The sequence below is a fragment of the Mycobacterium sp. UM_WGJ genome (assembly GCF_000455125.1).
Lineage (GTDB): Bacteria > Actinomycetota > Actinomycetes > Mycobacteriales > Mycobacteriaceae > Mycobacterium.
Map to the genome: position 1 here is coordinate 402,533 of NZ_AUWR01000008.1, position 57,671 is coordinate 460,203.

Sequence of the window (57,671 nt, forward strand, 5' to 3'; positions counted from 1 at the left end):
TCTCCAACGGCGCCACGAGTTCCGTGCGCGACGGCGTGCACACCTTCAAGACCACACCCAAGATGAGTACCTATCTGGTTGCGCTGATCGCCGGGCCCTATGCGCGTTGGGACGACGTCTATCGCGACGAGCACGGCGAGATTCCGCTGGGCCTGTTCTGCCGGGCATCGCTGGCCCAGCACATGGACGCCGAGCGGCTCTTCACCGAGACCAAGCAAGGATTCGGCTTCTACCACAACAACTTCGGCGTGCCCTATGCCTTCGGCAAGTACGACCAGCTGTTCGTGCCGGAGTTCAACGCCGGCGCCATGGAGAACGCCGGAGCGGTGACGTTCCTGGAGGACTACGTCTTTCGCAGCAAGGTGACCCGGGCGTCTTATGAGCGGCGCGCCGAGACCGTGCTGCACGAGATGGCACACATGTGGTTCGGCGACCTGGTCACCATGCGCTGGTGGGACGACCTGTGGCTTAACGAGTCATTCGCGACGTTCGCCTCGGTGCTGTGCCAAAGCGAGGCAACCGAATACACCAGCGCCTGGACCACCTTCGCGAACGCGGAGAAGTCCTGGGCTTATCGCCAAGACCAGCTGCCGTCGACGCACCCGATAGCCGCCGACATCCCTGACCTGGCCGCCGTGGAGGTCAACTTCGACGGGATCACCTACGCCAAAGGCGCTTCGGTGCTCAAGCAGTTGGTGGCCTATGTCGGTCTGGAGCACTTCCTGGCGGGCCTGCGCGACTACTTCGCCGCGCACGCCTTCGACAACGCCACCTTTGACGACCTGCTCGCGGCGCTGGAGAAGGCATCCGGCCGGGATCTGTCCGACTGGGGCCGGCAGTGGCTGAAGACCACCGGACTGAACACCCTGCGGGCGGACTTCGATACTGAAGACAATGGCGGCGGAACCGTTTTCACCCGATTCGCGGTGACGCAGGGCGGCGCTGCCCCGGGTGCCGGTGAGACGCGGGTGCACCGGTTGGCCATCGGCATCTACGACGACGACCCGGCCGGTTCCGGCCGGTTGGTGCGGGTGCACCGCGAGGAGCTGGACATCGAGGGGCCCAGCACGGAAGTGCCCGGCTTGGTCGGAGTTTCGCGCGGCAAGCTGATCCTGGTCAATGACGACGACCTGACCTACTGCGCGCTGCGGCTGGACCCGGAGTCACTGGCCGCCGCGACGGAGCGCATCGCCGATATCGCCGAGCCGTTGCCGCGGACCCTGGTGTGGTCGGCGGCCTGGGAGATGACGCGCGAGGCTGAGATGCGCGCCCGGGACTTCGTGGCACTGGTGCAGCGCGGCATCGGCGCCGAGACCGAGGTCGGCGTCGCTTCGCGGCTGCTGCTGCAGGCGCAGACCGCGCTGGGGTTCTACGCCGAGCCGGGCTGGGCCGCAGAGCAGGGTTGGCCGGCTTTCGCCGACCGGCTGCTGGAGCTGGCCCGCGAGGCCGATCCCGGCTCCGATCACCAGCTGGCGTATCTCAACGCGCTGTGCACCTCGGTGCTCGCCGAACGGCACATCACGGTGCTGGCCGCGCTGCTGGACGCCGACCCGGCCGTCCAGGGGCTGGCCGGGTTGGCCGTCGACACCGACCTGCGCTGGCGGATCGTGGTGGCGCTGGCCCGCGGCGGTGCGCTGGACGCTGCGGCGATCGACGCGGAGATCCGGCGCGACCCCACCGCGGCCGGCCAACGCCAAGGCGCTCAGGCGTCGGCGGCCCGACCGCAGCCCGCCGTCAAGGAAGCGGCCTGGCAGCAGGTGATCGAGGACGACACGTTGGCCAACATCACCGGTCGCGCGATCATCGGCGGGATCGTGCAGCCCGGCCAGGGTGAGCTGTTGGCGCCGTTCACCGCGCGCTACTTTCAGGCGATCTCCGGGGTGTGGGAGCGGCGTTCCAGCGAGGTGGCGCAGACCGTGGTGATCGGCCTGTACCCCGGGTGGGATGTCAGCCAGGCCGGGTTGGACGCCGCCGACGCGTTCCTGGCCGACCCTTCGGTCCCGCCGGCGCTGCGGCGGTTGGTCACCGAGGGCCGGGCCGGGGTGGAGCGGTCGCTGCGGGCGCGCACCTTTGATACCGCTTGATCAGCGGTATCCTCCGTCGCTGAGTCCGGCGTCCTTCTCGAAACTGTTGACACCGCCGAAGATTCGCGCCCTCGCCTCCTCGGCGAGGTAACGCGCGGGCATCCGAACCGGTCCCAGCGCAGCCCACTGCTGGGCGTGGATCTCTTCGTGGTGGAGCAGCGCGTCCAGGCTCGGTCCACCAGGGCCGAGCCGCCCTGATTCAACGATCTCGCGCAGCCGCCCGGCGGGATCGAAGACTTGCTCGGTGTTGACCAGGAACAGATCACCCCACATGGTGCCGCCGCGGTGGCTGAACGAACCGTGAATGCGGTTGCCGCCCACCACCATCAGCACGCCGTTGGGGGTGGCGGCCACGCAGCCGCCGGTGTTGCAGATGCCTCGGACCACCGCATAGCTCCAGCGGTTCGCCCGCTGACGGTCAATGATCCGCCGCAGCTCGGCGGCACCGTACAGCGTCTCGGAAAAGTCACTGCGAGCACCGCCCCGGCCGTAACCGGTGCCCGCATTGAGCAGGTAAGTCAGCAGCACCGCGCGCCGCACGGCATCGCCGCCGGCTGTCCGGGGAATGATGAAGAAGCTCTTACCATCCGGGTCGGTGATCTGCTCCATCACGTCCAGAGCCCGGAAGCTGTCCCGCGTAAGGCCCTGCTCGCGCACGATTTCGGTCACCGCCCGCGGTCCGACAGCGCGCCGGTCGAGGTTCGCCAGCCAAGCCCGGTGCGCTGGAGAGGGTGCAGCCAGAGCCTGGGCGGAAACGACCTCCGGTCCTGCGTGTGGACCGGGGAGGTTCACGCTTGCGACCAAGGGATCGTCCGGTGGTACAGCCAGCGGCTAGGCCGGAGAGACGCCGGCGCTGATCACCTGCACCGCGCTGACCAGACCGTCGATCAGGTTGCCGTCGCGGAACGCCGCAGCCGCCGCGGCCACACCCTGCGGTGCGGCAACCGGGGCGATCCGGCCGGCCACGCCCGCGCCGTAGACCACCTCGATGGCCTTCTGGTCCGGCGAGACCGCGATCAAGACGGCGTCGTTGGGGGTGGGCACCTTCGCCAAGATCTCGCGGGCCCGCGCGGCGGTGTCAGCACCCAGGTCGCCGATGTAGGTGGCGAACCGGGACTGGGTGGCGCGCGACGCGTAGGTCAGGGCGTCATCGAGAGCCACCAGTTCCTTGACCGGGAACGGGTAGTGCAACGACGCCTCGCCGGGCTCGGTAACCCCGGAAACCCGGCCGCTGTTGGTGACCACAAAGCCGTACGGCAGGTCAGCCGGATCGATCGTTACGACTTCACCAGTTGCCACTGGCTCCACCCCCCACGCTGAACTCGGAATTGCCGTGGCCGTGTCCGCCAACGGCCTCGTCGGTCGCCGCCCAGAGGATCGGCGGGTGTGTCCACCGCTCCGACATCTGATAGATGGCCGCGCGCGGCCCCTTCTGCGTCAGGGTCCGGGCGGCCAGCAGCGCGAACATTGCCGCCGGGATGCCAATGAAGATGCCGAGGGTTTCCAACATGCTCACGCCGTAGACGGTATCCCACCGCTCAACCAGCGGTGCGGGAACCCGGCCCGACGGTGCGCCGCGCCGGGGCGGACGCCCGAACGTCGGCCCGCCGGGACTGGCCAGCACCTGCTGAACGGGCACCGATTATGGTGGCGCCATACCCTGCCGCAGACGTTGCTCGAGGTCCAGGGGCTGCGCCGTCGTTCCGGAAAGGCGATAGTCATGGTTCTTGCTGCCGCGGTCCAATTGGAGGCGGTACTCGGCGACGTTCCGGCCAACCTCGCCGCCTGTGAACGGCTGGCCGACGAGGCGGGCCGCGCCGGCGCCAGGATCATCGCCCTGCCGGAGTTCTTCACCACCGGTATCGGATTCGAGCCGGCGCTGGCTTCGGCGGCCTTACCGCCCGGCGGCGCGGCCACCGAACTGCTCACCGCGCTGGCTCGCCGGCACCGCGCGCTGGTCGGTGGGTCCTTCCTGTGTCGCGATACCGACGGCCACGTCCGCAACGCCTATCTGCTCGCAGGTCCCGACGGCGGTTCAGCGAGGCCCGACGAAGGAGAGCCGAAGCTGGGACCGCCGCTTGAACCGGGCGGTTCAGCGAGGCCCGACGAAGGAGAGCCGAAGCTGGGACCGCCGCATGGACCCGGCGGTTCAGCGAGGCCCGACGAAGGAGAGCCGAAGCTGGGACCGCCGCTTGGACCCGGCGTGGTGGGCCGCCACGACAAGGACCTGCCCACCATGTGGGAGAACGCGTTCTACACCACCGGCGACGACGACGGGGTGATCGCGGCAGGCGAATACACGGTCGGGGCGGCGGTGTGCTGGGAGTTGATGCGCACTCAGACGGTGCGCCGGCTGCGCGGCCGGGTGGACCTGGTGATGACCGGCTCGGGCTGGTGGTCGATTCCGCGCTGGTCGCCCCACGCCCTGTTCGACCGTCTCGAACGCACCAACGCCGGCACCGCGCGCCAGGCTGCGGCGTCGTTCGCCCAGTACGTCGGCGCACCGGTGGTGCATGCCGCCCACGCCGGGGCATTGACCTGCGCGATGCCGTGGCTGCCGCTTCGCTACCACGGCCATTTCGAAGGCGCCACGCTGATCGCCGACGCCGACGGCACCGTCATCGCCGAACGGCGCGCCGATCAAGGCGAAGGGATCGTCCTCGCAGAGATCACGCCCGGTCGGCGGCCGGCTCGACTCGCGCCGCCCGCCGGCTTCTGGCTGCACCGCCGCGGGACGCTGCCCACCGCGGTGTGGCACTACCAACGCTGGCACGGGCGACGCTGGTACCGGCACAACGTCGCACAGAACGTCTGAGGAGGCACCATCATGGATTGGACCGGCGCGGCACTGCGCACCGACACGCTGATCACCCTGCTGGCGGCAGGCCTGATCTTCCTGCTCGCCCTGGGACTGGGCGTCTGGAAATACCAGCAGATGGCCACCCGGCCGGAGCGCCACGCCCATCCCTACGTCGACATCGCCCACCGTGCCGCATTGCTGTATTCCTTCGCCACGCTGCTGTTGGCGGTGTTCGTCGAGCTCAGCGCCTGGCCGACGTGGGTGAATCTGACTGCCGCCATGGTGGTCGTGTTCTACTTCCTGGCCGCCATCGTCAGCTACATCGTGCACGGCGCCCTGCAGGACACCACCAACCAGTTCGAGCACCCCTCTGCGGGACTGCACGTGTCGATGGTGCTGCTCATCGTCGGTGAGATGGGCGGGTTTGGCGTGCTGCTCGCCGGGTTCCTCGCCGGTTGGCTCGGTCACGGCTAGCGCTCAGGCGGCGCCTTCACCGAGATAGCGCATCCACACCGGATCGAGATCGTGAATCACCGCCAGCAGCCGCCAATGCTGGCCCTTGGGCGAGGTGGGCACCAACCGCAGCGTCCAGCCGATCTCGGCCAGTAATCGGTCCGCCTTGCGGTGATTGCAGGTCGAGCAGGCGGCTACACAGTTCTCCCAGGAGTGGTCGCCGCCACGACTGCGCGGCACCACGTGGTCCACGGTGTCGGCCTTGCCGCCGCAGTAGGCGCAGCTGTGCTGGTCGCGGTGCATCAGCGCAGCCCGGGTCAACGGGATCCGGGCGCGGTAGGGCACTCGAACGTAATTCCGCAGCCGGATCACCGACGGCACCGGCACCGACCGGGTCGCCGAGTGGATCACCGGGCCGGCCGGATCGTCGTGCACGATGTCGGCTTTACCGCAGATCAGCATGACCACGGCACGCCGCAGCGAAAGCGCCGTCAACGGCTCGAAGGTGGAGTTCAGCAGCAATACCCGCCGACGGGTCCAGATGGATGCGGCTTCGTTGCTGGTCCCAGAACCGGTGACACCGCCGGCTGTGGCGACCGAATGCAGGCATGGGGCGGCGGCAAGCCCGCTCAGGCTCGCCGGTGGGGCACCGGGGGTGCGGTGGCCCCGACGTTTCATATCCGGTCTTGCAGCCGGTTTATGTGTCGCACCATTGACCTCCGCCGAACAGTTCACCATGATTCGGTGCTGGTCGCACGCCTATTTGCTGTGTGTTCACCGGCAGTCACCGGCGATGCCCCACAATGGGGGGCGATGCAGCCGATAGAAGAACCCTCGTTTTATGACGCCGTCGGCGGCGCGGAGACGTTTAACGCCATCGTGTCGCGGTTTTATCAACTGGTCGCCCAGGATCCGATCCTGCGCCCGATGTATCCCGCCGACGACATGGCCGGCGCCGAGGACCGGTTGCGAATGTTCCTCGAGCAGTACTGGGGCGGGCCGCGCACCTACACCGAGCGTCGTGGGCACCCGCGACTGCGGATGCGCCATATCCCCTACCGGATCGGCCCGATGCAGCGCGATGCGTGGCTGCGCTGCATGACGACGGCCATCAGCGAGATCAACAGCGACACCCTCGACGATGCACACCGCAGCGAACTGCTGCAGTATCTGCATTCGGCGGCGGACTTCCTGGTCAACGCGCCGATCTGATGAGTCCGGCCACACGCCCTGCGGGGCAGCCATGGTGGACGAACAGCACCTTCTACCAGGTGTATCCCCGCTCGTTCGCCGACAGCAACTCCGACGGAGTCGGCGATCTCGACGGGGTGACCGCACACCTGGACTACTTGCACTGGCTGGGGGTCGAGGCGCTGTGGCTTAACCCGGTGACGGTGTCGCCGATGGCCGACCACGGCTATGACGTGGCGAATCCGCGTGACATCGATCCACTGTTCGGCGACCTCGCAGCGCTGGATCGGCTGGTGGCCGCCGCGCACGGGCGGGGAATCAAGCTGACGATGGACCTGGTGCCCAACCACACCAGCTCGGCGCACCCCTGGTTCGTCGAGGCATTGGCCGCCAAGCCGGGCAGTCCCGCGCGTGACCGCTACTTCTTCCGTGATGGGCGCGGAATCGACGGCCAGTTGCCGCCCAACAACTGGGTGTCGGTGTTCGGCGGCCCGGCCTGGACGCGGGTCACCGAACCCGACGGCCCCGGCCAGTGGTACCTGCATCTGTTCGATGTGTCACAGCCGGATCTGAACTGGGACAACCCGGAGGTCTTCGCCGATTTCGAGCGCACCCTGCGGTTCTGGCTGGACCGCGGCGTGGACGGCTTCCGCATCGATGTCTCCCACGGCATGGCCAAGCCGGCCGGTCTACCGGACATGCCGGTCACCGATGTGAAGCTGCTGGCCCATCAGGACGACGACCCGCGATTCAATCGGCCCGGCGTCCACGCGATTCACCGGGCGATTCGGCGGGTCTTCGACGACTACCCGGACGCGGTGAGCGTCGGTGAGGTCTGGGTTCACGACAACGATCAGTTCGCCGAGTACCTACGGCCCGACGAACTGCACCTGGCCTTCAACTTCCGGCTGTTGCAAGCCGACTTCGATGCGACTCAGATCCGCGGTGCGATCGACAATTCGCTGGCCGCGGTGGCGTTGGTGGGCGCCAGCGCCACCTGGGCGCTGGAGAATCACGACGTCGAGCGGGCGGTCACCCGCTACGGTGGCGGGGCCTTGGGCCTGGACCGGGCGCGGGCCATGGCCCTGGTCTTGTTGGCGTTGCCGGGCGCGGTGTTCGTCTATAACGGCCAGGAGCTGGGCCTGCCCAACGTCGAACTGCCCGATTCGGCCCTGCAGGACCCGGTGTGGGAGCGCTCCGGGCACACTGAACGCGGCCGCGACGGCTGCCGGGTGCCGCTGCCCTGGTCCGGCGAGACACCGGCTTTCGGATTCTCCGACAACCCCGACACCTGGCTGCCGATGCCGCCGGACTGGGCGGCGCTGACCGTCGAGCGTCAGCGTAGCGATCGCGCCTCGACGCTGTCGCTGTACCGGCAGGCCCTCGCCACCCGCAGGCGCAGGCCCGAACTCACCGGATCGCAGATCGATTGGCTGGACGCACCACCAGGAATGCTGGTCTTCCGACGCGGCGGACTGGTATGCGCGCTGAATGCCGGCGACCGCCCGGTGGATCTTCCCGAAGGACAGCTGATCCTGGCCAGCGCGCCGGCGACCGGCGGTGTCTTGCCGCCCGACAGCGCCGCGTGGCTGGCCTGAGCGGAAAGTCTGGTCAGCTGAGATCGCTTGTGGCGCCGACGAATTCGACGACCACGTCCGCGAACCGGTCCGGCTGGTCGATCATGCTTCGCGCACGCATGCACAGTGATGCCTGCTGCCGCTCAGCGGATGAACTTCTCCAGGTAGGCGCGGTGGTCCGCCGACAGCCGCACCAGCTTCTGCTCGTCGATGCTGAAGGTGGCCAACTGCGTCTCGGCGATCACGGCCGGCCGGGAATCCGGGGCCGCGTGCACCGAGCGCACCTCGTAGCCGATGGTGAAGTCCACCGTGCGCAGCCGCGACACCCACATAGTCACCTGCAGCGGTGAGTCCGTCAGCCGCAGCTGCCCCTTGTAGGCAACCTTGACCTCGGCGATCAGCAGCCCGACGCTGGTGATGTCGACCGCGAACGCCGGCGACAGGAACGGCACCCGCGCCTCTTCAAGCATGGTCACCATGGTCGCGTGGTTCACGTGCTGATACATGTCGATGTCCGACCAGCGCACCGGAACCGCTGCCACAAAGCCCACCGGCGCCCCGGTGGATTCGCCTGCCGGACTCACGAAGCCGCGCCGCGTGTCATGCTGCGGATCTGGCGTGCCGCCACCGACAGGGTTGCCAGATCCCGCTGGCCCGATTCGTAGATCTGGGCCAGCGTGCGCCGCGCCCGCTCCACGCGTGAGGCGTTGGTCGATTCCCATTCGGTGATTTTCTGCATCCCGTCCTCGTCCGGTTCCCCGACCGCCAGCACATCCAGGCACAGCGACCGCACCGAATTGTAGATGTCGTCGCGGATAGCCAACCGCGCCAAGGCGTGCCAGCGGTCATCGCGCGGCAATTGGGCGACCGCCGTCAGCAGGCCGTCGGCGCCCAACCGATCCATCAGCGCGAAATAGGTGTCGGCGACCTCATCGGCGTCACGTTCGGTGATGTCGGCGACGTCGATGACGTCGAGCAGGCTGTAGCGGTACAAGCCCAGTGCGACATCGGTAGCCAGGCCACGAGGCACGCCCTGAGTCTCGAACTCGCTGATGTGTTTGGCGACGATGTCGGCATCGTCGCCGCGCAGCCATTCCGACATCCGCGGTGACAGCGCGGCGACCTGCTCGGCGAACCGATTGATCTCGGCGCCCACCGCCAGTGGCTGCGGGCGGTAGTTGAGCAGCCAACGGCCGGCCCGGTCGATGAGCCGCCGCAGATCCAGGGTCATCCGGTCGGTCACCGCAACCGGCAGACCGTCGCGCTCACCGGCGGCGCGGATGCGCCGCCACAATTCGCCCACCCCGAAGATGGCGTCGGTCGCGACGTAGGCGCGCACCGCGTCGATCAGTTCCACCCCGGCGTCCTCGGTGATCCGGAAGGCATAGGTGATGCCCGCGGTGTCCACCACGTCGTTGATCAGCATGGTGGTGACGATCTCGCGGCGCAGTTGGTGCTGGCGGATCTCGGGGCCGAAGCGCTGTTGCAGTACCTGCGGAAAATACTGCGGCAGCCGGGCGGCGAACACGTCCTGCTCGGGTAGGTCGGTGGACAGTACCGCCGCTTTCAGCGTCAGCTTGACGTGCGCCATCAGAGTGGCCAACTCCGGTGAGGCCAGGCCCAGCCCGGCCTCGGCGCGTCGGGCGATCTCCTTCTCCGATGGCAGCGCCTCCAGGGCGCGGTTGAGCCCGCGGTCTGCCACCAGGTGGCGGATCTGCTCGGCGTGCACCGGCAGCAGGCTCGCGGCGTTGGCCCGGCTGGTGCCCATCAGATCGTTCTGGGCGGTGTTGTCCGCCAGGACCAGCGCACTGACCTCGTCGGTCATCGATGCCAGCAACGCGGGCCGGTCGACGGCGTCGACCTTGCCGACGGTGACCAGGGCGTCGATCAGGATCTTGATGTTGACCTCGTGGTCGGAGCAGTCGACGCCGGCCGAGTTGTCCAGGGCGTCGGTGTTGATGCGGCCGCCGGCCAGGTCGAACTCGACGCGGCCCAGCGGCGTGACGCCGAGGTTTCCGCCTTCGCCGATCACCTTGGCGCGCACCTGGTTTCCGTTGACCCGGACCTGGTCGTTGGCACGGTCTCCGACGTCGACGTCGGATTCGGACTCGGCTTTGACGTAGGTGCCGATGCCGCCGTTGAACAACAGGTCCACGGGCGCCCGCAGGATCGCCCGGATCAGCACCGGCGGGGTGAGTTCGGTGATGTCCGCGTCGAGACCCAGCACGGCGGCGACCTGCGGGCTGACCGGCACGGATTTCAGGTCGCGCGCGTAGACACCGCCTCCGGCGCTGATCAGCGACTTGTCGTAGTCGTCCCAACTGGATCGGGGCAGGTCGAACATCCGCTGACGCTCGGCGAAAGACCGGGCGGGATCTGGGTCGGGATCGAGGAAGATGTGCCGATGGTCGAAGGCGGCCACCAGTCGGATGTGTTCACTGCGCAGCATGCCGTTGCCGAACACGTCGCCGCTCATATCTCCGACGCCGACAACGGTGAAATCCTGGGTCTGGGTGTCGATTCCCATCTCCCGGAAATGCCGCTTGACCGACTCCCAGGCACCTTTCGCGGTGATGCCCATCTCCTTGTGGTCGTAGCCGACCGACCCACCGGACGCGAACGCGTCGCCCAGCCAGTAGCCGTAGGACTTGGCCACCCCGTTGGCGATGTCGGAGAAGCTGGCGGTGCCCTTGTCGGCGGCCACCACCAGATACGCGTCGTCGCCGTCGCGGCGCACGACCTGCGACGGCGCGCTGACCGCGCCGGTGGCGTGATCGACGTTGTCGGTGAGGTCGAGCAGTCCGGAGATGAACAGCGTGTAGCAGGCGATCCCTTCGTCGCGGGCCGCCTCGCGATCCGCTACCGGATTGCCGGTGGGCGTCGGTGGGCGCTTGACCACGAAGCCGCCTTTGGCTCCGGTCGGGACGATGACGGCGTTCTTGACCTCTTGGGCCTTGACCAGTCCGAGGATCTCGGTGCGATAGTCCTCGCGGCGGTCCGACCAGCGCAGCCCGCCACGCGAGACGAAGCCGAACCGCAGGTGCACCCCCTCGACCCGGGGTGAGTAGACGAAGATCTCGAACTTCGGCCGGGGCAGTGGCAACTCGTCGATCAAGCCGGCATCCAGCTTGAGCGCCAGTACGTTACGCGCGCGGGCCGAATCGGCGCGGGTGACAAAGTAATTGGTGCGTAGGGTGGCTTGAATCAGCGAGGCGAACGCGCGCAGGACCCGGTCGGTGTCCAGGCTCACCACCGCGTCGATGCCCGCCGCGACCTCCGCGGCGGCCGCCTGTGCGTCACGGTTGCGATGCGTGCGCGACGGGTCGAACAGCGCCTCAAACAGTGCCACCAGGCCGCGCGCGATGCCCGGATACTCGTTAAGCACCGAGGCGATGTGGTTCTCGCTGTAGGGGAAGCGGGCCTGGCGCAGGTATTTGGCGTAGCCGCGCAGCACCACGACCTGTTGCCAGTTCAAACCGGCGCGCAGCACCAGCTCGTTGAATCGGTCGGGCTCGACACGGCCCTCCCAGATCGCGGTGACCCCGTCGGCGAATCGCTGTTCGGCATCGTCGCGCTCGACTCCGGTCTCCGGGATGTCGATGGTGGGGTGCGCTGACACCCTGAACTTGTAGATCCACACCTGCAGGCCGTCGCCGCGGGTGACGGTGAACGGCCGCTCTTCGAGCACCGCCACCCCCATGCATTGCAGCATCGGCAGCAGTTGGCTCAGCGACGCACCGTGTCCACCGAGAAACCAGGCCAACTGACTTCCGTCGGCCTCGCCGTAGTGGGTGAACACCAACTTGACCGAGTCGGCGGTCAGCCGCTCGATGATCGCGATGTCTTCGACGGCCTCGGCTGGAGTGACAGCCTGCTTGTAGATCTCGTCGAAGGCAGCGGCATAGTGTTCGGCCACCTCGACGGCGATGGAGTCCTGCGTCGCCGTCTCGAGCAGCCGGTCTCCCCAGGTGCGGGTGGCCTCGAACAGCATCGCCTGGATCCGGGCTCGGTTGTCCTCGCCGGTGTCGACCGCACGGGCGTCGGGGTCGTCGGAGATGCGGACCATGAAATGCAGCAGCGCCCAAGGGGCTTCGCTGACGCGCGCGCTGTATTCCAGGCCCACTCCGCCGAACTCGCGAACCAGGATGTCCTCCATGTGCAGCCGCACCGGGGTGGTGTAGCGGTCGCGTGGCAGATACACCAAACACGATACGAAGCGCCCGGTGCGGTCGCCGCGCAGGAACAGCAGGGTCCCGCGCCGCGAACCGAGGTCGGACACCGCCATCGCCATGTTCAGCAGCTGTTCCGGGGTGATCGCGAAAAGCTCTGAACGCGGAACGGTTTGGATGATGTCGAGCAGAAGTTGTCCGGGGTGCCCGGGTTCCTTCTCCGCGAGCGCGAGCGCATGGCGGACAGTGTGGGAGATGACCGGGATCTCGAAGACGTCAGCGTTGATCGCGCCGGCGGTGAACAATCCGACGAACCGGTGCGCGACGATGCTGTCGCCGGTGTCCTCCCGGATCACCACCACGTAGGTGTGCGAGCTGAATCGCATATAGCTGGGCACGGTAGCCTGCGCCAGAGTCAACAGACTGTCACCGATGAGCCTGGGCCGCAAAGACTTACGCAGCTGCAAAACGCCCAGCCGGGCGGCGTCATCGACCAGCACCTGTTCGTCGCGCACCACCCCCCGCTGATAGCCCAGCAGAACGAAATGCCCGTCGGCCAGCCAGTGCAGGAGGGCCGCGACATCGTGGCGGTCCGGGGCGGCGTAGTGGCCCTGCGCGTCCGACTCGACCTCGGCGGCAAGCTCGGTGAGCGCGTTGTGCATCGCCTCGGAATCGATCGCCACCTGGCGGACGTCGGCCATCACATCGGGAAGCAGGCGTTCGGTTTCGGCGAGGGTGTGCCGGTTGACCGTTGGTGAGAGCTGGACATGAATCCAGGCCTCGGCCCCCACCGTGCCATCCACGGATCTCGGCTCAACGTCTGAGCCTCTCGGCTCCACCGAACGCAGTTCCCCGGCCTCATCTCGCTGCACGGCGAACACCGGCGACATGATCCCCACGTAGGCCACCCCGAGCCGGTGCAGGAGCACCGCCACCGAGTCCATCAGCATGCCGCCGTGTTCGGTGACCACCTGCAGCGCCGGCCCGCAACCAGCCGGATCGTCGGCGGTCAACACCGCAACCCGGGTCTCACCGGCGAGCCGATGCCGCGCCAGCCCGGCGTGCGCGGCCAGCAGCGCCGGGGTCACCAGGTCGATGGCGGCTGCCCGGCTGGCGGGATCGGCGTCGGTGGGTTCGTCGCTGATCAGCGAGTCGCTGTGCGAACCGCGGTAGGTCTCGACGTAAGCCGTCGAGACCCAAGCAGGAATGCCTTGCGGCTCAGGGGGATCGGGAAATGTTGTCCACGCGGTCGATTCTTTGGTGGACTTTGTCATCCCACCCCTCCTGACTATGTGTCAGCTCCGGCAGCACGGCTACCGGAACAACATTAGTCGCGGGTGAGCCTGCGGTGGGTCACTCGATGCGGACGCGCCGCTTCGGCACCGAGACGTTCCACCTTGTTCTCCTCGTAGGCGCCGAAGTTGCCCTCGAACCAGAACCACTTGGCCTCGTTGTCGTCGTCGCCCTCCCACGCCAGGATGTGCGTGCAGGTCCGGTCGAGGAACCAGCGGTCGTGGCTGATGACGACGGCGCAACCGGGGAACTGTTCGAGGGCGTTCTCCAGTGAACCGAGCGTTTCGACATCGAGGTCGTTGGTCGGCTCGTCCAGCAGGATCAGGTTGCCGCCCTGCTTGAGAGTCAGGGCCAGGTTCAGCCGGTTGCGCTCACCGCCGGAGAGCACGCCGGCAGGCTTCTGCTGGTCGGGGCCCTTAAAGCCGAACGCCGAGACGTAGGCCCGGGACGGGATCTCGTTCTGCCCGACCTCGATGTAGTCCAGGCCGTCGGAGACCACTTCCCAGACCGTCTTCTTCGGGTCGATGCCGGCACGGTTCTGGTCGACATAGCTCAGCTTGACCGTTTCGCCGACCTTGACCGTGCCGCTGTCCGGCTCTTCCAGGCCGACGATGGTCTTGAACAGGGTCGTCTTGCCGACGCCGTTGGGGCCGATCACGCCGACGATGCCGTTGCGCGGCAGCGTGAACGACAGGTCCTTGATCAGCTGGCGCGACTCGAAACCCTTGTCCAGGTGCTCCACCTCGACGACGGTGTTGCCCAGGCGCGGGCCGACCGGGATCTGGATCTCCTCGAAGTCAAGCTTGCGGGTCTTCTCCGCCTCGACAACCATCTCCTCGTAGCGCTGCAGGCGGGCCTTGTTCTTGGCTTGGCGGGCCTTGGCACCCGAACGCACCCAGGCGAGTTCGTCCTTGAGCCGCTTCTGCAGCTTCTGGTCCTTCTTGCCCTGCACCTCGAGACGCTCGGCCTTCTTCTCCAGATAGGTCGAGTAGTTGCCCTCGTAGGGGTAGGCCCGGCCGCGGTCGAGCTCCAGGATCCACTCGGCCACGTTGTCGAGGAAGTAACGGTCGTGGGTAACCGCGAGGATGGCGCCCGGGTAGGAGGCCAGGTGCTGCTCGAGCCACAGCACGCTCTCGGCGTCGAGGTGGTTGGTGGGCTCGTCCAGAAGCAGCAGGTCGGGCTTGCTCAGCAGCAGCTTGCACAGCGCCACCCGCCGACGCTCGCCACCGGAGAGATGGGTGACGGGCTCGTCGGGCGGCGGGCAGCGCAGTGCGTCCATGGCCTGTTCGAGCTGCGAGTCGATGTCCCAGGCGTCGGCGGCGTCAAGCTCCTCCTGGAGCTTGCCCATCTCTTCCATCAGCTCGTCGGTGTAGTCGGTGGCCATCAGCTCGGCGACCTCGTTGTACCGATTGAGCTTGGCCTTGATCGGCACGCCCTCTTCGACGTTCTCCCGGACCGTCTTGGTCTCGTCCAGCGGCGGCTCCTGCAACAGGATGCCGACGGTGGCTCCGGGCGCCAGGAAAGCGTCGCCGTTGTTCGCCTTGTCCAGCCCGGCCATGATCCGCAGGACGCTGGACTTACCCGCACCGTTGGGGCCGACGACACCGATCTTGGCGCCGGGCAGGAAGTTCAGCGTGACGTCGTCAAGGATGACTTTGTCGCCGTGTGCTTTGCGCACCTTCTTCATCGTGTAGATGAACTCAGCCATGCCGGGGTGTCGCCTCCTGGTCTCGCGAATTTGCTCGCCAACCATCCTAGGGGGTCGTCCGGCAGGGCCGTCGGCTGCTGTCAGGGCGTCAGAGCTATCCCGGCCATCTCGGCCATCTCGTCGCCGGCGCCGGATTCGCCGTCGGCGCAGTCCGGGCTGTCGGCTTCGGCGCTCGGAGAAGTCGCCGTCGGACCGTCCGGTCCGGCGGCAATGATCTTCTCCACCCGGGCCGCACATCGCGCCAGGTTCGGGCCGACCGCCGTCGCGCGCAGCTCCACCGACGATCGGCGATTGCCGTCTTTGTCCTCGTATTCACTGGTGAATACGTCTCCGACCACGATCACCGGCAATCCCTTGCTCAGTGACGCACCGACGCCGGTGACCAACCGGTCCCAGCAGGTGACAGTCAGGTACAGCGAGTTGCCGGGCTCCCAGTTCCCGTCGGCGCCGCGCTTGCGCGAGTTGCTGGCGACCCGGAATTTGATCAGTTCGTGCTCCCCCACCCGGCGCCGGATCGGGTCGGTCACGACGTTGCCGATGATGGTCAACGGGGTTTCATACATGGCACGTTTTCCTTCCTGGTTGCGGCGGACGTGATCAGCCCGCTCATGCTGCACCCATTGAGCCCGCCGGCCCCGACAACGCGACGGCTCAGGCGGTTGCGTGCAGCGGCAACTGTGGAAGAAGTGTGATTTGGGGATAGCCGAGGCAGGTGTCCTACACCCGCGGCTTGCCGACGTTAACCGGCGCGTTCCAATTCGAGAATGTGATCACCACCGACTCGTCGTCTCCGGACCCCAGTTTGAGCGCAACCAGGTGATGATCACCGGTCTCCTCGATCCAGACCGTGCACGACGTCCGTTTGGTGGCCGTCAAATGCGGCACGATCTTCTTGGCCGCGCGCGCAGACACCTGGCCGCTGATCCGGACGGTGTGCACTTCGTCTGTGCCGAGCGCGATCGTCTCGCGGCCCTCGACCTCCGGGTCGAAGAAATCGGTCAGCATGTCGGCGAGCCCGGTATCCGGGCTCAGGATCGAGGCCACGTCGAAGAAGTTCGTGGCCGGCCCGTAGTCGATCCACCGGCCATCATCTTGCGACACGTAGAGGTCTCCCCCGAACACCACGAACTCCACGTAGGCCGGAGCCCCCCGGTATTTGATCTTGGCGTAGCCCTTGGCGGCCTCGGCAGGCTGCCTGGTCACGTCGCCGTCGAGGGCGGTGATCGCCATGTTCTCGATGCCGCTGCTCGCCGACAGACTCAGGTGCGCGCTGTCGACTCCTGCGGTGGTGGCGCTGGACTCCTTGAGAATCGCCGCGGCGCTCGGCAGTGGCTCACTGGCCTTCTTCGAAGACGGGGGCGACGGCTTCGAGGAGGTGGCCGGTTCGGTAGCCGACGATGGTTCGGGCGGCGACGTCGTCGACGCGGAGGTCGATTCGGTGGCCGATTGGACTGTCGGCGTGACGGCAGACGACGAAACCGACGGCGCGGTTGGAGCGGTGGACGAGCAACCGGCGACCAGGGCAGCAGCGGCACTCGCGATCGACAGTACGGCGGGGAGCCTGCGCATGCCCGCCATGCTAGGTGCCCTCGGACCGGCGGACCCGGCAGGGGGAACCGCGCGGCGATGGAACCGTTGGTATACGTTGCTTGCGGTGGATACCAAAGGCCAGTCCGGCAGCGGTGCACACACCGACCGCAGCACATGGGCACGCGACGAAATCCGGGTTTCGAACCCGAAAGCCATGCGACGCTCGATTGCCGGCACTGCTGTCGGCAACTTCATGGAGTGGTACGACTTCGGCATCTACGGCTTCCTCGCCACCACTCTCGCGCAGGTCTTCTACCCCGGCGACAGCTCCAGTGCGGTGGGCCTGATCGCCACGTTCGGCACCCTGGCCGCGGCCTTCGCGGTGCGGCCGTTCGGCGGGATATTCTTCGGCGCACTCGGTGACCGCATCGGCCGCAAAAAAGTCCTGATCATGACCGTCTCGCTGATGGCGATAGGCACCACGATCACGGGACTGCTGCCGTCCTACGAGGCGATCGGGATCTGGGCTCCGGTCCTGCTGATCATCACCAAGCTGATGCAGGGCTTCTCCACCGGCGGCGAGTACGTCGGCGCGATGACCTATGTCAGCGAACACGCCCCGGACCGCACCCGCGGCGCGCTGACCGGATTTCTGCCGTTAGGCACCTTGGGCGGCTACATCACCGGCGCCGGCGTGGTCACCCTGATCCAATCCCAACTGCCGGTGTCCGACATGTTGCACTGGGGCTGGCGAGTCCCCTTCCTGCTGGGTGTGCCGCTGGCCATCATCACGCTGTACATGCGGTTGCGCATCGATGAATCACCGGCCTTCGAAGAGCTGGAACAGGCCGGTGCTGACAACTCGGTGGCCAGCGAAACCGGGTGGCAGCAGTTCCGGCAAACCGTCGTGGGACACCGCAGCGGTCTGCTGATCTGCATGGGCCTGGTGCTGGCGGAGAACGTCACCAACTACATGCTCACCGGATACCTACCGACGTACTTCAAGCAGGTCGGCAGTATCAGCGGCAGCCGCGGGCTGACGATGATCGTGGTGGCGCTGGTGATGATGTTGGTCGTCGTGATGCCACTGGCCAGATTGTCCGACCGAATCGGCCGCAAGCCGCTGCTGTGGACCGGCAGCGCCCTACTGATCTTCGGCTCGGTCCCAGCGTTCCTGCTGATCCGCCACGGCGGCAGCTATCCGATCCGGTTGCTCGGTGTGCTGCTCATCGGGCTGATGCTGGTGTGCTTCAACAGCACCACACCGTCGACGCTGCCAGCGCTGTTCCCCACCGCGGTGCGCTTTTTCGCGGTGGCCATCGGATTCAACATCTCGGTCTCGTTGTTCGGAGGTACCACCCCGCTGGTCGCCGAGACGCTGGTCTCGGGAACCGGCAACGTGATGGTGCCCGCCTTCATCCTGATGGGCGCGGGCGTCATCGGCGCGATCACGGTGTGGTTCACCCCGGAGACGGCCGGCAAGCGCCTGCCCGGGTCGGGACCGTCGGTGGCCACCGAGCAGGAGGCCAGTGCCATCGCCGAAGCGGGGCTGCGCGAATAGACCAAGTCGATCGATTCGGGCACCGGCCGTGGTGATCAGTCCAGACCGACGAGATCCGCGGAGATGCGCCACAGGCCGTCGATGAGCTTGGGGTCGCGGGCCTGTCGGTTCTCGCGGCCGTTGGCGCGGTGCCGGTCGAAGTAGACGCCGTTGATCGCGGGGTCGGCGCCGCGGTTGGCCAGTTCGATCAACGGCGCGGCGCCCTGGGCCGGGGTGATGGCCGCGAGGTGGCGCAGCGGGGTGCGGTAGAGCAGGCCGACAAACCAGGAGTCCCGGCCGAAGCTCGTCGCGACCGGACCGGGATGCACTGCGGCCGAGATGATCGCGTCGTCAACCCAGCGCTGGGCGATGCCGCGGGTGAACAGGATGTTCATCAGCTTGCTGGTCCCGTAGGCCCGCGGCTCAATGGCACGCCGGCGCCGATAGTCCAGGTCATCGAGGTCGACGTGGCCGAACCGGTTGCCGATGCTGGAGGTGTTCAGCACCAGCGCGCCGCCGGCGGCGGCCAGCCGGTCGCGCAACAGGTTGGTCAGCAGGAACGGCGCGAGGTGGTTGATCCCGAAGTTGGGTTCATGTCCCTGGGCGGTACGTTGCCCCGGCGCGAACGTTCCGCCCGCGTTGTTCAGCAGAACGTCGATGGTGCCGACCTGTTCGCGGATCTGTTCGGCCAGCGCACGAACCTGGTCGAGATCGGCGAAGTCAGCGGTCAGGGCGGTGGCACCGGCGTCGGCGGCGACCGGCGCCAATTTCTGAGCCGAGCGGCCGACGACTACGAGATTGACCTCCGGTCCGGCCAAAGCACGCGCTGCGACAGCGCCGATGCCGTCACTGGCGCCGGTGATCACGATCGTTCGGGGTGAGGTCACTGCAGGTTCTCCTTCGATTCGTCACGGTCAGATCGCGTCGGCGGGTCGCCGCACCGGGCTCACCCGTCGCGGCGGGCCATCTCCGCCAGCATCGCGTTGTAGGCGGCCAGGTCGGCGTCGTCATCGCGTTCGGCGGCGCGGTCGAGACGCTTGGCGATGCGCCGGTCACTGCGATGCCACTGCACCAGCAGTGCGATCATCACCATGAGCAGGGGCAATTCGCCTGCTGACCAGGTGATGCCGCCGCCCAGGTGCTGGTCTCCGGCCAAGTCGGTGTGCCAGGGCAGGCCCAGCGCACCGTAGAACCACTCCCCGAGCACCTTGTGCATCCCCATCAGGAAGACCCCGAAGAAGCCGTGCAGCGGCAGCGAGGCGAACACCACCGCCAGCTTGGCCAGCGGTGAGATGGGCCGGGGAGTGGGGTCCACGCCGATCACGACCCAATAGAAGAGGTAGCCGCTGAGGATGAAGTGGATGTTCATCGCAAGGTGCCCGGCGTGACTGCCGGCGATCGAGTCGAACAGGCTGCTGAAGTAGAGCCCGTAAAAGCCGACGACGAAGATCACCGCCGCGACGATCGGATTGGTGAGGACCCGCGAGACCCGGCTGTGCAGCGCGGCCAGTAGCCATTCCCGCATTCCTGGCGGTTCGCCGCGACCGGCGACCGGCAGCGCCCGCAGCGCCAGCGTGGTCGGTCCGCCCAACACCAGCAGGATCGGCACCAGCATCGACAGGAGCATGTGCACCGCCATGTGCATGCTGAACATCGCCGGCATGTAGCGACCGGTGCCCGACGAGGTGGCGAACAGCAGGGTCAGACAGCCCAGCATCCAGGCGATGGTGCGGCCCGCGGGCCAGGCGTCACCGCGGCGGCGCAGCCGCAGCACCCCGGCCAGATACACGCCGGCCAGGACTATCGCGGCGGTCCCGAAGACGACGTCGTATCGCCAGTCGAACAGGATCCGGGCCACGGTCGGCGGGCCGGCGAAGTCGTAGCCGATCTTGACCATCGGGACCGACGGGTTGAGCACCGTCGGCGGGGGCGGCGGAGTGCGGCCCAGTCCCACCGCAACGCCGAAGGTCAGCGCGAAGACGATGGCCTCGGTCAGCGCCAGCCGGATCAGCGGGGCGCGCTTGTTCGGGTCTTCCTGCAGCGCCGCCACTCCGCGGCGCCGCTGCCAAGCACCGAGGCAGCCGAGCACACACAGCGCGACGAACTTGGCCACTACCAACTGGCCGTACGGCGTGGTCAGCAGGTCGGCAGGGGCCAGCCGAACCAGCGCGTTGAGCCCACCCGACAGGCCCATCGCCACGAAGCACCACAGCGCCACGGTGGAGAACCGCCGGGCGGCGAGGTCGGCGTGTTCTCCGCCCCGAATCGCGTGTACCAGCAACGCCAGTAGACCGCCGGCCCACAGGCCCGCGGCGATCAGGTGGATGAGCAGGCTGTTGGTGGCCAGATCGTGTGACCCGCCGGCGGCCGAATGGCCGGTCAGCCCCAGCGGGATCAGGGTCAGCAGCGAACCCGCCAGCAGCACCGGTGTCCAGGACCAGCGCAGCACGGGCAGGCTCGCCAGCGTCACCACCGCGGCCAGCAGCGCGGTCCACCGCCAGGCCGACGCGGTGTCGACCAGCCCAGCAAACGACCAGGCCGTCGCCGGGTCGAGGAACTCCGACAAGGGGTGGCCGGAGACATCGGAGATGGTCAGCGGAACCAGCAGTGCGGCACACACCGCCCAGGCTCCCGACGCCGCGGTTCCCAACCGCAGCGCACGGTAGCCGGCGGCGTCGAGCACCCCGCTTTGCTGCGGCGGCACCAGGAACGCCGCGAGCAGAAACGATCCCACCGCCAGCACTGCGGCCATCTCGCCGGCTGCCCGCACGAATGGCAACCCCAGCGTGGTCACGGGTCCCGGGTCGGGCAGGCCGGTCGCGGTCAGGGCGTCGGCCAACGACAGGGCCCCGATCCCGGCGGCGATGCACCCGGCCAAGATCGCCAGCGCGGCCAGCATCGGCAGCACGATCGCCGCGCGGCCGCGGGTTGCCGAAGTAGCCGTCATGGCTCCCAGCGTATGGTGCGCGCCAGCCGCGCTGCATACCAGGCGGGCGACGTTGCGGCGCGCCTGCTACCTGCTCAATCCCCGCCAGTGGCGTCGCACCTCCATGTCCCGGGCGGCAAATGCCTCCCGGGCGATGCGGGCGATGTGGTCGGAGTCCTGCAGGATCCCTCGCAGTTCAGCGCGGAACGCCTTGCGGCGGCCGGCCAGATCCGGCGCGGGTTCCAGCAGGCCCTGGTCGGCGAGCACCTGACAGGCGGTGGCGAACAGCAAGGTCGACACCGATTCGCTGCTGCGAACGCGCCCCTGCGCCACGTACTGGCGACCGACCCCTAGGGCCAACTGCGTCAGTTCGTTCTCGCCGATGTCGTCCGGTGCGTCGCAGAGCACATCGGCGACGATCGCGTAGGACTCGAAGAACACCCGCAGCATGACGTCGGAGGTCACCGGACTCTTTTCGGACAGAATGCCGTCGATCTCGGCGCCACCGGCGCCCACCCGCTGCTGCCAGTCACCGAACCAGGACATCTCCTCGGCGATGTTGTCGCGGAAAGACGCTGAATCGGCGAAGTAGAAGTCGAACTTGAGCAGGTCGCGCAGCCGCATCGCCTGCGTCCAGAACGCGTCCAGCCGGTCGCCTTCACCGCGGCCGGCGTGCGCCAGGGCCAGTTCGACGATCGACGTCTCCAGGAAGGCGTGGATCACCGAGTTGCGGTAGAACGACGCGGCGTGCTCGTCTTCGGGGGCGATCCGCCACACCGACTCTCGTCCGCCGTCAACACGGGTTACCGGGTGCCCGTTGGATAACGCATCCACCGCTGCGCGTACCCCGTCGCGGCTGCGCAGCCGCAACCCGCTGTTGGAGATCGGAGTCTGCTTGCGTTCCAGGTAATCCAGGCCGGCCTGCAGCGAATGGTGGATCTGGTCCAGCGTCAACGCCAGCCCGTGCGTAGTCAGCAGCAACGCTGACACCAGGCCGGTCGCGCTGATCGGGGTGACACGCTGGATCCGCCAGGCCACCTCGATGGCCATCTTCTGCATGGCCAGCCGCTTGGCATCCGGATCAGTGGCAGCCGCACTGTCGGGGGCACCCAAGTACTGGCGCATTGATACGGCCTCGGGGAAGCGCACGTATATCTTGCCGTAGTTGCGTTCGCCCTGCGCCTTGATGAAACGGTAGAGCCAGCGGATCCCCTCGGGGGTCTTCTCTCCGCCGCGGGCATAGGCGGCGTACTCGTCGGTCTCATGCAGTTGGTCAAAACTGATCGAAACACCCTGCAGCAGAACATCTTCGGTGCGGTTGTCCAGGTAGGCATCGGCGACGTAGGTCATCAGCCCGAGCTTGGGGGGCAGCATCTTGCCGGTACGCGACCGGGTGCCCTCGATAGACCAGCTCAGGTTGAACCGCTTCTCCATCACGTAGCCCACGTACTCCTTGAGCACGTATTTGTAGAGCGGGTTGTTGCCGATGCTGCGGCGGATGAAGATGACGCCGGAGCGGCGCAGCAACGGCCCCATCAATCCGAACGACAGATTGATACCCGCGAAGACGTGGACCGGAGGAAGCCGGTTCTCCTGCATCGCCACCGGCATGACCGCGCCGTCGATGTAGGACCGGTGGGAGAACAGCAGCACCGCGGGGTGATTCTCCAGCGCGGTGCGCAGGGCGGCGACCTGATATTCGTCGTAGTCGATCTCGGGATCGAAGCCGCGGCTGAGCATCCGGGTCAAGACGGCGACCAAGTCGACCGAGACCCGACTCCAGCCGGTGGACAGCTCATCGAGCATCTTGCCGGCCTCGTCGACGGTGGCGCCCGGAATGGCGTCCAGTCCCTCGCGGAATCGGGTGGACGCCAAGATCTCCGGTTTCACCAGCCGCGGGGACTTGTATTGCGGGCCCAGGATCCGGTTCTCGGCGCGCTCCAGCGCCAGCACTGCGCGGCGCGTGACGAAATGCGCGAAGTCCCGCGGGTTTTCCGCGACGGTGTTTTCACTCCACTGGCTGCGCAGGTCGGCGACGCTGGCCGGCTCACCCACCACGACGCGGGCCAACGACGACTCGGTACGCAGGATCTGGCGCTGTTGGCGTTCGCTGGGCCGATACGGATTGCGGCCGGGCAGCAAGGCGGCCACGCGCTTCAGGGCGGACGCTTCAGCACGGGGCATCCAGAACACCCGCACCGGCAGGATCGACCGCCGCTCGTCGCGCTGGAGGTGGCCGACCAGCCGAGCCATCGCACCGGACGAGCGTTGCGACGGGTCGAGTTCCAGCAGTTCGATGCGGTGGTCGGGGCGGCCGTCCCGGTACCGTTCCAGCCACTCGTGAACGAGGTCGGCCTCCACCGGCGACTTCACGTAGGCCAAGACCAGGGTGTCGAAGGGTGCGGTGGCCTCCGCGGGATCGCTGGCCGGTGATGTCGTCACTGCTCCCCCTTCGGGGCCGGCGGCTTCTTGGCCGGGGCTTTCTTGGCCGCAGCCTTCTTGGCCGGCGCCTTCTTGGCGGCAACCTTTTTAGCCGGGGTCTTCTTGGCGGCAGCCTTTTTAGCGGGCGCCTTCTTGGCCGCCGGCTTGGGTGACCAGGCCGGCAACTCGTCGACCGGCCAGTCGGCCAGGGTGTCCAGGTACAGCTGCCGGACCTCCGCGATCCGCTCGGGCAGCGTGTCGACCGTCCAATCCTCGACCGAGATCGCCGGGAACACCGCGACGTCGACGGTGCCCGGGTGAGCGCTCATCGAGTCGCGGGCCGCGACCACCTCGGCGTTGCGGATGATCACCGGCACGATCGGTATCCCGGCCGCCATTGCGAGCCGGAAGGGTCCCTTCTTGAACGGGCCCACCCCGGTGGTGTCGACCCGAGTGCCTTCCGGCGCGATCACCACCGACAAGCCGCGCTTGGCACGTTCTTCGACCTGTTGTAGCGACTCCACGGCCGCTGCCGCGTCGTCCCGGTCGATGAACACCATCTCGGTCAGCTTCCCCAGCGGACCGGCGATCGGGTCTCGCTCCAGTTCGCGCTTGCCGACGCTGATCCAGTTGTCACGCACCAGCGAGGCTGTGATCACCGGATCGACCTGGTTGCGGTGGTTGAAGATGAACACCGCCGGCCGGGTTGCGGTGAGATTCTCTTTGCCGATCACGTTGAGCCGCACGCCATTCAAACCAAGCAGCACCTGCGGGAACAGCGCGGTAAAGAAGTTGACCCCGCGACGGCGGCTGCCACTCAGTAGGCCCAGCCCGATCGCGCCAGCGCCCACCGGGACGATCGAGCTGAGGCCGGCCAGGTTCCGCAGTTGGCCGACGACTCCGCTGCCGCGGCTGCTGAACTGCAGGATCGGCCAGCCGCGCTTGCGGGCGACCGAGGCCATCTTGCCCTCGGGGTTCGTCGGTCGCGGATTGCCGACCAGATGCATCAGCGCAACGTCTTCGTCCCCGTCGGCGTAGAAGTAACTGTCCTGCAGGTCGATGTCGTGTTCGGCGGCGAACTTCTGCACCGCGGCGGCCTTGCCCGGCCCCCACAGGATCGGTTCGACCACCTCGCCGGTGAGCACCCCGTCCTCGTCGGTGACGAAGGCGTTGGTGAGCGTGTTGGCAATACCCAGGAAACGGGCCACCGGTTCGACCTGGATGGTCAGCGCCGAAGAACTCAGCACGACGGTGTGCCCACGAGCCTGGTGGGCTCGCACCACCGCACGCATTTCGGGGTAGATGCGCTTGGCGATCTTCTGCACGAACAGCCGCTCGCCGATCTCATCGAGGTCACTGATCGAACGGCCACGCAGTGCCGACGACGCGGTCTTGATGAGCTCCTCGAACTCGATGCGGCCGAGCTGATGGTTGAGCCCGGCCTGGATCATGCCGAATAGCTCCCCCAGCCCCATGTCGCGGCTCCGGAATCGCTCCCGGGTGAGGATCACGGCGGTGAAGCCGGCCACCAGGGTGCCGTCAAGGTCGAAGAACGCGCCGATCTTGGGCCCTGGCGGGCTCGCCGCGATCTCAGCCACCGATCCGGGCAGCCGCATGTCGCGCGGCTGCCGAGGCTTCGAGTCGTCGGTCATGACGCGTCACCGTCCGAGAAGGAGGCCGGCACGCAGCGCGGCGCGGGATCTCCGGCGAGCGCCAGCACTTCGTCGAAGCCCGCCACCAGACAGCTGGCGAACAGCCTCTCGTCGCGGACGGCTGCGCGGTCGTAGCGGACCGTGACGGTGCACTCGCCGCCGCGGGAGATCAGCACCACCATCATCGCGACCCCCGGCAACGGACCTATCCCGTAGTGCCGCAGCACCTTCGCACCCGCGATATAGGTTTCGCCGGGATAGAACGCCACATTGCTGGCCTGCACGTCGGCGTTGACCACCGACTCGGTCATCTTCTCCAGAACCGGGGATGGGAAGACGCTCAACAGCGGCGCGATGGAGCCGAGCACGTCCATCGCCGGCTCGTCACGGCGCTGGGTCATCTGCGACCGAATCCGCTTCATCCGCTCTACCGGGTCGGCGACTCCGACCGGGGCCGCCAGATTCACCCCGGTGAACCGGTTGCCGCCGGCTGGATCGGCATCGGCGCGCAGGTTCACCGGGATCGCCATCGGCAGCGTCGCGATCGGCACCCCCAGCGCCCGGTGATAGCGCCCCAGCGCACCGGACAGGGCAGCCAGGTAGGCGTCATTGATGGATCCACCGCCGGCCTTGGCGGCCCGATGCAGATCCGACAGCCGCACGTCGATCGCCTGGGTCCGGCTGGCCAGGCTGCGCCGGCGCAGCAACGGCGAGGGTTCGGCGGCCTGACTCATCACCCGCGCACCCGACCGGGCGTAGGTGATGGCGCCGGTCACCGCCGACAACGGGTCGCGCACGGTGCGGGTCGCCATCGACAGCGCCCCCAACAGCACATCGCGGGTACCGCCGAGCATTGCGATCGGCAGGTGGTTGATGCCGTCGCGCATCAGGTCGCCTGCCGACAGCTCCTGCGGTATCGGCTGTGGCGGCATCGACCGCGCCGGCGGATCACGCTCCAGGTCATAGATCCGGCCGAACATCGCAGCACCCCCGACACCGTCGGTGACCGCGTGGCTCAGGTGCATCAAGGTGGCCGCGCGCCCGTCGGCCAGCCCTTCCACCAGCGTCGCCGACCACAAAGGGCGCTGGATGTCCATCGGTGATTGCAGGGCCACCTCGGCCAGATCGAGCACCTCGCGCAAGCCCCCGGGCTCGGGCACCCGAACCCGCCGGACGTGAAAATCAAGATTGAAGTCGGGGTCCACCACCCACCGCGGGGCAGCCGTCGGCAACGTGGGCACCACAACTTTCTGGCGTAACCGCAGCACTTTCCGCGAGACGTTCTCGAACAGACTCCGGAAGCGGTCCCAGTCAGGGGTGGTGTCGAGCAACTCCAGGCCCATGATCCCCGAGCGGGTGCGCGGATTGGCCTCCCCGCGGTGCAGCAGGTAGTCAAGAGCACCGAGCTCGGTAGGCAATCCGTCGGCGTCCACAAGGTCACCCACGCCGAGCTCCCCACACCGCAGCCCTACCCCGCCCTGCTCGGCACACCGAGGCTGTCACCACACACCACTCCTGATTCACAGAGGTCACGCCGACCATTCAACGCTAGTTGTTTGCCCCCGGCGACGGGTGTCGATTGGCCCAGATCCGGATGCCTGCCGACAAATCGAAATACTGTGTTGGCCGGTTGAATTGGTAACGGCGGTTCAGCGAGGTTCGACGAAGGAGAGCCGAAGCTGGAACCGCCACATGAGCCCAGCGGTTCAGCGAGGTTCGACGAAGGAGAGCCGAAGCTGGAACCGCGGCCTCGACCCCGCGGGTGCGGCTTTACTCGGTCGCCGGGGATCCACCCCTACCAGCGGATAAACTGGATCCGCATTGCCTCCGTAGCTCAGGTGGATAGAGCACATGACTTCTAATCTTGTGGTCGCAGGTTCGAGTCCTGCCGGGGGCGCAACAGCCGTGTATGACTTCGGGTGATGCTTGCCAGCGGCTTCGGTTGATCCTTGACGCGCCGGCCGGGTCGACGAGCTCAACTAGCGGCGATCGGCCCGGCTACCGTCACCGGATGCCACCTCGCCGCAGGTTTCCGTCTGCCAAAACCTCGGGGCGGCTCGCGCGCGTTACGCGACGCGACGACGACGGCTCCTTCGTTGCGGGCCCTGGACCACAGTGATTAGCGCCGGGGATTCGGCAACCAGCCGGGCTAGCCACTAGGCTGGAGCATCAACGATCAACCAAGGCGATCCGTCCACGCATCGAACGCCGCCGAACAGCGGCGCGTCAGCCCCAGCGGAACGCCACAAGCCCGGTTCGCATGACATCGTGTCGCGCGGAACGACAAGGAGACCGGGCAAATCGCGAAAGGCAGATCCATGAGCCACGAACGGGCGCTCGTCTTCTTCACCATGTTCATGATCGCAATGGTGGGGGTGACCGCAGGAGTCGTCACCTGGCTCGGCTGATCGCTCCCCCGCGGTAGCGTCATCGCCCCATGACACGTCCCGATCTCGTCTTATACAGCGTCACCGACCGCGTAGCGCTGATCACCGTCAACGATCCGGACCGGCGTAATGCCGTCACCGGCGCGATGTCGGTGCAGCTGCGGGCCGCTGTGGAGCGCGCCGAAGCCGACCCCGACGTGCACGCGGTGGTGGTCACCGGCGCCGGCCGGGCGTTCTGCGCCGGAGCCGACCTGTCGGCCCTCGGTGCGGCGACCGAGGACGGCCTGTTGGCGCTGTACGACGGTTTCATGGCGATCGCGCAGTGCACGCTACCCACGATCGCCGCGGTCAACGGTGCCGCGGTAGGTGCGGGTCTGAACCTGGCGCTGGCCGCCGACGTGCGTATCGCCGGTCCGGCGGCGCTGTTCGACGCCCGGTTCCAGCAGTTGGGTCTGCATCCCGGCGGCGGCGCCACCTGGATGCTGCATCGGGCGGTCGGTCCCCAGGTGGCCCGGGCCGCGCTGTTGTTCGGGATGCGTTTCGACGCGGAGGCAGCGGTGCGGCACGGTTTGGCGCTGCAGATCGACGAGGACCCGGTCAGCGCGGCTTTGGCGTTGGCCGCCGGACCGGCGTCGGCGCCTCGGCAGGTGGTTTTGGCGACCAAGGCGACGATGCGCGCCACCGCCACTCCCGGCGCGCTCGAGGGCGACCAACACGAGTTCGCCAAGCAGACCGAGCTGGGTCCGCAGGCAGCCACCGTCGAGTCGCCCGACTTCGCCGCACGGCTGGCCGCAGCGCAGCGCAAATAGCAGCGCCCGCCTACAGATCCAGCAGCGCGAGCTCGGGTTGTTCGATCAGATCGCGAAGCGCGCACAAGAATTCGGCGATCTGCGCGCCGTCGGCGATGCGATGGTCGAATGCGCACGTCAGGGTCAGCTGCGGACGCACGACGACGCTGTCACCCACCGCCACCGGCCGTGGCCTTAGCGAGCCGATCCCCAGGATGGCCGCCTCCGGGTAATTGATCACCGGCACCCCGTCATCGAGGCCGAGCGCCCCGAAGTTGGAGACCGTGAACGTGGATCCCTGCAACTCGGCTGGCTTGAGGGTTCCGGCGCGGGCCTCGGCGATCAGCCGGGCAACGATGTCGGCGAGTTCGCGGGTGGTCTTGCGGTGCGCGTCGAACACCACCGGCACCAACAGGCCGCGGGGCGCGGCCACCCCGAAGCCCAGGTGGACGCTGTGGTGGGTGCGGATCATCGGGCCCGCCGGCGCTTCGACCCAGGTGGCGTTCAGCACCGGGTGGCGGGTCAGGGCGATGACCAGCAGACGCAGGATCAGCACGAACGGAGTGATCGCTGCAGCGTCCGCCTCGACCAGCCGGTCCCGCAGCTGCAGCAGATTCGTGCCGTCGACCTGCACGCTGGCGTGCGCATCGGGGATCCTGCTACGCGACAGTGTCATCCGCTCGGCCATGGCCGCCTGCACCGGGCTGGGCGGACGAAGTTCGTCGTCGGGTGCCGCCTGGCCGGCCGCGGCCCGCACACCGTCGGGGGTGATCACGCCGCTCGGTCCGGGAGGCACCCGGCTCAAGTCGACGCCCAGCTCGGCGGCGAGCTTGCGGGCACCCGGCTTGGCCTTGGGCCGACCCGTGGTGGACGTGCAGGTGCGGCGGCTGGTGTCGAACGTGTCGTCGGCGCCGTAGCCGACCAGCACCGGAGCGCGCCCGCCGGGCTCGGCTGGGCGCTCGGCCGGTGTACCGGTATCGATACGCACCAGGGGTGCCCCGACCGCGAGCACATCGCCCACCGCGCCGCCCAGCTCGACCACCCGGCCGGCATACGGGCTGGGGATCTCCACCTCAGCTTTGGCGGTCTCCACCGAGCACAGTGCCTGGTTGAGTTCGATCCGATCACCGACGGCGACGTTCCAGCTTGTCACGGTCACCTCTTCGAGTCCCTCCCCGAGATCGGGGACGGTGAAGGTCTGAACCGTCTCGGTGCTCACGGCGCCTCCAACACACGCTGAACGCAGTCCAGCAGCCGGTCGGGGCCGGGCAGCCACAGTCGTTCCAGCCGCGCCGGTGGATAGGGGGTGTCGAATCCGGTGGCGCGCAACACCGGTGCCTCCAGCTCGTAGAACAGCTCCTCGGAGATGCGCGCGGCCAGTTCGGCGCCATAGCCGAGGTTGCGGGACCCCTCGTGCAACACCACGCATCGCCCGGTGCGCCGCACTGACGCAGCGACGGTGTCGAAGTCGAGCGGGACCAGCGAGCGCAGATCGACCACCTCCAGGCTCCACCCGTGGTTCTGCGCGCCGATCTCGGCCGCGGACAGTGCGGTGGCCACCCCGCCGCCGTAGGTGAGCACCGTGACGTCGGTACCGGCGCGGCGTACGGCAGCACACCCGATCCCCGGCGCCGGGTGTTCGGTATCGACGGCACCCCGGGCCCAGTACCGTCGCTTGGGTTCGAGGAACATCACCGGGTCGGGGGCGGCGATCGAGTGCCGCAGTAGCCAGTAAGCGTCCGAGGGGTCGGCGGGCACCACGACCTTGAGTCCGGCGGTGTGCGCCCAATAGGTTTCGGTGGATTCCGAATGATGCTCGGCCGCACCGATTCCGCCGAACGAGGGGATGCGCACGGTGACCGGCATCGACACCGCGCCGCGAGTTCGGGTGCGGTACTTGGCCAAGTGGCTGACCACCTGGTCCAATGCGGGGTAGCTGAATCCGTCGAACTGGATCTCCGGAACCGGTACGAAGCCGCGCATCGCCAGCCCTATAGCGATGCCGATCACCGCCGATTCGGCCAGTGGCGTATCGAAACAGCGTTGCTCACCGAACGTTTCAGCCAGGCCTTCGGTCACCCGGAACACCCCGCCCTGCACGCCGACGTCGGTGCCGAACACCAGGACCTTGGCATCGGCGTCCATCGCATCGCGCAACGCCCGGTTGAGCGCCGCGACCATGGTCAGCTCTTCACTTTTTCGGGCGGTGGATCCGGTGGCCGCGGTGGGAGTCGCTGCGCGGGTGGGTGGTTCGAGAATCTGGGTCATCAGCGCCCCCTGCCCAATTCGGCGTGCAGCGCGGCGCGCTGCTGCTGCAGATCCGGGGTGATCTCGGCGTAGACGGCGGTGAACACCTCGTCGATGTCGGCATCGGGGGCCGCGACCGTGGCGTCTCGCAGCTCGCTGCGTACGCGCTGGGCCCGAGCGTCGACTCGGTCTTCCAGGCGTTGCGACCACACGCCGATATTGCGCAGGTAGCTGCGGTAGCGCGGGATCGGGTCGAGTGCCGTCCACCGGTCGACTTCGGCGTTGCTGCGGTAGCGGGTCGGATCATCGGAGGTGGTGTGCGGGCCGAGCCGGTAGGTGACGGCCTCGATCAGGCTCGGGCCACCGCCGTGTCGCGCCCGCTCGGCAGCTTCGGCCATCACCGCATAGCAGGCCAGCGGGTCATTGCCGTCCACCCGGATGCCGGGCATGCCGTAGCCGATCGCCTTGTGCGCCAGCGAGACAGCGGCGGTCTGCTTGCTCAGCGGCACCGAGATGGCCCATTGATTGTTCTGCACATAGAACACGCACGGGGCGGTGTACACCGCGGCGAAGTTGAGTGCCTCGTGTACGTCGCCCTCGCTGGTGGCGCCGTCGCCGGTGAAGGCGACGGTGACGGAGTCCTCGGCCAGGCGTTGGGCGGCCATCGCCGCGCCCACCGCGTGCAGCGTCTGGGTGCCGATCGGAATCGAGATCGGCGCACAGTTCTTCTCGGTGAACTCCAGCCCGCCGTTCCACGTTCCACGCCAGGCGGATGCGAGGTGCCACGGCGGGATGCCCCGGGTGACGAAGACGCCCAGCTCGCGGTATTGCGGGAACAGCCAGTCGGTTTTGCGCAGACACGCGGCGGCGCCCACTTGGGCGGCCTCCTGGCCGCGGCATGACGCGTACAACGCCAGCTCGCCCTGGCGTTGCAGGTTGACCAGTTCGGTGTCGAGCTCGCGGGTGAGCACCATCAGCTCGTAGAGCCAACAGAGGGTCTCTTCGGGCAGGTCCCGGCTATAGCGATTCTCGGCGGTGGGCGCCCCGTCCGGCCCGATCAGCTGCACAGGCTCCAGAGCGACCTGAGGACCGGTAATGCCTGGCAGCTGGCCCATGTGAGCCTCCTTGTGACGCTGATCTCATTATGCCAGCGAACACCGAGAGCCCAGTTCATCCACACCACGGCGACGCGCCGTGTCGGGCCGTCAGCCGGAGACCTCGAAGATGCCGTGCGCACCGTTCTCGGCGTGCCGCATGTCGTGATCCATGAACGGATAGTGGCCCGGTTCGGGGAAGGTGAGCTCGACGAACCCGCCTTGGGCGGGCGCCAGGTCGAGAGCCTGCGCACCTCCTGCCGGCGCCGAAGGGTCATTGGGCCGCAACAGCCAAGCGCCCTCTTTGTAGACGGTGTCGAACTGCGACCCGACGACGTGGAATGCGATCGAGTCGCCCGGGCCGGCATTGACCACCCAGACGCGCACCCGTTCGCCGGTGCGCGCCGGAAGCGGGGCGTGCATGTACTGGGCCGCGGTCCCGTTGAACATCCAGCCGTCGGGCTGGCCGGCGCGGATGGCCGTGGTTTGGGCGTCGGAATCCGGTGCGCTCGCATAGAGCTGCGCACCGACCAGGGCGTATTCCCGATCGACCGCCGCCAACCCGGGCGGGTCGATGATCACCGCCCCGTACATGCCGTTGGCGATGTGCAGCGCCATCGGCGGGGTACTGCAGTGATAAAGCCAGGCGCCGGCCCGCTGCGCCGTGAACCGGTAGACCAGCCGCTCCCCCGGCGTCAAGGTGCGCATCGGTTGGTCCGGGGCGAGCGCGCCGGCGTGAAAGTCGATTCCGTGGCCCATACTCGCGTCGTTGATCAGGGTGATCTCGAAGGTGTCTCCGACCCGGCCGTGCAGGGTCGGTGCCGGTTCGACACCGCCGAAGGTCCAGCGGATCTCCCGGCGACCGGGAGCGATCTCCAATTCCCGGTCGACAGCGTGCAGTTCCACCCGATGCACACCAGGGGTCGCCGCCGCGAGCATCGCATCGCGCGGCCGCCAGCCGGGGGACGGATCGGCGGCCAGGTCCAAAACCGTCGGTGCGGACAGGCCACCATGCTCCCCGCCGCTGTGCTCATGCCGCGGGACACCACCGAGGGCGTGGATCGTCATCGTCATGCCGGCCGCCCGGTGACCGGGTACGTCGCACCATGCCTCCCGGTCCTGGCGCACCGCACCGAGATCCAGCACCGCGGTCTGGCCGCGACTCAACCGTGGGGTGCGCTCGCCGGTGTCGACGTGCAAGTCGTGCGGCAGTCCGTCGATGTTGGTGACTCGCAGCACCAATCGGGTTCCCGCCGGCACGTTGATCACATCCGGGGAGAACCGCATGTTCTTCAGGGTGACGTCGACGGTGCGGGCTTCACCGGAGACACCGGCGGCCCCCGAGGACGCGGGGCCGCCGACCCCCAGCCCCAGCGCGGCGGCGACGGCGACCGCCGCGGCGACGGCGACCGCGCCGGTGACCGCCCGGGGATGCGGTGCGATCGCCTCGGTGTCGAGCGGGCCGCGCAGCGCCACGGGTAGCGCGAGCCGCAGCGCCAGCAGTACGAAGCTGGCGACCGCGACCGCGGCCAGCACCCAGCCGATCAACGGCACGGGTGGTCGCCACGGCCCGGCCACCAGCGGGACGGCGAGGTTGATCGCGCAGACCCGGGCCTGCCAGCCCTGGTCCAAGTAGCTGATGACGGCTTTGCGAACGGGTGGGCCGTTGGCCACCAGGATCGGCAGCAGTTGGCTCAGGGCGCCCAGCAGGATCTGGGCGACGAATCCGACCGCCAGCAGCGGCAGCAGGGTGTTCTCCACGAATGCGGGCAGCACGTCGACGGAGCGGGCGGCGATCAGACGGATCGTCTCGATCAGGACGGCGACCCCGAGCCAGGCCGTCGCGCCGACCAGCATCCAGGCCGCGGGTCCGGTGAAGCTACGCCCTGGCCATAACCCGACGATGGACAGACCGACCCCGACCGCATACCCCAGCAGTCCGGTGGCGGTCAGCCACCAGCTGTCGGTGAGCAGGCCGGCGGCCGCAACGGTTAGGCCCACCGTCAGCGTCGGCAGCGCGCGCTGGGCCATCGCAAAGCTGCGCGGGGTGATCTTCTCGCGGATTGTGGTGGGCCACAGGGTGAACAAGGTGCCCACCACTGTCAGGCCGATCCAGCCGTAGAGCATCACGTGCACATGGGTGGTCCACAGCCGCGCATACCAGCGGGCTACCCCGAAGGCCATGGCAGCACCGGTCGCCGATCCGGCCAGCAGCGCGGCGATGGCTGCCAGGTAGAAGCCGACCAGGTAGTCGAAGCGCGCCGACAGGGCGCGCTTTTTCATCGCGATCAACTCGGCACCGTGGGCGACGGCCACCGCGGCCACGGCCGTGCCACCCATCCCGGTCAACGCCTCGGTGTTGAAGGCCACTCCGGCCAGGGTCGCGATTACCGCGAGGTTGAGCAGGGACAGCTTGGCCACCAGGTGCCATTGCGGTGGGTCGGGAACCCGGCACAGCGTGGTGGTGAAGTGTCCCGACCAGATGACGATCGCGTTGGTGGCCGCACCGAGCAGTAGCGCGTGCACCGGCAGCCAGATCGGGTGCGCAACGACGTTGTGGGCGGCCAGCAGCGCCACCGCGACGGCCAGCCAACCCAGCACCACGATGTTGGCGCCGAGGAACACCGGCCCGCGCGGTCCGCCCCGGCGGCGGGGTTTGACGACCGGCGCGGGGGGCGGCGGTCCCAACTGGATCATGTTCGCCAGGCTACGGTGGCGGCGCGCTCAGCCGGAAGTGACCTTAGACATCGAAAGCCCTCAGTCGGCGACGAACCGGTTTCGGTAGTCGCGCAGTCGGTTCGCCACCTCGTCGGCATCCAGACCCAGATCGGCCGGTCGGTAGTCCACCGCACCGTAGCGCCCGCGGGGGTGCTCGGCACAGAACTGCGTCATGGCTTCTTTAGCCCGGGTGTCGAGAGGCTGACCCGCGAGCTCGTAGATGGCAGCGACGGTCCCGTCCTCATCAGCCATGAAGTCCTCGAACCGCACGTCGACGGACTGCGCGGCCGGCAGCACCTCGCGATCGCGCAGGCAGCCGGTGAGCAGGTCGTCGGCCCGGTCCAGCCAATACTTCGAGATCTTGACCGGATCGGGATGGTCGCAGGCCATCCGTGCCGCATAGCTGATCATGGTCGCCATCGATCGCGTCACCTCGACCGGATCCCGATGGGTGACAACGAAGGTGGCGTCGGGGAAAGTGGCATACAGCGCGGGGAACTGCTCCAGATGCTGGGGCGACTTGAGCACCCAGCGGGTCCCACCGCGCAGCCATTGCAGTGCCTGCAACGTGCGCTTCATGTAGGCGTACGACGCGCTCTGATCGTGTTCCTTGTAGTGCTGCGCGAATGTCGGCACGTAGTAACTACATTCGAAGAGCATTCCGGAGATGTCGTTGCCCAGCAGCTGGATCTCTTCGTGCGCGTGGTCGACGGTCATGTCATGCATGCGTTTGAACTCGGGCATCGAGGTATTGATCAGATCCAGGCCGACGGCGCAGCGGTCACGCCTGGCCTGCGGATCGGGTTCGCCCGGAGTGGCGACCGGCTCCATGCTCTCCCAGTACGGCAGGTAGCGCAGGGCCGGGTCGGCGGCGATCAAGTTGTGCAGGTGGGTGGTGCCGGTCCGTGGCAGCCCGCAGATGATGATCGGGCGTTCGATCTCGACGCTCTCGATCTCGGGGTTCGCCTCGATCAGGTCTTCCAGCCGAAGCCGGTTGACCAGGTGGCCCACCAGTTGTTCGAACGCCATCGCCCGCCCAACACCGGACAGGTCGGCCTCGGCGACCAGCGAGCCACAGAGCACGTCGAGGCGTTCGGCGAATCCATTGTCGCCCCAGTTGTCCAGGCCTGTTCGTTCGGTTGCCGCCTGCAGCAGGGCTTCCGGGGTGAGTTGCAGGATCGCGCCGTAGCCGGCCAGGCCTTCGCGCATCGGGCCGGCGGCCTCGGGAAAGACCGGATTGGCCAGGTCTGTAAGCCGAATGGCGCCGGGCCGCGTGGCGGCGCTCACGAGGCCAGCTCTGCGACGTCGACGACCCGGCAGACCAGTGGGTCGGGGGTGGCCTCGGGCAGGAACCAGCGCAGCCAGATCAGACCTTTCGACCGGCCCGCGGTGGACACCCAGTTCGGATGTCCGGGATCGGTTTCGCTTATCACGATCTGCCAGGACCCGTCGGGTGCGTAGGTGACGTGCGCACCGTTGATGGTGACTCGCTCGCGGGTGTAGTCGTAGGTGTGCAGGAACGGATTCCACAGGCACAGATTCCAGAACACACACTCCGGTGAGGTTCCTTCGATGGCCAGGGCCTGGCCGGGTTGCAGTTCGTAGGCGCCCATCGCATAGGCGGCATCGCCGGCAGCCCAGCCCACGGTGCGGCTGGGAACCGGGTACGGATCCTGCAGCGCGTTGGCCGGCAGTCGCACGGGCGCCATGGCGGCCTGTTCGCGAATCCAGGTGCGCGCTGCGCGCATCCTGCGGCTGAGGTCGGCCGGGCTGTCGGGGCGCCGCGGCGTGTCATCAAGTGCCTCGATCTTCCACTGCACGCGTCGATCGGTGCCGGGGTCGGTGAGGTAGTCGCGGGTCAGGATGAACACGGCGTCGGGCTCCAGTTTGAGCCAGTTGCCCTGCTGCTCTTGCGCACTGATGATGAACTCGAAGTTGCCGTCGGCGTCGCAACCGAGGTCGCGATCGTTGATGGTGTCGATGATGCGGTCGCTGTAGCGGCCGTCATCGGGGCCGCCGTAGACGGTCATGGACAGGTAGACCCCGTCGCCACGGTTGCCGGTGACCCGATAGCTGCGGCTCGGGTCGACGGGCGCCAACTGATAGAAGGCATCCGAATTGTCGCCGCCCCACTTGAGATAGGGTCCGATCACGTCGACCAGGATCGGTTTGTCCGCATCGCCCCAGATGTAGGCCTCGGAGGCGACGCGCAGCAGGCTCAACGCCCATCGATAGCCGTCGAGGACATCGGCCTCCTCCAGTGGCGGATCGGCGTTCAGTAGACGCTGCTCGACGACGCGCACCTCGTCAAGCAAGTCCGCAAAGGCCTGAGACAGCTCGTCACTCATCCCGGTTCTCCCTTTTTCTCATTCCCTGCAGCAGCAGGGCGCACAGTCTGTCGGCGGCGGCGTCGACGGTCTCGGTGGCCAAGACTTGGGCGATGTAGAAGCTGGTGCCCACCAAGGCGTCATAGGCGATCTCGATATCGACGTCGGCTTCGAGCACGCCTTGGTCGATACCGGCGCGGACCAGCACAGCGAAGGCGGTGCGGGTCGTCTCGTCGAGTAGCTGTTGGGTGCGGATGAACAGCTCCGGGTCGCGGTGGCGATCGGCCAAGATGCCCAGTGCCGCAGCGGCCACGTCCGGTGCGCGCCAGAACTCGAACACCCCGGCAACGAATTGGCGCAGATCGGCTTCAAAATCGCCCGAGCTGGTCAGCACGTCACTGCCCTCGGCGGCACCGAAAACCGCGTCGAACACCAGGTGCGTCTTCGACGGCCAGCGTCGGTAGACGGTGGGGCGGCTGACGTCTGCCTCGCGGGCGATCGCCTCGATCGACACCTGGTCGTAGCCGTCGCGAGCCAGTAGCCGGCGGGCGGCCTCGGTGATGGCCCGCACGGTGCGCGGATCGCGCGGGCGTCCTCGACCGACCGGGGCCTGGTCCGGGCCCGTCGTCACTGTGACGTCCACTGTCGGCGACTCACGCCCTAAACAGTTACATTACGTAACGTAATTAGTCAATGGCGTGGCGGGCGGCCGACCTGCGCAGGTCAGAATGCGTAACGGTGGTATTGCGACATGTTCGCTACCGCCGGAACCAGCGACATCGCCTTGCCCAGCGCCCGGTAGGCGCGCGGCAGTTGGGCGAAGGTATCCGACTCGAACCAGCGCTCCCATTGCAGGAGCCGGGTGCCCGGTACCGCGGCAAGAATGTCGTCGGGGCCGTTGATCGCCCAGTGCAGCGTCGCCCCGGATTTGCGCACCACCGCGTTGGACCATTGCGACTTGATAGCCAGCCAGTTGAAGGCATCGAACTGCAGCTCCCCGCTCGGGGCGTGCTCGACGACACGGCGCAGCAACGCCACCCCGTCGGATTCGGTGAGGTACATGGTCAGGCCCTCGCCCAGCATCAATGTCGGGCGGCCGCTGGGGATTTCGGCAAGCCATGCCGGGTCGGTGACCGACGCGGCCACCACGTGGTTGTGCGGTCGTTCGGGCAGCAGGCGCCGACGCAGGGCGGCGACATCGGGATAGTCGATCTCATACCAGTCGATTCCATCGCCCGGTTGCAGTCGGAAGTATCGGGCGTCGAGCCCACAGCCCAGGTGCAGGACCACGGCGTCGGGTTCGGCCGTCAGGAATCGGCGGGCCCAGCTGTCGAAGTGCGCCGCACGGGTGGTCACCGACGGTGATCGGGCCGCGGTGATGGTGGTCTTGCGCCAGTCGTAGTCGATGCGTGCGACCACGTCCTTGGCGTAGCGATCTCCCAGGATGGGTGCGGGCAGATCGGCATCCAGCGCCTTGGCGTACAGCGTCGCGAGCATGGTCTGCGGGGACCCGCTCAGGTCCACCCGTGCCTTGTCATCGGTCATGCCAGTCCACGCTAGCGCCGCCGGCGGCAACCGCGCGGAGCTGAACGCATCTCAGCGTGGTGTTCAGCCCTCGGGCGCGATCCACTGACGTTCAACCGCTTTGACCAGCGCGGTCAGCGTGGCGTTCACCGGTACCTGCTCCCCCACCTGTGCGGCCGTGCGCACCACGGCGCCGTTGATGACGTCGATCTCGCTGACTCGGCGGGCCAGATGATCCAGTAGCGCAGACGGTTTGGCGTTCGGCATCTGCGCACCGAAGGCCCGGACATGCTCGACCGGGTCTGCCACATCGATGCCGATTCCGGCGGCGCGTGCCACCGTCCAGGCCTCGGTCGCGGTGGCACGGCTGACCGGTCCCATGTCTGCGTCGTCCATGACCTGCCCCACCGTCATGCCGGTCAGCGCGCACGGCGCGCTGTAGGCGGCGTTGCAGATCAGCTTCTCCCACTGCATGGCGGCGATGTCGGCGACCGCGGCCGCGTCGAATCCCGCCTCCGACCACACCCGGGCGATCTGATCGACAGTCGAAAAGGGCAGCGCCGCATAGGCGCCGAACCGGACGGCGCGCATCGCGTTGTGGTGTACATGCCCCGGGGCCGGACGCGACGCCCCGAATCCACTGGCGATGCCCACCGCAACGCGATGCGCGCCGACGATGTCGGCGACGGTGTCGGCCGACCCGAGACCGTTCTGGATGGTCAACACCGGCGTGGTGTCGCCGAGCAGTGGCAGTGCCTGGTTGGCCCCGGTGGCGACGTCGGCGGCCTTGACCGCCAGCACCACCAGATCCATCGGCTCGGCCGGGGCGGTGGTGGCCGCGCGCATTGGCACCACCTGGTCAGGCTGCGGCCCGCTGATCCGTAGGCCATTGGCGGCGATGGCGTCGACGTGTGCGCTCGACCGGTCCACGGCCAGCACGTCGTTGCCGGCCGCCGCCAATCTGGCGGCGTAGATCGAACCCATGGCGCCGCATCCGATGACCGCGATCTTCATCGGCTCATTCCCACCAGATCGGCGATCACGGCAGCCAGGTCGGGTTTCTCCTCCAGCCCGAAGCCTGGCGCGTCGGTCGGGGCGATGGTGCCCTCGGTCAATACACAACCCGGTGCGTAGCCGCCGAACGGTGCGAACACCCCGGGATAGGACTCGCAGCCGCCCAGACCCAGCGCGACCACGATGTGCAGATTGATCAGGTGCCCGCCGTGCGGGAAGGCGAAGCGACGATCAAACCCCTGCTGTTCGAGCGTCTCGATCATCCGGACGTATTCGGTGAGGCCGTAGCTGAGCCCGGCATCCATCTGGAAGATGTCGATGCCCGGCCGCATGCCGGCGTAGCGAACGAGGTTGGTCGCATCGCGCTGTGAGAAAAGGTTCTCTCCGGTGGCGATGGCGCCGTCGTAGGCCTCAATGACCGCGGCATTCAATGCGAAATCGAGTGGGTCACCGGGCTCTTCGTACCAGCGCAGGTCATAGGGGTTCAGAGCCTGTGCCCACTGCACTGCGCCGGCCTCGTCGAACCGGCCGTTGGCGTCGACGGCGACCCGGGATCCGCTGCCGACGATGTCGATCACGGCCTCGATGCGTGCCAGGTCTTCGCTGGTCGACGTGCCGCCGATCTTCATCTTGACCGCGTCGTAGCCCAGATCGAGATAGCCGCGGATCTCGCTGCGCAGCCGGTCCAGGGCGGCAGTCGAGTCCGCGCGATCGGAGCCCGGGTAGTAGTAGCCGCCGGCGGCATACACCGGGACGGCGGTGTTGACGGGGTCCCCGTCCAACTCCCTGCCGAAGTACTCGGCGATGGTGCGGTAGGCGGGCTCGTCGGCCAGTTTGGCGTTCAGGTCCCAGCACGCCAATTCCAGTGCGGCTGCGGCACCGGCCCGGTCGCCATGCCCGCCGGGCTTCTCATCTGCCAGCGCACAACACAGCACCCGCGCAGGATCGATGCGGCCGGCGTCGTCAAGCAAGGACTCGGGGCTCGCGCGCAACACTCGCGGGATCATCCGGTCGGCCAGGATGCCGCTCTGAGCGAATCGGCCGATCGAGTTGAACGCGACCCCGGTCACCGGCTTCCCGTCGCGGATCTGGTCGCTGACCACCGCGACCAGCGACACCGTGTGCCGGGAGAAATCGACCAAGGCGTTGGCGACCTCGCCGCGCAATCGGACCGGTGTCTCGATGATCTGGGTGATGCGCATGCGCGGTCAGTCCTCCTGGTGCGTCAATCCGCTCGCCGCAGGATGGCTTCCGCGTGCCGCAGCACCGGGGAGTCGACCATCTGTCCTTCGAACGCGAACACCCCGCGCTCGGTCTGCGCCGCGGCGAGCACCCTGCGCGCCCAGTCAACCCGTTCCGGGGCGGGCCGATAGGCGTCACGGACCACCGCGATCTGGCTCGGGTGGATGCACACCGTAGCAGCGAATCCGACCGCGGCGCCATCGAGTGCTTCGGCTTTGAGCCCGTCGAGGTCGCGGATGTTGAGGTAGACGGCGTCCAGTGCGGCCCGGCCGAACGTCGAGGCCGCCAACAACACACTCGAGCGCACGTGGCGGGCCACATCGCGGTACCGGCCGTCGGAGTGCCTGCTGGAACCGCCGCCCATGGCCGCGACCAGATCTTCGGCGCCCCACATCATCGCGACGCATTGCTGTGCGGCGGCGATCTCGGCGCAGAACACCGCGCCGCGTGGGGTCTCGATCAAGGCCACCACCTGCCGGGGCGCCAGCGCGGCGACCTGGGCGGCGGATTCGGTCTTGGCCAGCATCACCGTCGTGTAGGCAGTGTCTGCCAGGGCCTCCAAGTCGCGGGCCTGGTCTTCGGTTCCAGCCGGGTTCACCCGCACCACGGTCCGCTCCGGGTCAAGCGGCGTGCTCCGCAACGCTTCGCGAGCGGCGGGCCGATCCGCCGCGGCCACACCGTCTTCCAGGTCCAGGATCACCACGTCGGCAACCGCAGCCGCTTTGCCGTATCGCTCCGGGCGATCCGCCGGGCAGAACAGCCACGCCGGGCCGACGCCACTCATCGTCCGTCCTCTGGCCGCTTGCGCACCAGCGTGGTGCGTACCGCGCGGGCAACGATGTCACCGTTCTGATTACGCCCGACGTGCTCCAACGTCACGATGCCCTCCCCGGGACGGCTCTTGGACTCCCGCTTGTCGGTACAGACCGTCTCGGCGTAGAGCGTGTCGCCGTGAAACACCGGCTTGGGGAACGACACCTCCGAGAAGCCCAGGTTGGCCACGATGGTGCCCAGCGTCAGCTGCGCCACCGACAGGCCGACCAGGGTGGAGAGGGTGAACATCGAATTCACCAGGCGCTCACCGCGAAATCCCGGCTGCTGGGCCGCCCACGCCGCATCCAGGTGCAGTGATTGGGTGTTCATGGTCAGCGTGGTGAACAGCACGTTGTCGGCTTCGGTGATGGTGCGCCCGGGCCGGTGCAGGTAGGTGGTGCCGATCTCGTATTCCTCGAACCACAGGCCGCGCTGCTCGACGGTCTTGCTCACGTTGTCGGCCATCGTCACAGCCCCAGCGATCGTGCGATCAGCATCAGTTGCACCTCGGTGGTGCCCTCACCGATCTCGAGGATCTTGCTGTCGCGATAGTGCCGGGCCACCGGATACTCGTTGATGAAGCCGTAGCCGCCGTGGATCTGGGTGGCGTCGCGGGCGTTGTCCATCGCCGCTTCCGAGGAGATCATCTTGGCGATCGCAGCTTCCTTCTTGAACGGCTTGCCCGCCAGCATCTTCGCCGCGGCGTCGTAGTAGGCGGTACGGGCGACGTGGGCACGGGCCTCCATCCGGGCGATCTTGAAGCTGATCGCCTGGTAGGAGCCGATCGTCTGGCCGAACGCCTCACGCTCGCCGGCGTACTTGACGCTTTCGTCGACACAGCCCTGCGCCACCCCGGTGGCGACCGCGGCGATCGCGATGCGGCCCTCGTCGAGGATGGACAGGAAGTTGGCGTAGCCACGGCCCTCGTCACCGAGCAGGTTGGCGTGGGGAACGCGGGCGTCGGCGAAGGTGAGCGGGTGGGTGTCCGAGGCGTTCCAGCCGACCTTGTTGTAGGCCGGTTCGACGGTGAATCCGGGTGTGCCGGAGGGCACGATGATGGTGGAGATCTGCTTCTTGCCGTCAGGCCGCGTTCCGGTGACGGCGGTGACGGTCACCAGTGAGGTGATGTCAGTGCCGGAGTTGGTGATGAACTGCTTGGTGCCGTTGATGATCCACTCGTCGCCGTCGCGGCGGGCGGTGGTCCGGGTGCCGCCGGCATCGGAGCCGGCGCCCGGCTCGGTCAGCCCGAAGCCGGCCAGGGTGCGACCGGCAACCAGATCCGGCAGCCAGGTCTGCTTTTGTTCCTCGGAGCCGAACCGGTAGATCGGCATCGCCCCCAGGCCGACGCCGGCCTCCAGGGTCATCGCCACCGACTGGTCGATCTTGCCGAGTTCCTCCAGGGCGAGCGCCAGGGCGAAGTAGTCGCCGCCCATCCCGCCGTACTCCTCGGGGAACGGCAGGCCGAAAAGCCCCATCTCCCCCATCTTGGCGATGACTTCGTAGGGAAAGCTGTGCTCTTCGTCGTGCTTGGCCGCCACCGGAGCGACGACGGTGCGGGCGAACTCGGCGACGGTGTCGCGCAAGTCCTGATAGTGGCTCGGCAGGGTTCCTGCCTCGATCGTCGTCATGATTTCGCTTCCTCGGTCTCTTCCTCCGGGACCAGCCGCGCCAGCACCTGATCCACCTTCACCTGATCGCCCACCGCCACCAACACCTGCACCCGGCCGGAAATCGGGGCGGTCAGGGTGTGCTCCATCTTCATCGCCTCGACCACGACCACCGGAGCACCTTCGCCGACAGTGGATTCCGATTCCACAGCGACGGCGATCACGGTGCCCGGCATCGGACTGGCGATCTCTGCGGTACGCGGGCCGGCGGCGGACCGCACCACAGTGCTTTCCTGGGCCTCCCGCAGCTGCCAACTCCCGCGTTCGTCGCAGATCCACAGTTGGCCGTCGTCCTCGGCGAACAGGTAGCGACGTTGCCGCCCGGCCACGGTCGCGATCAGCTGATCGCCTTCGACATGGGCGCTGGCGCCCTGGATCTCGCCCTCGCCGATCTGCACCTGCGCGGCGTCGGGCAGGCCCCACACCGACACCGTCTCGGTGCGCAGCGGGGTGTGCATCTGCGTGCGCACCGGCGCCGCCGCGCCGATCCGCCATCCGCTCGGGGATGCCCACAGGTCCGTGCGGCCGCGCTGGGCCAGCTCCCACTGGCGGTAGAGGCCACCGGCGGCCAACACATCGTCGGGAGCGGGCAGCGGTGTGAAGTGGCCCGACCGGGCGTCGAGCAGTTCGGTGTCGAGGTCACCGGCGATCACCCGCGCATCGGCCAGCAGGAACCGCAGGAACTCGATGTTGGTCTGCACCCCGAACACCGCCGTGCCGGCCAGCGCCGCATCGAGTCGCGCCAGTGCCTGCGCCCGGTCGGCCCCGTGCGCGATTACCTTGGACAGCATCGGGTCGTAGTCACTGCCTACGACGGTGCCGTCCAGCAACGACGAGTCCACCCGCACCCCCGGACCGGTGGGTTCGTGCACCGCAAGCACCCGCCCGCCGGTGGGCAGGAAGCCCCGAGCCGGGTCTTCGGCATACACCCGGGCTTCGACGGCGTGCCCGGTGAAGGTGATGTCGTCCTGGGTGAAGGACAGCTTCTCCCCGGCGGCCACCCGCAGCTGCCACTCGACGAGGTCCAGGCCGGTGATCGCCTCGGTGACCGGGTGTTCCACCTGCAACCGGGTGTTCATCTCCATGAAGAAGAACTCATCGGGGCGATCCGCCGAGACGATGAACTCCACGGTGCCGGCGCCGACGTAGTCCACGCTGCGGGCGGTGTTGCAGGCCGCCGTACCGATCCGGTCGCGGGTGGCGGCGTCCAGCAACGGGGACGGTGCCTCTTCGATCACCTTCTGGTGGCGTCGCTGCAGGCTGCATTCACGTTCGCCGAGGTGCACCACGTTGCCCTGGGTGTCGGCGAGCACCTGTACCTCGATGTGGCGCGGCCGCAGCACGAATCGCTCCAAGAACAAGGTGTCGTCACCGAACGCCGAGGCCGCCTCGCGCCGGGCAGTGGCCAGCGCCGGGCGCAGCTGCGCCGGGTCGTCCACCAGGTGCATGCCTTTGCCACCGCCGCCGGCCGACGGCTTGATCAGCACCGGGTAACCGATCTCGGCTGCCGCGGCCACCAGCTCGTCGTCGGACAGACCGGGTTTGGCGATCCCCGGAACCACCGGCACCTCGAAGGCGGTGACGGTGTTCTTCGCTGAGATCTTGTCGCCCATCACCTCGATGGCCCGAGCCGGCGGCCCGATGAAGACCACTCCAGCCCGTTCGCAGGCGGCCGCGAATCCGGCGTTCTCGGAAAGGAATCCGTAGCCGGGGTGAATGGCCTGGGCGCCGGTGGCCGCGGCGGCCTCGAGCACTTTGGGTATCGACAGGTAGCTCTCCAGTACCGGTGCGGGCCCCAGGCGCACCGCGGTGTCGGCTTCACACACGTGGCGCGCCCCGGCGTCAGCGTCGCTGTAGACGGCTACTGACCGGATGCCCATCCGGCGCAGGGTGCGGATCACCCGTACCGCGATCTCACCGCGATTGGCTATCAAGACGGTTTCAAACATGTGCGCTCACATCCGGAATACGCCGTAGGAGACCGGGTCCAAAGGCGCGTTCGAGCAGACCGAAAGCGCAAGGCCCAATACTGTTCTGGTGTCAGCCGGGTCGATGATCCCGTCGTCCCACAGCCGCGCGGTCGAGTAGTACGGGTTGCCCTGCACCTCATATTGCTCACGGATCGGGGCCTTGAAGGCCTCCTCGTCGGCGGCCGACCACGGCTTGCCGGCGGCGTCGAGTTGATCGCTGCGCACGGTGGCCAGCACCGACGCGGCCTGCTCGCCACCCATCACCGAGATCCGGGCGTTGGGCCACATCCACAGGAATCGCGGCGAGTACGCCCGGCCGCACATGGAGTAGTTGCCCGCCCCGTAGGACCCGCCGATCACGACCGTCAGCTTGGGCACCCGCGCACACGCCACGGCGGTGACCATCTTCGCGCCGTGTTTGGCGATGCCCCCGGCCTCATAGTCCCGGCCGACCATGAACCCGGCGATGTTCTGCAGGAACACCAGTGGTATCGAGCGTTTGTCGCACAGCTCGATGAAGTGCGCCCCTTTGACCGCGGATTCACCGAACAGCACCCCGTTGTTGGCGATGATCCCGACCGGGTGGCCGTGGATGCGCGCGAACGCGGTGACCAGCGTCTTGCCGTACTCGGCCTTGAACTCGCTGAACTCGCTGCCGTCGACCAGCCGCACGATCACCTGGCGCACGTCGTAGGGCACCCGCGGGTCCGGGGGAACCACGTCGTAGAGCTCGGCCGGGTCATGGCGGGGCTCGACAGAGTCGCTTATCTCCCATGGGCTTTCGGGGCGAGGGCCGAAGGTGGCCGCGATCTGGCGCACTATGCGCAGCGCGTGTTCGTCGTCGTCGGCCAGGTAGTCGGTGACCCCGGAGACCTTGGAGTGCAGGTCACCGCCGCCGAGTTCTTCGGCGGTCACCACTTCACCGGTGGCGGCCTTCACCAGCGGCGGCCCGCCCAGGAAGATGGTGCCCTGTTCCCGGACGATGACGGCTTCGTCGCTCATGGCCGGGACGTAGGCGCCGCCGGCGGTGCACGAACCGAGCACCGCCGCGATCTGCGGAATGCCCGCAGCGCTCATGGTGGCCTGGTTGAAGAAGATCCGCCCGAAGTGCTCACGGTCGGGGAAGACTTCGTCCTGGCGGGGCAGGAACGCTCCACCCGAGTCCACCAGGTACAGGCAGGGCAGCCGGTTGCCCAGTGCCACCTCTTGGGCACGCAGGTGCTTTTTGACCGTCACCGGGTAGTAGGTGCCGCCCTTGACGGTGGCGTCATTGGCGACGATCACGCATTCCCGGCCTGACACCCGACCGATCCCGGTGATGATCCCCGCCCCGGGGCACTCGTCGTCGTACATCCCGTCGGCGGCCAGTGGCGCCAGTTCCAGGAACGGGCTACCGGGGTCCAGCAGCCGGTCAACCCGGTCGCGGGGCAATAGCTTTCCGCGAGCCACGTGGCGCTGGCGGGACTGCTCGTTGCCGCCCAGCGCCGCGGTCGCCAGCTTGTTCTTGAGTTCGGCGACCAGGCGGCGGTGCTCGTCAGCGAATGCCGATGTTGTCATGACAGTGCCGACAAGTCCAGCGGAGCATCGGTTTTCGCGACCACGTCGTCGACGGTGATGCCCGGCGCGGTCTCGATCAGCGCCAACCCGTTCTCGGTGACGTCGATGACGGCCAGGTCGGTGATGATCCGGTTGACGCAGCGGGCGCCGGTGAGCGGCAGCGTGCACTGCTCGACGATCTTGGCACTGCCGTCTTTGGCGGCGTGTTCCATCATCACGATCACCCGGCGCGCTCCGTGCACCAGGTCCATGGCTCCACCCATACCTTTGATCATCTTGCCGGGGATCATCCAGTTGGCCAGGTCGCCGGCGGCCGAAACCTGCATGGCGCCAAGGACCGCCACGTCCAGGTGGCCGCCGCGGATGACGCCGAACGAGGCCGACGACGAGAAGAACGAGGCGCCGGGCAGGGTGGTCACTGTTTCTTTGCCGGCGTTGATCAGGTCGGCGTCGAGGTCTTCGCGCAGCGGATAGGGGCCGACCCCGAGGATTCCGTTCTCCGAGTGCAGCACCACATTGACGCCGTCGGGGATGTGGTTGGGAATCAAGGTGGGCAGGCCGATGCCGAGGTTGACGTACTGACCGTCGCGCAACTCGGCGGCGACCCGTGCGGCCAGTTCATCTCTTGTCAGGGTCATGCGCGCACCGTCTCCCGCTCGATTCGCTTGATCGGATCGGGCACGTGCACCACCCGGTGCACGAAGACTCCCTGGGTGTGCACCTCGGCGGGGCAGATCTCACCGGGCTCGACCAGGTGCTCGACCTCGGCGATGGTGATCCGGCCTGCCGCAGCGCAGTCCGGGTTGAAGTTGGCGGCGGCCTCGCGGTAGACGAGGTTGCCGTGCCGGTCGCCCTTCCAGGCGTGCACCAGCGCGAAGTCGGTGCGAATCGCCCGCTCCAAGACATAGGTTCGGCCGTCGAACTCCCGGGTCTCCTTCGGTGGCGAGGCCACCGCCACCCCACCGGCCCCGTCGTAGCGCCACGGCAAACCTCCGTCGGCGACCTGGGTGCCCACGCCGGTGGGCGTGTAAAAGGCCGGGATGCCGGCGCCGCCGGCGCGCAGCCGCTCGGCGAGGGTGCCCTGCGGGGTCAGCTCCACCTCGAGCTCGCCGGAGAGAAACTGCCGGGCGAACTCCTTGTTCTCGCCGACATAGGAGCTCACGGTGCGGCGGATGCGCTTGTGCTCCAACAGCACTCCCAGACCGACGCCGTCGACACCGCAGTTGTTGGAAACCGTCTCCAGGTCAGTGACCCCGAGCTGCAGCAGGGCATCGATCAACGTCTCCGGGATGCCGCAGAGTCCGAATCCGCCTACCGCCAGTGACGCGCCGTCGGTCACGTCGGCCACGGCCTCTGCCGCCGTCGCCACGACCTTGTCTATCGCCACCCGCGCCTCCTCATTTCAGTTAATATTCATTAACTGATGCCAGAGAATACCATTCTCAAGCAGCCCTGTCAGCCGCCGCCCAAATGCTCGATTGCCTGCTGGCGCATCTCGTCCTTGCGGACCTTGCCGGTGACCGTCATCGGGAACTCGGTCACAACCCGCACATAGCGCGGCACCTTGAAGTGCGCGAGTCGGCCGGTGCAGAACTCCCGCAGCCGCTCGACGGTCAGCGGCGGCGCGCCGTCGCGCATCATCACCACCGCCATCAGTTCCTCGCCATAGGTGTCGTCGGGCACACCGATGACCTGGGCGTCGCGGATGTCGGGATGGGCATAGAGGAATTCCTCGATCTCGCGCGGGTAGATGTTCTCCCCGCCACGGATCACCATGTCCTTGATCCGCCCGGTGATACGCAGATAGGCGTCGCCGTCCATCACGGCCAGGTCGCCGGTGTGCATCCAGCCTTCGGCGTCGATGGCCTCCGCAGTCTTGTCCGGGTCGTTCCAGTAGCCGGTCATCACCGAGTAGCCGCGGGTGCACAGCTCGCCGACCTGCCCGCGCGGCACCGTCGCACCGGTGGCCGGGTCGGTCAGCTTGATCTCCAGGTGCGGGCCGACCCGGCCGACGGTCTCGACTCGCTGCAGCAGCGAGTCCTCGCCGCGGGTTTGGGTCGACACCGGCGAGGTCTCGGTCATGCCGTAGCAGATCGCGACCCCGGTCATCTGCATGTCATCGATGACCCGTCGCATCACCTCGGCCGGGCACGGCGATCCCGCCATGATTCCGGTGCGCAGGCTGGTCAGGTCGTACTCGGCGAAGTCAGCCAGCCCGAGTTCGGCGATGAACATGGTGGGCACCCCATAGAGGCTGGTGCACGCCTGGTCCTGCACGGCCCGCAGCGTGGCCGCTGGGTCGAATCCGGGGCCCGGCAAGACGATGGCGGCCCCGTGACTGGTCGCCGCGAGGCTCCCCATCACTGAACCGAAGCAGTGATAAAGCGGCACGGGCAGGCAGATCCGATCTGCTGCGGTGTAGCCGAGCAGCTCACCGACCAGGTAGCCGTTGTTGAGGATGTTGCGATGGCTCAGCGTCGCGCCCCTGGGGTAACCCGTTGTGCCCGAGGTGTATTGGATGTTGATCGGATCATCAGCACGCAGTGTCGCGGCCACCTGCGACAGTGCTGTCGCATCGATCGGCGTGCCGGTTAGCTCCTGCCACCGGGAGCCGCCGATGAACACCACCTCGCGCAGCTCCGGGCATTCGGGAGCCACCTCCTGCAGCATGACGACGTAGTCAGATGTCTTGAAACGCTTCGCCGAGATGACCAACGCGACCCCGGACTGCTTGAGCGCATAGGCCAATTCGTGGGAGCGATACGCGGGGTTGACGTTGACCAGAACCGCGCCGATCTCGGCGCTGGCGTACTGGGTCAATACCCATTCGGCACAGTTGGGCGCCCAGATGCCCACCCGGTCCCCCGGCCTGATGCCGGCATGCAGCAGCCCGGTTGCCAGTCGGCGCACCTCGGCTACCAGCTCGGTGTAGCTGAAGCGCCGACCCGCCGGAACGTCAACCAACGCATCATGATCGGGGTACCTGCTGGCGATCGCCGCGAGATTGGCGCCGATCGTCGTCTCCAGCAAGGCGGGCTGAGCCCCGCCGCGGGCATAGGACAAGTCGTTCTGCGCCGCGGGTACCGCAGTTGACATCGGCTCCTCCACCGGTGCCGCCCGAAGCCCGATGTGCTCGCAGGCGACGGGTGTTACGTTAGTGGCCATTAACTCCAGTTGTCCACGACGGAGCGGAGGCGTGATGGCTTCTTCCATTCCGAAGTCCATCTCGGCCGACTCGGCGGGCAATGACGAGCCGGGCAACCGGCGCAGCCGGCTGAAGTCCGACCGGCGTAGCCAGCTGCTCGCAGCAGCCGAACGCCTCTTCGCGCAGGGCGGCTACCCGGCGGTGCGGCTGGAGGACATCGGCGCGGCCGCAGGAGTCAGCGGCCCGGCCATCTACCGCCACTTCGCAGGCAAGGAGGCGCTGCTGGTCGAGTTGCTCGTCGGTATCAGCACCCGGTTGCTCGCCGGGGCGCGCGCCGTCGAAGCGGGTGGACACAGTCCGCAGCAAGTGCTGGACGGCCTGGTCGAGTTTCATCTCGATTTCGCCCTCGGCGAGCCGGATCTGATCCGGATCCAGGACCGCGATCTGGCTCACCTGCCGGCCGCCGCGCAGCGTCAGGTGCGCAGCGCCCAGCGGCAGTACGTCGAAGTGTGGGTGAGCGTGTTGCGCGCGCTGCATCCGGGGCTGGCCGAAGCCGATGCACGGCTGATGGCGCACGCCGCGTTCGGTCTGCTGAACTCGACCCCGCACAGCATGAAGCCCATTGGCGCCAAGTCGGCCGGCCCGGAACGCTCGCGAGCGGTGTTGCGGGCGATGACGATCAGCGCGCTGGGCGCGACCGGAATTTAGGACCGCGCGCCGACGTCCCGGCCGCAGACGCCCGGCGCAGGTACCCTGCAAGCCATGAGGTGGGCATGACCGATCCGTATCGACCGGAGGGCTCTAATCAGTCCTGGCAGCGCGGTGGAGCGTCTGAGCCGCCGACGTCCGGCTATCCGCCCTACGTCGACCCGGCCTACGCCGGGCAGCTGCCGTCGTACCCGTCCGGTTATCCGCCGCAGGCTCCCCACCCGACCGAGCAGTTGCCGCGGCAGCACTGGGAGGCATCCCAGCCCCCGGAGGGTGGACCCGTAGGCGGCGGCGAAGGTGGACCGCCGGAGCCTCCGCGGTTCCCGGCCTGGCTGTTCCTGGTAGCCGGCGCCGCGGTACTGCTGGTGGTCGGCATGGTGATCGCCCTGGTGATTGCTAATGGCTCACAGCGCAATTCAGCCACCGTCACGCCGGTGACCCCGTTGCCGACCGCCCCGAGCACCCCGGTGCCCAAGCGTGTCCCCACCACCACTCCCTCGACGCCAACGACGCCGGCGCCGAGCACAACGACCACACCTCCACCGACGACATCGACCACTGCCGGAGTGCCCGAGACGATCCTCTACAGCGTCAGCGGGACCGGTCGGGCGCTGAGCATCGCCTACATCGATACCGGCGGCATCTTGAAGACTGAGTTCAATGTGGCGCTGCCGTGGAGCAAGCAGGTGACGCTGACGCCGCCGGCCACGACGGCGGCGGCGGTCACGGTGGTCAATTTCGGCGAACAGATCACCTGCTCGGTATCGGTGGACGGTGCACAAGTCCGCCAGCGCACCGGTTCGATTCTCACGGTGTGCGCTGCTGCCGGCTGACGCGGCGATCGCTAGCGCGGCGAAGCCGGGCGAAGCGGGGTCGGCGCCATCGGCACCCGCACCGGCAGCAGCGCCAGCAGGCCCAGCAGCAGGACGGTACACAACCCGCCCATGCCCGCCCGGTCGGTGCCGAAGACGTCGACGAAGACCGAGAACAGCCACGGCGCCAGGAACGAGACCGCCCGACCGGTCATCGTGTAGAGGCCGAACGCCACCCCTTCGAACCCATCCCGGCCTTCTTGGGCCATCCGCAGCAGCAGGGTGCGTGCCGAGGACTGAGTCGGCCCGATGAACAGACACAGCACCAGCCCGCAGGCCCAGAACGCGCCCGGGCCCGACAGTGTCATCAACGTGGTGCCGGCAGCGATCATCACGACCAGTGAGCCCACGATGACGGTTTTGGATCCGATCCGGTCGTCGAGCAGGCCACCGGCGATGGCCCCGACTGCGGCCACCACACTGGCCGCCACCCCGAAGATCAGCACGTCGCCGGCTGAGATGCCGTAGACGTTGACGCCGAGCACCGCGCCGAACGCGAACACCCCGGCCAGCCCATCCCGGAAGATCGCGCTGGCCACCAGGTAGAAGACCAAGTTGCGGTCGCGGCGCCATTCCCCGGTGATGTCGCGCCACAGCTGGCGGTAGCCACCGAGGAAGCCCACCCGCACGGCAGGCGCCTCGGTCTCGCCGGCCAAGCGCTGCGCGGTGACCAACAACGGCAACGCGAACACCGTCAGCCAGGCCGCGGCCAGCAGCATCGCCACTCGAACGTTGTGTCCGCCTTCAGTGGACAAGTGCAGCAGGCCGCGGGTGGGACCGCTGCCGGCGATGCAGCCCACGTAGACCAGCAGCAGCAACACCACGCTGCCGGCATAGCCGGCCGCCCAGCCGAACCCGGAGATCCGGCCGGAGTTCTGCGGCGTCGACAGCTGCCGCAGCATGGCGTTGTAGGGCACGCCGGCCAGGTCGCCACATGCGGCGGTCAACGCCAACAGCAACAGTCCCGGAGCCAGGTAGGCGGGCTCATCACGGATCAGGCTCATCGAGGCTGTCAAGACCGCTGCGGTACCGGTCAGCACCGCCAGCGTCAGGCGACGGCGGTGCGGGGCAGCCACCCAGACTCCGATCACCGGCGCGACTGCGGCCACGGTCAGCCCGGAGATGGCCAGGGTGCGGCCCAGCCAGCTGGCCGGGGACACCTCTCCGGTCAGCTCTCGACCCACACTGCTGGTCAGATACACCGAGTAGACGAACGTCACAACGATGGCGGAAACTCCGGCCGCACCGGTGTCCCACAGCGCCCAGGCCACGATCCGGGAACGCCCCGGCTTGTCCGCCCCCGGCTCTCCCATGACTGGCACTCTACGATTGCCCCATGCCAATTCCTGCTCCCAGCCCAGATGCCCGCGCCGTCGTCACCGGAGCGTCCCAGGGAATCGGTGAGGCGCTGGCCACCGAGCTGGCCGCCCGCGGCCACGCCCTGATCATCACCGCGCGCCGCGAAGACGTGCTCAACGACGTGGCGGCGCGGCTGCGTGACACGTACCGGGTCGCGGTAGAGGTACGCGCCGTCGACCTGGCCGACCCGCCCGCACGTGACGCGTTCTGCGCTGAACTGGCCGAGCGGGAGATCTCGGTGCTGTGCGCCAACGCCGGCACCGCGACATTCGGACCGATCTCCGGCCTGGACCCGGCAGCGGAGAAGGCCCAGGTGCAGCTGAACGCGGTGGCGGTGCACGACCTGGTGTTGGCAGTGCTGCCCGGCATGCTCGCGCGCCGCGCCGGCGGCATCTTGATCTCCGGTTCGGCGGCCGGAAACTCGCCGATCCCCAACAACGCCACCTACGCCGCCACCAAGGCCTTCGCCAACACGTTCAGCGAGTCGCTGCGCGGCGAGCTGCTGAAGTCCGGGGTGCACGTCACGTTGCTGGCGCCCGGACCGGTACGCGCCGAGATGCCTGATGCCACCGAGGCCTCGTTGGTTGACCGGCTGATCCCGGATTTCTTGTGGATCTCCACCCAACACACCGCGAAACTGTCGCTGGATGCGTTGGCGCGCAACAAGATGCGCGTCGTACCCGGCGTCACCTCCAAGGCCATGTCGATGGCCAGCGGCTACGCGCCGCGCGCCATCGTCACACCGATCGTGGGGGCAGTTTACAAAAAGCTCGGCGGCGGCTAGCACGATCGGGTGGCATCGTCGCTGGAACGCCGCGGTTCAGGAGATGCCCAACGCAGGAAAGGCGTTGCCGCTCTGGAAGAATCCGGTATCTGCGCACCGCCGCCGAGCCGTCACCAGGCCGCAGGACGCGAGCCGTTCATGCCATGCCGCTTTGCCGGCACCGCCCGGCCGGATCGACTCGACTACCTGGTCGCCGCCAAGAAGGCGAGCATCTCCAGTCCTGCGGCATAGTCGTCGCTCTGGTCGACCGCGGCGACACGGCAGCTCCACCTCCGCATATTCGGCGGTTCAGCCCAAACGTGGACGAATGATGTAGTTGCAGCCTCCCAGTTGATAAAGGCGGCAACATGTCCACTAAAGTTCGGAAATAGAGTTAACATTTATCGATATCACAGCTCCATCACAAAGGAATCGTGAAGATGACACAGCGAAAAAATAGGCATTGGTCAGCCAGCGCGCACACACGGCGCAAGGCCATTGCCACTACCGCTCCAATCGAGGATGTTGAACGCGCCACCGTCAGGACATCAGCCACGCGGCACCACGGATCCGACAAGGTGATCGTCTCGCTATTGATCGCCGGCGCGGCGCTGCTCGCCCCTCCTGCGCATGCGGACATCGATGACATGTTCTTGGACGTAGCGGGCAGTGCGGATGCCAGCGGTCCAACGAACTTCGCCATGGTTCCTATGGACGTGATAGGTGAGCTCCATCGGCCGGTAATCGACATCTCCATCGGGCGCGAATCGTTTTCTACCCTGGTAGACACCGGCTCCGAAGGGCTATTCGTTCCATTGCAAGAGCTCGGGGGAACCCTCGGGATCATCGAAGGTATCTTAGGTGGATATTTCGGACTTCCGGCCGCCTTTCATGCGGGCGATTTCAGCTTTGGCGACAATGATCCGCTTTGGTATATAACGCTTCCAGTCAACCAAATTGGATTCGGCTATGATATTGGAACCGGAAGCGAACTGACATCCGGCCCGACGGAAATTCAGGTACTGATATCGTCCGGGTCAGGATTTAGCGGCTGGTTCAATTTTGCTCTTGGATTGGCCTTTCCCAATGATTTCGACTATGTCGATAAATACGGCGCAGCTTCAATCATGGGCGTAGGACTGGGCACCGGCGGCCCCGGCCCAATCGTTACTGCAGCTCTGCCCGGAAACCTTGGCTCCTACATCGTCATCGATGAACCTGAGCGCCTCCTAGGTTTCGGGATGCCACCCGGCGTTCACTGGACGGAATACTACGGCGATAGGCCCGGCGACGTAGATACTCCATATTCATCATTGTGGGTGAAGATCGGCGACCAGCAACCTGTGAAAGTACACGCCCTTTGGGACACGGGCGGCGGCTGGGGAAGCATTCCATCGAGTGTGCTCGATGCTGGCCATCAGAACCTAATCGACGGGGGTGGCCTTAAAAATGGAGTGCCGGTCGCTGTGTATGGCGAACTCGACGGCGTAAGAAAGCTAGTATATTCGTTTGTGACGGACGCATATCACAACACTTACATCAACGACGATCCCGATATGAACACCGGATTCTTTCCATTCGTTAATAATATAATTGGATTCTGCACGGCGGCGGGTAAATGTGGCAGTTGATCCACCGTCGCGCCTAATTCGCCAAAGCTCCTGACAGTATTGAGCTAACGCCGGCGCCGGCCGGTACCCATTGCGCCGCGGGTGATCTGACCGACCACCACAGTGGTGACGGCACGTGTCACCTGCTTGCCCTCCCGAGTGGAGAGGAAGTGGGCGAGCCAGCGACCGAACCGCGTCCACCAATGCACTTTCGGTGGCGGCGGCACTTCGTCGTAACCCAGGGGATCCGACGGCGGCGCAGTGCCCTCACCGGCTGCGAGCTTGCCGGACAAGATCTCATAGGCCGACTCGCGATCCACTGTCTCGCTGTAGACCGCGTGCAGCGGGCTCGCGGTGGCAGCCGCGGTGATCGCCGCGTCGCCGACCGAGGCCATCATCGATCGCGGTGCCCGCAGCCGCGTCCAGGCGACCGGCGTCGGTGCACCTTTCTCCGACAACACGGTGACGACCGCCTCGCCGATCCCCAGCGAGGTCAGCGCCGACTCCAGGTCATACGCCTTGGTTTTCGGGTAGGTGCGCACCGTCTTGCTCAGCGCTGCCTGGTCATCGGGGGTGAACGCCCGCAGCGCGTGCTGAATCCGGGCGCCCAGCTGGGACAGCACGCTGTTGGGCACATCGGTGGGCAACTGGGTGCAGAAGAACACTCCGACGCCCTTGGAGCGGATCAGCTTCACGGTCTGCTCGACCTGCTGCAGGAACGCCTTCGAAGCGTCGGTGAACAGCAGATGCGCCTCGTCGAAGAAGAACACCAGCTTGGGCTTGTCCACGTCGCCGACCTCGGGAAGCAGCGTGAACAGGTCGGCGAGCACCCACATCAAGAAGGTGGAGAACAACACCGGGCGGGTAGCTTGATCACCCAGTTCCAGCAGCGTGATGATCCCGCGGCCCTGACTGTCGGTGCGCAGCAAGTCCTCCGGCTTGAGCTCCGGCTCACCGAAGAAGGTGTCGCCGCCCTCGGCCTCCAGGTTGACCAGGGCACGCAGGATCACCCCGGCGGTCTGAGCCGACACCCCGCCCAGGTTCTTCAGTTGAGGCTTACCGGCATCGCTGGTCAAAAACGTGATGACCGAACGCAAATCCTTTAGGTCCAGCAGCAGGTAGCCGTTCTGGTCCGCCCAGTGGAAGATCAGCCCCAGCGTCGACTCCTGAGTGCTGTTGAGCCCCAACACCTTCGACAACAGGATGGGCCCGAAGCTGGAAATGGTGGCACGCACCGGGATTCCGAGACCGCCGGTGCCCAGCGACAGGAACTCCACCGGGAACGCCGTCGGCGTCCAGTCGTCGCCGGTCTCGGTGGCACGCTGGGTGATCTTGTCGCCGGCCTCTCCGGCCCGCGACAGCCCGGACAGGTCGCCCTTGACGTCGGCCATCAGCACCGGGACGCCGGCGGCGGACAGCTGCTCGGCGATCACCTGCAACGTCTTGGTCTTGCCGGTGCCGGTGGCGCCGGCCACCAGCCCGTGACGGTTGATCGTGGCCAAGGGAATGCGGACCTGCGCGGAGGCGTCTGCGGTGTCGTCGATGACCACCGTGCCCAGTTCGAGGGCCTGGCCGTCAGCGACGTAGCCCGCCGCGATTTGCTGCGCGGCGTTCGCCGCCGACTCGGGACTCACAGTTCACGACATTACTTGGCCGGTCTGGACCGCTGTGCGGCTATGGCTGGGGTGAACGGCTAACGTTGGCTAACTGTGAGTGCTGCACGAGACGAACTCGTCTGGATCGACTGTGAGATGACCGGCCTGGATCTGGGCAAGGACAAGCTCATCGAGATCGCCGTCCTGGTCACCGATGGCGAGCTGAACATCCTGGGCGACGGTATTGACGTGGTGATCCACGCCGACGACGCGGACCTGGACGCCATGAGTCCCGTGGTGACGCAGATGCACACCCGATCGGGCCTGATCGACGAGGTCAGGGCATCGACGGTCGATCTGGCCACCGCCGAGAAGATGGTGCTCGACTACATCCGCACCCACGTCAAGCAGGCCAAGACGGCGCCACTGGCGGGCAACTCGATCGCCACCGACCGCGGTTTCCTGGCCCGCGACATGGGCGCCCTCAACGACTACCTGCACTACCGGATGATCGACGTCAGCTCGATCAAGGAGCTGTGCCGTCGGTGGTATCCGCGGATCTACTTCGGCCAGCCCGAGAAGGGCCTGGCGCACCGCGCACTGGCCGATATCCACGAGTCCATCCGGGAATTGAAGTACTACCGGCGTACCGCGTTCGTCTCCCCGCCCGGGCCTTCTACCAGCGACATCGCTGCGGTGGCCGGGGAACTGGGGCCGCCGGTGGACGCGCCCGACGATATCGATTCGGTCGCTGAGCGCCCAAGCGGTTAGTATCGACGACGCTGCTTGCTAGTCGGCAGCAATGGTGGCTGTAGTTCAGTTGGTAGAGCACCAGGTTGTGATCCTGGGTGTCGCGGGTTCGAGTCCCGTCAGCCACCCCAGTAAGTCAGGCCCCCTTTCGAGGGGGCCTGACTCGTTCCTGCAGGA

At 67.4% G+C, this 57,671-nt stretch carries 46 protein-coding genes, 2 tRNA genes and 2 pseudogenes (1 of these 50 cut by a window edge); 15 read left to right on the forward strand and 35 right to left on the reverse strand.

Annotated features, from left to right (window positions below):
• Positions 1–2,084, forward strand: partial view of an aminopeptidase N gene (gene pepN, locus N416_RS0103750; RefSeq protein ID WP_024440795.1) — the 3' portion only. 490 nt of this gene lie to the left of the window's left edge; only the last 2,084 of its 2,574 coding nucleotides appear in the window; its start codon lies beyond the left edge, outside the window; the stop codon is at positions 2,082–2,084.
• Here pepN and N416_RS0103755 read toward each other — a convergent pair whose 3' ends face one another.
• The 3 genes from N416_RS0103755 to N416_RS0103765 all read right to left on the reverse strand — a co-directional run bounded on the left by N416_RS0103755 (position 2,085) and on the right by N416_RS0103765 (position 3,594).
• Positions 2,085–2,753, reverse strand: coding sequence for a hypothetical protein (locus tag N416_RS0103755; protein WP_231383969.1), 669 nt, complete (start codon positions 2,751–2,753; stop codon positions 2,085–2,087). It abuts the gene before it with no gap.
• 162 nt (positions 2,754–2,915) lie between these two features.
• On the reverse strand, positions 2,916–3,383 hold the full coding sequence (locus N416_RS0103760; protein ID WP_024440797.1) for a DUF5130 domain-containing protein: 468 nt from the start codon (positions 3,381–3,383) through the stop codon (positions 2,916–2,918).
• Positions 3,370–3,594: a hypothetical protein gene (locus tag N416_RS0103765; RefSeq protein WP_192830915.1), complete on the reverse strand. Its 225-nt coding sequence runs from the start codon at positions 3,592–3,594 to the stop codon at positions 3,370–3,372. Before N416_RS0103765 ends, N416_RS0103760 begins: the two co-directional genes overlap by 14 nt.
• Before the next feature lie 210 nt (positions 3,595–3,804).
• Here N416_RS0103765 and N416_RS0103770 point away from each other — a divergent pair, with 210 nt between their 5' ends.
• Positions 3,805–4,899, forward strand: a complete 1,095-nt coding sequence (locus N416_RS0103770; protein WP_024440799.1) for a carbon-nitrogen hydrolase family protein — start codon at positions 3,805–3,807, stop codon at positions 4,897–4,899.
• Positions 4,900–4,932: 33 nt separating this feature from the next.
• Positions 4,933–5,358, forward strand: coding sequence for a hypothetical protein (locus N416_RS0103775; protein WP_024440800.1), 426 nt, complete (start codon positions 4,933–4,935; stop codon positions 5,356–5,358).
• 3 nt (positions 5,359–5,361) lie between these two features.
• Here N416_RS0103775 and N416_RS0103780 read toward each other — a convergent pair whose 3' ends face one another.
• Positions 5,362–6,015, reverse strand: a complete 654-nt coding sequence (locus tag N416_RS0103780) for an HNH endonuclease (protein ID WP_024440801.1) — start codon at positions 6,013–6,015, stop codon at positions 5,362–5,364.
• Positions 6,016–6,150: 135 nt separating this feature from the next.
• Here N416_RS0103780 and N416_RS0103785 point away from each other — a divergent pair, with 135 nt between their 5' ends.
• Positions 6,151–6,549, forward strand: coding sequence for a globin (locus N416_RS0103785; protein ID WP_036457080.1), 399 nt, complete (start codon positions 6,151–6,153; stop codon positions 6,547–6,549).
• Positions 6,549–8,126 carry a glycoside hydrolase family 13 protein gene (locus N416_RS0103790; protein WP_024440803.1) on the forward strand — a complete coding sequence of 526 codons (1,578 nt, stop codon included), beginning with the start codon at positions 6,549–6,551 and terminating at the stop codon, positions 8,124–8,126. The genes N416_RS0103785 and N416_RS0103790 overlap by 1 nt, the downstream gene beginning before the upstream one ends.
• 122 nt (positions 8,127–8,248) lie before the next feature.
• On the opposite strand, the gene N416_RS0103800 is transcribed toward N416_RS0103790, so the two are convergent.
• The 5 genes from N416_RS0103800 to N416_RS0103820 all read right to left on the reverse strand — a co-directional run bounded on the left by N416_RS0103800 (position 8,249) and on the right by N416_RS0103820 (position 16,844).
• Positions 8,249–8,656, reverse strand: coding sequence for a thioesterase family protein (locus N416_RS0103800; RefSeq protein ID WP_024440804.1), 408 nt, complete (start codon positions 8,654–8,656; stop codon positions 8,249–8,251).
• A 29-nt stretch (positions 8,657–8,685) separates the two neighbouring features.
• Positions 8,686–13,548, reverse strand: coding sequence for an NAD-glutamate dehydrogenase (locus N416_RS0103805; RefSeq protein ID WP_024440805.1), 4,863 nt, complete (start codon positions 13,546–13,548; stop codon positions 8,686–8,688).
• 53 nt (positions 13,549–13,601) lie between these two features.
• Positions 13,602–15,275: an energy-dependent translational throttle protein EttA gene (ettA, locus tag N416_RS0103810; RefSeq protein WP_024440806.1), complete on the reverse strand. Its 1,674-nt coding sequence runs from the start codon at positions 15,273–15,275 to the stop codon at positions 13,602–13,604.
• 80 nt (positions 15,276–15,355) lie between these two features.
• On the reverse strand, positions 15,356–15,838 hold the full coding sequence (locus tag N416_RS0103815) for a single-stranded DNA-binding protein (RefSeq protein ID WP_024440807.1): 483 nt from the start codon (positions 15,836–15,838) through the stop codon (positions 15,356–15,358).
• Between the two features lie 154 nt (positions 15,839–15,992).
• The gene (locus N416_RS0103820) at positions 15,993–16,844 is read right to left on the reverse strand and encodes an LppX_LprAFG lipoprotein (RefSeq protein WP_196805095.1); all 852 of its coding nucleotides are present in this window, start codon (positions 16,842–16,844) and stop codon (positions 15,993–15,995) included.
• A 175-nt stretch (positions 16,845–17,019) separates the two neighbouring features.
• Between N416_RS0103820 and N416_RS0103825 the strand changes: the two genes are divergently transcribed.
• Positions 17,020–18,366, forward strand: coding sequence for an MFS transporter (locus N416_RS0103825; RefSeq protein ID WP_024440809.1), 1,347 nt, complete (start codon positions 17,020–17,022; stop codon positions 18,364–18,366).
• Positions 18,367–18,401: 35 nt separating this feature from the next.
• Here the strand turns inward: N416_RS0103825 and N416_RS0103830 are convergent, their stop codons facing one another.
• The 6 genes and pseudogenes from N416_RS0103830 to N416_RS0103850 all read right to left on the reverse strand — a co-directional run bounded on the left by N416_RS0103830 (position 18,402) and on the right by N416_RS0103850 (position 26,789).
• Positions 18,402–19,232, reverse strand: coding sequence for an SDR family NAD(P)-dependent oxidoreductase (locus N416_RS0103830; protein WP_024440810.1), 831 nt, complete (start codon positions 19,230–19,232; stop codon positions 18,402–18,404).
• Between the two features lie 59 nt (positions 19,233–19,291).
• On the reverse strand, positions 19,292–21,292 hold the full coding sequence (locus N416_RS0103835) for a cytochrome c oxidase assembly protein (protein WP_024440811.1): 2,001 nt from the start codon (positions 21,290–21,292) through the stop codon (positions 19,292–19,294).
• Between the two features lie 66 nt (positions 21,293–21,358).
• A complete protein-coding gene (locus N416_RS0103840; RefSeq protein WP_024440812.1) occupies positions 21,359–23,713 on the reverse strand; it encodes a glycerol-3-phosphate 1-O-acyltransferase in 2,355 nt (784 codons plus the stop codon).
• Between the two features lie 14 nt (positions 23,714–23,727).
• Positions 23,728–23,877, reverse strand: a pseudogene (locus N416_RS24340) (hypothetical protein); the annotation flags it as partial.
• 237 nt (positions 23,878–24,114) lie between these two features.
• A pseudogene (locus N416_RS0103845) lies at positions 24,115–25,344 on the reverse strand (HAD-IB family hydrolase); the annotation flags it as partial.
• The gene (locus tag N416_RS0103850) at positions 25,341–26,789 is read right to left on the reverse strand and encodes a wax ester/triacylglycerol synthase family O-acyltransferase (RefSeq protein WP_024440814.1); all 1,449 of its coding nucleotides are present in this window, start codon (positions 26,787–26,789) and stop codon (positions 25,341–25,343) included. The pseudogene N416_RS0103845 and the gene N416_RS0103850, both read right to left, overlap by 4 nt.
• 378 nt (positions 26,790–27,167) lie before the next feature.
• On the opposite strand from N416_RS0103850, the gene N416_RS0103855 reads away from it, so the two are divergent.
• Together N416_RS0103855 and N416_RS0103865 are read left to right on the forward strand one after the other, a co-directional pair.
• Positions 27,168–27,241: transfer RNA gene (locus tag N416_RS0103855), tRNA-Arg, on the forward strand.
• Positions 27,242–27,781: 540 nt separating this feature from the next.
• Entirely contained in the window at positions 27,782–28,540 is a 759-nt protein-coding gene (locus N416_RS0103865; protein WP_024440815.1) for an enoyl-CoA hydratase, read from the forward strand.
• A gap of 10 nt (positions 28,541–28,550) precedes the next feature.
• Here N416_RS0103865 and N416_RS0103870 read toward each other — a convergent pair whose 3' ends face one another.
• The 18 genes from N416_RS0103870 to N416_RS0103955 all read right to left on the reverse strand — a co-directional run bounded on the left by N416_RS0103870 (position 28,551) and on the right by N416_RS0103955 (position 49,788).
• On the reverse strand, positions 28,551–29,738 hold the full coding sequence (locus N416_RS0103870) for a dihydrolipoamide acetyltransferase family protein (protein ID WP_024440816.1): 1,188 nt from the start codon (positions 29,736–29,738) through the stop codon (positions 28,551–28,553).
• Positions 29,735–30,787 (reverse strand): alpha-ketoacid dehydrogenase subunit beta, encoded by a 1,053-nt coding sequence (locus tag N416_RS0103875; protein WP_024440817.1) that lies wholly within the window; start codon positions 30,785–30,787, stop codon positions 29,735–29,737. Before N416_RS0103875 ends, N416_RS0103870 begins: the two co-directional genes overlap by 4 nt.
• Entirely contained in the window at positions 30,787–31,881 is a 1,095-nt protein-coding gene (gene pdhA, locus N416_RS0103880) for a pyruvate dehydrogenase (acetyl-transferring) E1 component subunit alpha (RefSeq protein WP_024440818.1), read from the reverse strand. Before pdhA ends, N416_RS0103875 begins: the two co-directional genes overlap by 1 nt.
• A gap of 90 nt (positions 31,882–31,971) precedes the next feature.
• A complete protein-coding gene (locus N416_RS0103885) occupies positions 31,972–34,557 on the reverse strand; it encodes a multicopper oxidase domain-containing protein (RefSeq protein ID WP_024440819.1) in 2,586 nt (861 codons plus the stop codon).
• Positions 34,558–34,617: 60 nt separating this feature from the next.
• A complete protein-coding gene (locus N416_RS0103890; RefSeq protein WP_024440820.1) occupies positions 34,618–35,865 on the reverse strand; it encodes a sulfotransferase in 1,248 nt (415 codons plus the stop codon).
• A complete protein-coding gene (locus N416_RS0103895; RefSeq protein WP_024440821.1) occupies positions 35,862–36,926 on the reverse strand; it encodes a DUF1214 domain-containing protein in 1,065 nt (354 codons plus the stop codon). The genes N416_RS0103890 and N416_RS0103895 overlap by 4 nt, the downstream gene beginning before the upstream one ends.
• Positions 36,919–37,536: a TetR/AcrR family transcriptional regulator gene (locus tag N416_RS0103900; RefSeq protein ID WP_036457189.1), complete on the reverse strand. Its 618-nt coding sequence runs from the start codon at positions 37,534–37,536 to the stop codon at positions 36,919–36,921. The genes N416_RS0103895 and N416_RS0103900 overlap by 8 nt, the downstream gene beginning before the upstream one ends.
• A gap of 92 nt (positions 37,537–37,628) precedes the next feature.
• Positions 37,629–38,450, reverse strand: a complete 822-nt coding sequence (locus N416_RS0103905; protein WP_024440823.1) for a class I SAM-dependent methyltransferase — start codon at positions 38,448–38,450, stop codon at positions 37,629–37,631.
• A 63-nt stretch (positions 38,451–38,513) separates the two neighbouring features.
• Positions 38,514–39,443: a ketopantoate reductase family protein gene (locus tag N416_RS0103910; protein WP_024440824.1), complete on the reverse strand. Its 930-nt coding sequence runs from the start codon at positions 39,441–39,443 to the stop codon at positions 38,514–38,516.
• Positions 39,440–40,645, reverse strand: a complete 1,206-nt coding sequence (locus N416_RS0103915) for an enolase C-terminal domain-like protein (RefSeq protein WP_024440825.1) — start codon at positions 40,643–40,645, stop codon at positions 39,440–39,442. The genes N416_RS0103910 and N416_RS0103915 overlap by 4 nt, the downstream gene beginning before the upstream one ends.
• Positions 40,646–40,668: 23 nt before the next feature.
• Entirely contained in the window at positions 40,669–41,469 is an 801-nt protein-coding gene (locus tag N416_RS0103920; protein ID WP_024440826.1) for a CoA ester lyase, read from the reverse strand.
• Positions 41,466–41,963, reverse strand: coding sequence for a MaoC family dehydratase (locus tag N416_RS0103925; RefSeq protein ID WP_024440827.1), 498 nt, complete (start codon positions 41,961–41,963; stop codon positions 41,466–41,468). Before N416_RS0103925 ends, N416_RS0103920 begins: the two co-directional genes overlap by 4 nt.
• A 2-nt stretch (positions 41,964–41,965) precedes the next feature.
• Complete coding sequence (locus N416_RS0103930) at positions 41,966–43,126, reverse strand: acyl-CoA dehydrogenase family protein (protein ID WP_155943308.1); 1,161 nt, start codon at positions 43,124–43,126, stop codon at positions 41,966–41,968.
• On the reverse strand, positions 43,123–45,114 hold the full coding sequence (locus N416_RS0103935) for an acetyl/propionyl/methylcrotonyl-CoA carboxylase subunit alpha (protein WP_024440829.1): 1,992 nt from the start codon (positions 45,112–45,114) through the stop codon (positions 43,123–43,125). Before N416_RS0103935 ends, N416_RS0103930 begins: the two co-directional genes overlap by 4 nt.
• A 6-nt stretch (positions 45,115–45,120) precedes the next feature.
• The gene (locus N416_RS0103940) at positions 45,121–46,692 is read right to left on the reverse strand and encodes a carboxyl transferase domain-containing protein (protein WP_024440830.1); all 1,572 of its coding nucleotides are present in this window, start codon (positions 46,690–46,692) and stop codon (positions 45,121–45,123) included.
• Positions 46,689–47,330: a 3-oxoacid CoA-transferase subunit B gene (locus tag N416_RS0103945; RefSeq protein ID WP_024440831.1), complete on the reverse strand. Its 642-nt coding sequence runs from the start codon at positions 47,328–47,330 to the stop codon at positions 46,689–46,691. The genes N416_RS0103940 and N416_RS0103945 overlap by 4 nt, the downstream gene beginning before the upstream one ends.
• Positions 47,327–48,073, reverse strand: coding sequence for a CoA transferase subunit A (locus tag N416_RS0103950; protein ID WP_024440832.1), 747 nt, complete (start codon positions 48,071–48,073; stop codon positions 47,327–47,329). The genes N416_RS0103945 and N416_RS0103950 overlap by 4 nt, the downstream gene beginning before the upstream one ends.
• A gap of 74 nt (positions 48,074–48,147) precedes the next feature.
• Positions 48,148–49,788, reverse strand: a complete 1,641-nt coding sequence (locus N416_RS0103955; protein ID WP_024440833.1) for an AMP-binding protein — start codon at positions 49,786–49,788, stop codon at positions 48,148–48,150.
• Positions 49,789–49,891: 103 nt separating this feature from the next.
• Here N416_RS0103955 and N416_RS0103960 point away from each other — a divergent pair, with 103 nt between their 5' ends.
• Together N416_RS0103960 and N416_RS0103965 are read left to right on the forward strand one after the other, a co-directional pair.
• The gene (locus N416_RS0103960; protein ID WP_036457083.1) at positions 49,892–50,545 is read left to right on the forward strand and encodes a TetR/AcrR family transcriptional regulator; all 654 of its coding nucleotides are present in this window, start codon (positions 49,892–49,894) and stop codon (positions 50,543–50,545) included.
• A gap of 65 nt (positions 50,546–50,610) precedes the next feature.
• A complete protein-coding gene (locus tag N416_RS0103965; RefSeq protein WP_036457193.1) occupies positions 50,611–51,378 on the forward strand; it encodes an MmpS family transport accessory protein in 768 nt (255 codons plus the stop codon).
• Between the two features lie 11 nt (positions 51,379–51,389).
• On the opposite strand, the gene N416_RS0103970 is transcribed toward N416_RS0103965, so the two are convergent.
• On the reverse strand, positions 51,390–52,730 hold the full coding sequence (locus N416_RS0103970; RefSeq protein WP_024440836.1) for an MFS transporter: 1,341 nt from the start codon (positions 52,728–52,730) through the stop codon (positions 51,390–51,392).
• A 23-nt stretch (positions 52,731–52,753) separates the two neighbouring features.
• Between N416_RS0103970 and cmrA the strand changes: the two genes are divergently transcribed.
• From cmrA to N416_RS23100, 3 genes are all read left to right on the forward strand, one after another.
• Positions 52,754–53,560 (forward strand): mycolate reductase, encoded by an 807-nt coding sequence (gene cmrA / locus N416_RS0103975; protein WP_024440837.1) that lies wholly within the window; start codon positions 52,754–52,756, stop codon positions 53,558–53,560.
• A gap of 9 nt (positions 53,561–53,569) precedes the next feature.
• Complete coding sequence (locus N416_RS23095) at positions 53,570–53,791, forward strand: hypothetical protein (protein ID WP_155943309.1); 222 nt, start codon at positions 53,570–53,572, stop codon at positions 53,789–53,791.
• Positions 53,792–53,979: 188 nt separating this feature from the next.
• Positions 53,980–55,170, forward strand: a complete 1,191-nt coding sequence (locus N416_RS23100) for a hypothetical protein (protein ID WP_369797566.1) — start codon at positions 53,980–53,982, stop codon at positions 55,168–55,170.
• A gap of 44 nt (positions 55,171–55,214) precedes the next feature.
• Here the strand turns inward: N416_RS23100 and N416_RS0103985 are convergent, their stop codons facing one another.
• Positions 55,215–56,783, reverse strand: a complete 1,569-nt coding sequence (locus N416_RS0103985; protein ID WP_024440838.1) for a helicase HerA-like domain-containing protein — start codon at positions 56,781–56,783, stop codon at positions 55,215–55,217.
• 75 nt (positions 56,784–56,858) lie between these two features.
• Between N416_RS0103985 and orn the strand changes: the two genes are divergently transcribed.
• Both orn and N416_RS0103995 read left to right on the forward strand, forming a co-directional pair.
• Positions 56,859–57,515, forward strand: coding sequence for an oligoribonuclease (gene orn / locus N416_RS0103990; RefSeq protein WP_024440839.1), 657 nt, complete (start codon positions 56,859–56,861; stop codon positions 57,513–57,515).
• Between the two features lie 34 nt (positions 57,516–57,549).
• Positions 57,550–57,625, forward strand: a tRNA-His gene (locus N416_RS0103995).
• Positions 57,626–57,671 lie beyond the last annotated feature (46 nt).

Bases quoted from the DNA above. Each gene is read 5' to 3' on its own strand.
- N416_RS0103835 (WP_024440811.1), bottom strand. From the start codon at position 21,292: ATGACGGCTACTTCGGCAACCCGCGGCCGCGCGGCGATCGTGCTGCCG.
- N416_RS0103930 (WP_155943308.1), bottom strand. From the start codon at position 43,126: ATGACGACGATCGAGGCAGGAACCCTGCCGAGCCACTATCAGGACTTG.
- N416_RS0103820 (WP_196805095.1), bottom strand. From the start codon at position 16,844: ATGCGCAGGCTCCCCGCCGTACTGTCGATCGCGAGTGCCGCTGCTGCC.
- N416_RS0103955 (WP_024440833.1), bottom strand. From the start codon at position 49,788: ATGTCAACTGCGGTACCCGCGGCGCAGAACGACTTGTCCTATGCCCGC.
- N416_RS0103865 (WP_024440815.1), top strand. From the start codon at position 27,782: ATGACACGTCCCGATCTCGTCTTATACAGCGTCACCGACCGCGTAGCG.
- N416_RS0103925 (WP_024440827.1), bottom strand. From the start codon at position 41,963: ATGGCCGACAACGTGAGCAAGACCGTCGAGCAGCGCGGCCTGTGGTTC.
- N416_RS0103805 (WP_024440805.1), bottom strand. From the start codon at position 13,548: ATGACAAAGTCCACCAAAGAATCGACCGCGTGGACAACATTTCCCGAT.
- N416_RS0103960 (WP_036457083.1), top strand. From the start codon at position 49,892: ATGGCTTCTTCCATTCCGAAGTCCATCTCGGCCGACTCGGCGGGCAAT.
- N416_RS23100 (WP_369797566.1), top strand. From the start codon at position 53,980: ATGACACAGCGAAAAAATAGGCATTGGTCAGCCAGCGCGCACACACGG.
- pdhA (WP_024440818.1), bottom strand. From the start codon at position 31,881: ATGGGCCAGCTGCCAGGCATTACCGGTCCTCAGGTCGCTCTGGAGCCT.
- N416_RS0103940 (WP_024440830.1), bottom strand. From the start codon at position 46,692: ATGACAACATCGGCATTCGCTGACGAGCACCGCCGCCTGGTCGCCGAA.
- N416_RS0103965 (WP_036457193.1), top strand. From the start codon at position 50,611: ATGACCGATCCGTATCGACCGGAGGGCTCTAATCAGTCCTGGCAGCGC.
- N416_RS0103875 (WP_024440817.1), bottom strand. From the start codon at position 30,787: ATGACCCAGATTCTCGAACCACCCACCCGCGCAGCGACTCCCACCGCG.
- N416_RS0103780 (WP_024440801.1), bottom strand. From the start codon at position 6,015: ATGAAACGTCGGGGCCACCGCACCCCCGGTGCCCCACCGGCGAGCCTG.
- N416_RS0103825 (WP_024440809.1), top strand. From the start codon at position 17,020: ATGCGACGCTCGATTGCCGGCACTGCTGTCGGCAACTTCATGGAGTGG.
- N416_RS0103785 (WP_036457080.1), top strand. From the start codon at position 6,151: ATGCAGCCGATAGAAGAACCCTCGTTTTATGACGCCGTCGGCGGCGCG.
- N416_RS0103790 (WP_024440803.1), top strand. From the start codon at position 6,549: ATGAGTCCGGCCACACGCCCTGCGGGGCAGCCATGGTGGACGAACAGC.
- N416_RS0103970 (WP_024440836.1), bottom strand. From the start codon at position 52,730: ATGGGAGAGCCGGGGGCGGACAAGCCGGGGCGTTCCCGGATCGTGGCC.
- N416_RS0103945 (WP_024440831.1), bottom strand. From the start codon at position 47,330: ATGACCCTGACAAGAGATGAACTGGCCGCACGGGTCGCCGCCGAGTTG.
- N416_RS0103815 (WP_024440807.1), bottom strand. From the start codon at position 15,838: ATGTATGAAACCCCGTTGACCATCATCGGCAACGTCGTGACCGACCCG.
- N416_RS0103910 (WP_024440824.1), bottom strand. From the start codon at position 39,443: ATGAAGATCGCGGTCATCGGATGCGGCGCCATGGGTTCGATCTACGCC.
- N416_RS0103935 (WP_024440829.1), bottom strand. From the start codon at position 45,114: ATGTTTGAAACCGTCTTGATAGCCAATCGCGGTGAGATCGCGGTACGG.
- N416_RS0103895 (WP_024440821.1), bottom strand. From the start codon at position 36,926: ATGAGTGACGAGCTGTCTCAGGCCTTTGCGGACTTGCTTGACGAGGTG.
- N416_RS0103915 (WP_024440825.1), bottom strand. From the start codon at position 40,645: ATGCGCATCACCCAGATCATCGAGACACCGGTCCGATTGCGCGGCGAG.
- N416_RS0103920 (WP_024440826.1), bottom strand. From the start codon at position 41,469: ATGAGTGGCGTCGGCCCGGCGTGGCTGTTCTGCCCGGCGGATCGCCCG.
- N416_RS0103905 (WP_024440823.1), bottom strand. From the start codon at position 38,450: ATGACCGATGACAAGGCACGGGTGGACCTGAGCGGGTCCCCGCAGACC.
- ettA (WP_024440806.1), bottom strand. From the start codon at position 15,275: ATGGCTGAGTTCATCTACACGATGAAGAAGGTGCGCAAAGCACACGGC.
- cmrA (WP_024440837.1), top strand. From the start codon at position 52,754: ATGCCAATTCCTGCTCCCAGCCCAGATGCCCGCGCCGTCGTCACCGGA.
- N416_RS0103765 (WP_192830915.1), bottom strand. From the start codon at position 3,594: ATGTTGGAAACCCTCGGCATCTTCATTGGCATCCCGGCGGCAATGTTC.
- N416_RS0103770 (WP_024440799.1), top strand. From the start codon at position 3,805: ATGGTTCTTGCTGCCGCGGTCCAATTGGAGGCGGTACTCGGCGACGTT.
- N416_RS0103885 (WP_024440819.1), bottom strand. From the start codon at position 34,557: ATGATCCAGTTGGGACCGCCGCCCCCCGCGCCGGTCGTCAAACCCCGC.